Raw genomic sequence first — 56,355 nt, 5'->3', positions numbered from 1 at the left:
GAATCGGTACTCATACGCACCTCACTTCATGGTTTCAGATCGGCCAACGGATCATAGGGCTTGGCCGGTCGCTGGCTGTCGTCGTCCGGTTGCACGTCTCGCGGCGCCTTGGCGGGGCCGACCGGATCAACTTGCGGATCGTCGAGATCCGGTGAATCCGGATCGAAACCCAGATCATGACCGGACGAATGCTCGCTTGAGTGTGGGCCTTTCGGGGATGGGGAATCTGCCATGCTCGCCTCCTGATTCACCCGCACATTCGGGCTCTATCAGTGAGAGGCCTGCCGGGCGTGAGGGTGCCCGGCAGATGACGAACGGAGCCTTAATGTGCGGGCAGAGCCTTTTTGGCTTGCGCCGCTTCACGTTCCTGCCCGGCCTGCGCCAGCTCATCCGCTGCTGCGAGCCAGCGCTGGCGATCAACCTCGGCGGGAATCTGCGACGGTTTCTGGATCAGCACCGCCCAGCCGCCTGATTTTTCGAACGCCGATTCAAAAGAGCTGAAGCTCATCAGTTCGCGGCGATTCATTCCGGCGCGCAACAGCACCTTCTGTTTCAACCGGTCATACCCGGAAAGGATCGCGTAACGCGGTTCGGCCCAGAACGCCGAGCCTTCACTGAAGCGCACCATTACCGGATAACCTGCCGCGACCTGGGTCAACAGGGCAGGCAAATTCTTGTCCAGCGGATAGACCACCATGCCGTAATCGCGAGCCAGGCTCTGCAGATTCTGCTGCAACTGCTCTTGTGCATCCGGCAGATGCAACGGTTTTTCCAGCAGCCCCGGGGTGATCATGATGCCCTGCTGCGACAACAGGCTGGCCAGCACTTGCGGACCACTTTGATTGGCTTCGCCGCGATAGAACGTGCCGCTGAGTTCGACCCGTTCCGGCAGACGCTTGACCTGCGGCGCCACACTGCCCGCACACCCTGCCAACACCGCCGCGCAACCGGCCACCAGCAACGCCCCTCGCAATCGAGAAAATACCTGCACCATCATCACTCTCGTCAGACGCCGGTCATCGTGTTCCGGCAACGCCTGCGATCATAGGGCGATGCAGGCCTGCGGTATAGCCTTAAACCGCAGACCGATCGTTTGCATAGAGCGAACTGATTGGTCATTACCGACCTTTGGTCAATAGTCTGAAACACCCCATTGTCTAGACTGTCACTGAAACAGAGCGAATTGAAAAAGTGAGTGCCCGACGCAGGGCAAAGAGGAGGCACTGATGAGCCTGACCATGACTATAGTAATGCTGATCGCCGGCTGGCTGGCCGTGGCCACTGCCATGTTGTGGGGCGTGCTGCGGATTTCGCGGCGCCACCATCACCCGCAGCCACCTGTGGCAGACGAAAAACCGCAAAAGCACAACGCACGGCACGCGACCGCACATTGATACTGCAAACGTTCCGCCCATAAAAAAGCCCCCTGAACGCTTGGCGCTCAGGGGGCTTTTGGCTGGTCAGCGCTTACGCCTGCTGCGCCAGTTTCTTCTGCTTCGCCCGGCGCGACATCATGTTCAGCACCTCAATCGCTGCCGAGAACGCCATGGCCGCGTACACATAACCTTTCGGTACGTGGGCGCCGAAGCCTTCGGCGATCAGCGTCATGCCGATCATGATCAGGAAGCCCAGCGCCAGCATCACCACCGTCGGGTTGTCATTGATGAACTTGGCCAGCGGTTCAGCCGCAAACAGCATCACCATTACCGAGACCACCACTGCGATCACCATGATCGGCAAGTGCTCAGTCATGCCCACCGCGGTAATGATGCTGTCGATCGAGAACACCATGTCCAGCATCAGGATCTGACCGATCGCGGCAGCGAAGCCCAGGGTCACGGTCGATGTCGCGCTTTTCGGGTCTTCCGGCGCCGGGTCCATGCTGTGATGGATCTCGGTCGTGGCTTTCCACACCAGGAACAGACCACCGGCAATCAGGATCATGTCCTTCCAGGAGAACGCCTGGCCCATGATTTCGATCACAGGGGCAGTCAACTGCACAATGAAGGCGATGGTGCTCAACAGGGCCAGACGCAGAATCAGCGCCATGCCGATACCGATTCGACGCGCCTTCTGCCGATGCTGCACGGGCAGTTTGTTGGTCAGGATCGAAATAAAGATCAGGTTATCGATGCCGAGCACGATTTCCATCACCACCAGTGTGGCCAAAGCAACCCAGGCGGCGGGGCTGGCGGCGAGTTCTAACAGATATTCCATGGGTCAGTCCTGACTCTGTGTAAGACGGTTTAGATGGTCTTGGAGGAAGATTCGGATTTTTCCGCGTCTTTTTCCGGTGTTTCTTTTTTCTCGATCAGGCCGCCGGTGGCGTCGCTGAGCGCTTGTTCAGCAGCCTTGTGCGTGTCGTCGATCGCCTGTTTGGCGCTTTCGGCGGCCTTGCCCATCAACTGCTGGGCGCTTTTCTCGGCCTGATCGCAACCGGCCATAAGCAGTAAAGACGTAAACATCAACGCTGGAATTGTGTATTTCATGGGACTTCCTTCGAATGAACAGACAGGGTCACAGACCGCCCGTCGATGGCTGGGCATTCTAGGGAGACAAACACTTCAGGAAAATTCGTATTTTTAGCGGCTATACTTCGGTTTTTACGAATTCAATACCTTCAAAACAGAGGTCGTGGCTCGATGCTCAACTACCGACAACTGCATTACTTCTGGGTGGTCGCCAAGACCGGCAGCATCGTGCGTGCCTGCGAGCAACTTAACCTCACGCCACAAACCATCAGCGGGCAGATTTCGCTGCTCGAACAAACCTATGGCATCGAACTGTTTCAACGGGTCGGCCGTCAGCTGGAGCTGACCGAAGCTGGACGTCAGGCCCTGCCCTACGCCGAGCAGATGTTTCAGTTAGGCGGCGAACTGGAGCTGATGCTGCGCGCCCAGCCCAACGAGCAGCAGATCCTGTTCCGCGTCGGCGTGGCGGACGTGGTGCCCAAGTCCATCGTCTACCGCCTGATTGCGCCGACCATGGAGTTGCACGAGCCGCTACGCATCACCTGCCGCGAAGACAAACTCGAACGCCTGCTGGCGGATCTGGCGATCCAGCGCCTGGATCTGGTGATCTCCGACAGCCCGATGCCGTCGCACCTTGACATCAAGGGCTACAGCCAGAAGCTCGGCGAATGCGGGATCAGTTTCTTCGCCACCACGAAGTTGGCAGCGCAATACGGGCAGGATTTCCCGCGCAGCCTCAACGGCGCACCGCTGTTGATCCCCGGCGCGGAAACCGTGGTGCGCAGCCGTTTGCAGCGCTGGTTTGCCGAGCAGCAGATCCAGCCGCGAATCGTCGGGGAGTTCGATGACAGCGCCCTGATGCAGGCCTTCGGCCAATCGGGCAGCGGGATCTTCATAGGTCCGAGCGTGATTGCCGATGAAGTCAAACGCCAGTACGGCGTCGAGGAGATTGGCCAGACCGACGCGGTGACCGAGTCGTTCTATGCCATTTCGGTGGAGCGCAAGGTCAAGCACCCCGGCATCGTTGCGATTACCGAAGGTGCCCGACGCGAGCTGTTTACCGCGTTATGACGCCTGGGCGCACGCGTCGCGCGGCTTGAGCGTCATCAACACCATGGCGAGGAACACCGACAACAGAATGAACCCGGCAGCGGCGAACCCCAGAAAACCGAGGCCGGCACTGTCGATCACCCGCCCGCCGATCATCGCTCCGAGGCCGATCCCGAGGTTGGCCCCGGCGATATTCAGCGAGGCGGCAAAGGCTGGCGCTTCTGGTGCAGCTTTCATCAGGCGCACGTGGCTGACCAGAAACAGCGCAGCCTGGGTGATACCCCAGATGCCCATGGCCACCGCCAGCCCCACCGTCGAGTGAATGTTCGGCACCAGCGAGACCATGCCGGCAATCATGAACGCGCAGAACAACACCGAGGCGCCCAGTGGATGACGATCCACCGCGCGACCGCCCAGTGAGTTGCCGATCAGCCCGACCGCACCGAAGCCCATCAGGCACCAGCCAACCACCGTACCGTTGAACCCGGCCAGACGCTCAAGAATGTCGGCCAGATAGGTATAAGCGGTGAACATGCCGCTGAATACCAGAATCGACAACAGCACATGGCCGATCATCAGCGGGTTGCGCAGGATCTTGAACTGCGAGGCGAAGCTGACCTGATGCTGGTGCAGGCTGGTTTTCGGCAGGTACACAAACAGCAACAAGGCCTTAGCGAAAGCGATGACCGCCAGAATCGCAAACGCACTGCGCCAGCCGAACGCATCGGAAATCAAGGTGCCCACCGGAATGCCGAACACCGTCGCGCAAACAATGCCGAAGCCGATCTTGGCAATCGCGCGGCCAGCGTGATCCGGGCCGACGATGTCCACTGCGGTCTCACTGGCCAAGGCCCAGAACACCGGCAGGCCGAGCGCCGGGATCAACCGGGCGATGGCCATGACCCAGATGTTCGGCGCCAGCGCCGCAACGGTGTTGGCCAGGCCGAACATGATCAAAATCGTGATGAACAACTTGCGCCGCTCGAACCGGGCGAAATACGCGGTCAAAAATGGACCGAACATCGCCACCGTGAAAGCGAATAGAGTCACCAGCAAACCGGCCTGCGGAATGGTTACCGCCAGGTCGCGGGCAATGGCCGGCAACAGGCCGACGATGACGAATTCCGTGGTCAGCACCGTGAATCCGGCGGCGGACAACAGAAGAATGGGCAACAGCATGAGCAACTCCAGCAAAACGACGACACCAGCGATGACCAAGAGGCCCGCTGGCAGACTATGAAAATGAGGATGGCGAATCTTAACAGAGTGTTTCCGGGCTGACTTGCACAAACCTGCCGACTTGCCGATCAATCCGGTGGCAGATCGTCACAGGCCTGAAGGATAACGCCTACGCTGTGATAAAGTCCGCGCCCTGAAAAACGTACACCCTATTCAGCGGCCTGTTTAACAGCGTTGATGGCGCGTCAGCCCTTTCGGTTCGTGCCGGTGACCTGCCCCCCGATGTATCACCGGTTTCACGCAACCTTGCACCCTATAAAAAATCAGAGATGCCGTTATGACCGCTTCATCCCCTTCTCTATTGCAACGCCTGAAAAACCTCAGCCTGGTCACGCAGATCCTGATCGGCCTGATTGCCGGTATCGCTCTGGCGCTGTTCGCCCCGGAAGCGGCGAAAGGCTCGGCGTTCATCGGCAAAGTGTTCGTCTCGGCACTGAAAGCCGTGGCCCCGATTCTGGTATTCGTGCTGGTGATGGCGTCGATTGCCAACCACAAGCACGGCCAGGAAACCCACATCCGGCCGATCCTGTTTCTTTATCTGCTCGGCACCTTCGCCGCAGCCGTAGTTGCGGTTGTCGCCAGCATGGCATTCCCCTCACATCTGGTGTTATCCACCGACAACGTGTCAGTCACCGCGCCAGGCGGCATCGCCGAGGTGCTGCAAAGTCTGCTGTTGAGCGTGGTCGATAACCCGGTCAGCGCCCTGATGAATGCCAACTTCATCGGCATTCTGGCCTGGGCGATCGGCATGGGCGTTGCCATTCGCCACGCCGGTGACACCACCCGCGAAGTGCTCGGCGACCTGTCCAACGGCGTGACGCTGATCGTGCGCGTGGTGATTCGTTTCGCACCTCTGGGCATTTTCGGTCTTGTGGCCTCGACCCTCGCGACCTCGGGCTTCGGCGCACTGATCGGTTACGCGCATCTACTGGGCGTGCTGCTGGGCTGCATGCTGTTCGTCGCGCTGGTGATGAACCCGCTGATCGTGTTCTGGAAACTGCGCCGCAACCCGTACCCGCTGACCCTCAAGTGCCTGCGCGAAAGCGGGATCACCGCGTTCTTCACCCGCAGCTCGGCGGCGAACATTCCGGTCAACCTGGAACTGAGCAAGCGCCTGGGCCTGCACGAAGACACCTACTCGGTATCGATCCCGCTGGGCGCAACCATCAACATGGCTGGCGCGGCGATCACCATCACCGTGCTGACCCTGGCCGCCGTGCACACGCTGGGGATTGCCGTGGACATCCCGACCGCGATCCTGCTCAGCGTTGTCGCGGCGATCTGCGCCTGTGGCGCCTCGGGCGTGGCCGGCGGCTCGCTGCTGCTGATTCCGCTGGCGTGCAGCCTGTTCGGTATCCCGAGCGAGATTGCCATGCAGGTGGTGGCGGTCGGTTTCATCATTGGGGTGTTGCAGGACTCGGCGGAGACGGCGTTGAATTCGTCGACTGATGTTTTGTTCACCGCTGCGGCATGCCTGGGTGAAGAAGCGAAAGCCCAACGCACCGCATAAACCTGTAGGAGCGAGCCTGCTCGCGATAGCGGTGTGTCAGTCACATCGTCTCGGTATGACACACCGCTATCGCGAGCAGGCTCACTCCTACAAAAAAAAAAGCCCGCCAAGGCGCAAACCTTGGCGGGCTTTTTTGTAGCTGGGTGTTTTAGTACGCGCCCATGTAATCGCGTTTACCCACTTCAACACCGTTGTGGCGCAGCAGCGCGTAGGTGGTGGTGACGTGGAAGAAGAACTGCGGCAAACCGTAGCTCAGCAGGTAAGCCTGGCCGCTGAAGCGCTTCTCCTTCGGCGTGCCCGGACGGGTCACGATCTCGATGCCTTCCTTGCCGTTGATCTGCTCCGGCTTGATCTCGCCGATGTAGGCCAGAACCTTGGCGATCAGCGCCTGCAGCTCGGCGAAGGTGGTTTCGGTGTCGTCATATTTCGGGATTTCAACTTCGGCCAGACGCGAGGAAACGCCCTTGGCGAAGTCGACGGCGATCTGCACCTGACGCACCAGCGGGAACATGTCCGGGTACAGGCGCGCTTGCAGGAAGGCGTTCGGGTCGATGTTTTTCTCGGTGGCGTGGGCTTCAGCCTTTTTCAGGACATCGCTCAGGGCGTTGAGCATTTGTTGAAAAACCGGGACGGATGCGGCGTACAGGGAAATGGTCATGGCAGTCTCGTGTGGTGGCTGGGTGGAACGTGGAGGCGATTATAGCCATGCTTGATGACCACACGGCTTGCCTTTTGTTAGCCAAGGATTAGGCTAGGCGCCTTCGACTGCTGAGGGAACGCGCGATGACCACCGAACTTGCAACCACCACCGACGAACCACGGCTCACCGCCACGGAAATCCGCATCCTGGGTGCGTTGATCGAAAAACAGGCCACCAGCCCGGAAACCTATCCGCTGACCCTCAATGCGCTGGTGCTGGCCTGCAATCAGAAAACCAGCCGTGAACCGGTGATGAACCTGACTCAAGGCCAGGTTGGCCAGAGCCTGCGGGCGCTGGAAAGCCACGGTTACGCCAAACTGGTCATGGGCAGTCGCGCCGATCGCTGGGAGCACAAGCTCGACAAGGCACTGGAGCTGGTGCCGGCCCAAGTGATTCTCAGCGGATTGATGTTCCTGCGTGGCCCGCAGACGGTGAATGAGCTGCTGACCCGCAGCAGCCGCATGCACGACTTCGAAGATGCCGAGCAAGTGGTGCATCAGCTTGAGCGCCTGATCGCGCGCGGACTGGCGGTGTTGATTCCACGTCAGGCCGGTCAGCGCGAAGACCGCTACACCCATGCGCTGGGCGATCCGGCAGATATCGAGGCGATCCTGGCGGCGCGGCAGAATCCTGGGGAACGCTCGACCAGCGGTGTGTCAGTTGAACGCATTGAAGAGCTGGAAGCACGAATTGCCGCACTGGAAGAACGCCTGGCGCGCCTCGAATAATCACCCCCAATCCTATGGTGGGAGCGGGCTTGCTCGCGAAGGGGCTGTGTCAGTCGAATCACTGTCAATGACACACCGCATTCGCGAGCAAGCCCGCTCCCACAGGGTCTGCACCAAGCCGAAGATCTCTATTTATTCACCATCCCAGTAATCCACACCATCCGCCTGCCGCGCCACGGCAACAAAACCTGACGCATTGCCCTCGGCATCAACCTTGAAATTGTCCATCACCGCGTATTTGTTGGAGTCCGGGTACTCACAGATATCCGGTTGCTGCTGGGTGCTGACCGCCAGATAACGCAGCTCCCCGTCGCTGGTGTTGATGATCTGATGCGCCGTTTCCGGGCCGCCCGGCGGGCAGGCGATCACGTCGCCCGCGCGGATCTGAAAGCGTTCGGCCCCCAGCCGCACCTCGCCCTCCCCGGCCACCACATAGAACATCTCTTCATTGACCCGATGGCTGTGAAACGGACTGCCGCGCATGCCTGGCGGCAAGGCGTACAACCGATAGCCGAGTTTCTGCGCGCCGAGCTGCTGGCCGATGCGCGCCATGCGTTGTTGATAGCGGCCAGCGGTTTCGCCCTCCGGAGCAAGGGCTTCGGGCAAGGGTTCGAGTTCGACCTGATGCAGGTTGAGAATGGGTGGGTGCATGGCGGGCCTCGGTCACGGTTTTTGTGGGTGGCAAGTCTGGGCTGGCTGGGGAGGCAGTATAGGCATGGATGTCTGGCTTGAGACCGTGGTGCATCCTTCGCGAGCAGGCTCGCTCCCACAGAGGATCTACAGCGAACACACAATCTGTGCATGACAAAAATTCAACTGTGGGAGCGAGCCTGCTCGCGAAGAGGCCCGCCCAGCCAGCACAACTCATCAGCTCCGGGCAAACGCCACCGCCGCCGCAAACTGCTCTTCACTCGGCCGCACCCCGGTGTACAGCACAAACTGCTCCAGCGCCTGGATCGCAATCACCTCCAGCCCGGTAATCACCTTCTTGCCCTCAGCCCGCCCGCGCACGATCAGCGGCGTTTCCGACGGAATCGCCACCACATCGAACACGGTGTCGGCAGCCTGGATCACTTCTGGTTCGAACGCCAGTTGGCCGGCTTCCGGCCCGCCGTCCATGCCCACCGGGGTGACGTTGATCAGCATCTGCGGCCGCTCTTCGCCGAGCTCCGCCTGCCAGCGATAGCCCAGCGAGTCCGCCAGAGCCCGTCCGGCGCGCTCGTTACGCGCAACGATCAAGCCATTTTTATAGCCGCCATCGCGCAAGGCACTGGCCACCGCTTTGGCCATGCCGCCGCTGCCGCGCAGGGCAAACGTCGTGTCTTGCGGTACCGCGTGGGTTTCCAGCAATTGCGCGATGGCGATGTAATCGGTGTTGTAAGCCTTGAGATGGCCGTGGGTGTTGACGATGGTGTTGATCGACTGGATCGCCGCTGCCGACGCATCCAGCTCATCGACCAGCGCGATGCAGGCTTCCTTGAACGGCATCGACACCCCGCAACCACGAATCCCCAGCGCACGAATCCCGCCAACGGCCCCCGGCAGGTCCTGACTGCTGAACGCCTTGTAATAGAAATTCAGGCCCAACTGCTCATACAAATGGTTATGAAAGCGCAGACCGAAATTCCCCGGACGCCCCGACAGGGACATGCACAGCTGGGTATCTTTGTTGGGATTCATCTGCATGAAACTTCTCCTTGAAAACGGACTTTCGGATGGACGGAGTTAGCCATTCCATCGGGTTCTGGACGATCATAAGCGCCTGTCTGCAACGGGCTGCGAGCCCCTTTGACCGACCGGTAAAGAAGCCGGTACAGACCTTACACAAAATTTACCCAGCGGCTGTGCTGATTTTCAGAATTTCGCTGTCATAGAAGTATCCCCGCGACAACTTTGGGCCTGGTGCAGGCCCGGACGCCGGGTCGAAGAACCGAGGAATTATCATGATTCGTAAACTCCCCATCGTGGCCTTGTTGATTGGTGCATTCGCTATCACAGGTCAGGCAGAAGCCCACGGCGGTGGCTGGCAGGGTCCGGCAGTGTTTGGTGCGATCGTCGGCTCGGCCATCATCGGCTCCGCGTTGATCAACCAGGACCGGCCGGTCTACGTGCAACAGCCTGTTTACGCTCAACCGGCACCGGTTTATGTGCAACAGCCGCCGCCACCGGTCTACTACCAGCCGGCGCCGGTCTATGTGCAACAACCGGTCTACGTGCCTGGCCCGGTCTACTACGGCCCACCACGCGGCTACTACGGCCGGCCACACGGCTACTACGGTGGCCCGCGCTGGTAATCGCCAACAACGAGCCCTGCTTTATAGCGGGGCTTTTTTATGACCGTCGGTCGGGCAGAGTCTGAAAAAATCTCGCCAAGGTCGCTGTGAGGACAGTTCCAGCAGCTAAAGTCGGCATGATGGACTTGACCGTTGGGGGCAAAACACAGAACGGTCATCTATTTGTCATGACGGAACCGCAATCTGAATCCGTCCGTAAACAACAGGTTGATAAAAACAAGGACGACCCATGCCTACACAAAATCCGCACCGCATCGTCGGTCTGTGCACTTCAAGCAAGGTGTACAGCGCGCTGACTGAACTGAAACACCTGGAAGGCCACCGCTGCGCCAAGTTTCTTTCGCTGCTGGCGGAGAATCTCGTGCACAAGGGCCTGCTCAATGAGCGCGAAGTGGTGCACATGCTCGACCAGGTTGTCGACTGATGCAGTCCTCACTGTGATCAATGACCACTATCGAAAGCGTTGATTGTCCCTGAGCGCAGCGAATCCCTAAGGTAGCTCCACAGATTGATGGAGGTACTTGTCATGGCTCAGGTTCAAATCATGTCAGTAATCGGTAGCGCTGTTCCCGCATCGCTCAGAGCGTCGGGATTGCTCGCCTGCTGGTATCTGGTGCGCGATGGCGAGCCGATCAGCGGCCCGCTCACTTCGCTGCCCGCGGCGCAGGCCCTGTCGCAGAAAATCGTCAGCCGCCCATTCCACGCTTAAGGCAACTGGACTTTCGGTTTGGTCTCGATGAACAACGCCCAACTGGACATGAACAGCGCTGCGATCAGCGGCCCGATCACGAAACCGTTGAGGCCGAACACCGCGAGACCGCCGAGGGTCGAGATCAGGATCATGTAATCCGGCATGCGCGTGTCCTTGCCGACCAGGATCGGGCGCAGCACGTTGTCCACCAGACCGATCACAAACACCCCGAACAGCCCCAGCACCACGCCCTGCCAGATCATCCCGCTGAGCAGAAAGTACACCGCCACCGGCGCCCAGACGATTCCCGCACCCACCGCCGGCAACAGCGACAGAAAGCCCATCAGCACGGCCCACAGCAACGCGCTGGGGATGTCGAGAAACCAGAAAATCGCCCCACCCAATGCGCCCTGAGTGACCGCCACCACCAGGTTGCCCTTGACCGTCGCGCGTACCACCCGATTGAACTTCAACTGCAAACGGCGTTTGTGGCTCTCTTCCAACGGCACCGCGGTGCGTACCTTGCGCACCAGCTCGGCGCCATCGCGCAGAAAGAAAAACAGCAGGTACAGCATGATGCCGAAGCTGACCACGAACTCGAATGTGCCTTGACCGAAACTGAACGCCTGGCTGGCCAGCACCTGGCTGCCCTGCATCGACGCCTTGACGATTTTCTCGCGCAGACCGTTGAGTTCGCCCATGCCGAAGCGATCGAGCAAATGCTGAAAATACGGGGGCAGGCTGTGTTTGAACTGTGCCAGATAGGCACCGATGTCCAGTTGGCCGCTTTCGATGTTGTTGTAAACCGTCGCGCCTTCCTGGACCAACAGGATGCTGAGGATGATCACCGGCAGAATCGCGATCACCAGGCAGATGCCCAGCGTGCAGAGCGCTGTCAGGTTGCGCCTCCAGCCGAATTTGAGCTGTAACTTGCGCTGCATCGGCGCAAACAGAATGCCGAGAATCACCGCCCAGAACACCGCGCCGTAGAACGGCAGCAGAATCCAGATGAAGGCGACCGTCACCAACAGCAACAGCACGGTGAGGGATTTGAATTGCAGGGTTTTTTCGTTCATGTCCAATCCATGTCAGTCAGGCGTCTCGCACGCCCCGAACCTTAGTCAGCCGGGGCGCGCGCGAGTGCCATCTTTGTTCATGGAGCATAGATTGCCTGGACGATGCAGCCCGGCTAATCAGCGCACCGGCAGCTTGACGATCTGCGCAGTGCTCAACACATCGCCGAAGGTGTCTTCGACTTCCGCCAGCGCGGCCTTGTGCAGCGAATCCTTGTCGATAGACACGCCGTTGGCGCGGGTGATGGCGCGGGTCGCCGAGGCATCGGACGCGACAATCACGTTGTAGCCCAAAGGCGCGGCGTCCCGTGCGGCACCCGCCACACAGGCGTGGGTCATCAGGCCGGAAATGATCAGGGTCTGGATGCCGGCCTTTTTCAATTGCTGGTCAAGGTCGGTGCTGGCGAACACGCTGACGGTGCTCTTTTGCAGCACCACGTCTTGCGGGCGCGGCTGCATGTCCGGGTGAAATTTAACGGTCTGGCCATCGATGGCAAACACTGGCGAGCCGGCCGGGGCAACGTGCTGCACGTGATACACCGGGATCTTGTGACTGTCGGCAAAGGTGATCAGCTCTCGGGTTTTCGCCAGGGCAGCGGCACCGTCCGGGATCGGCATCCGGCCGCTGAAATATTCATTCTGGAAGTCGATCACCACCAGCGCAGACTTGCCCGCTGGCAGATGATCGACCGGTGTAGCGCCGGACAATGCCCGAATGGTCGGGTGGTTGTCGGCCATCGCTGCGCTGCTGGCCAATACCCCGGAAAATGCACAAGCGGTTAGAAAGCGGCGAGTAAAGTTCTGCATGGGAAAGTCCTGCTTCGGTTGATTTGACAAGCGAATCTTAAGCAGCCACCGCCGCACCGAACACAGTAAAACCGGCACATGATCTGTGCGCTTTCTACACAGATAAAGTCCACGCACTCAAACGTAGATCCAGATCAATAAACCGCACTTGCCACTGCACTACCCTGCCGCGCTTTTGCGACCGATGCCGCCATGAAGCCAGACCTCCCCCTCGCCGCCCCGGAATTGCTCGCCCCTGCCGGCACCCTGAAGAACATGCGCTACGCCTTCGCCTACGGTGCCGACGCGGTCTATGCCGGGCAGCCGCGCTACAGCCTGCGGGTGCGCAACAACGAATTCGACCACGCCAACCTCGCCCTCGGCATTCGCGAAGCGCAGGCACAGGGCAAGCGCTTCTACGTGGTGGTCAACATCGCCCCGCACAACGCCAAACTGAAGACCTTCCTCGAGGATCTGGCGCCAGTGATCGAGATGGCGCCGGACGCGCTGATCATGTCCGACCCGGGCCTGATCATGCTGGTACGCCGGCATTTTCCGCAGATGCCGATCCACCTTTCGGTGCAGGCCAACACGGTGAACTGGGCGAGCGTCGAATTCTGGCAGCAACAAGGCCTGAGCCGGATCATCCTGTCGCGGGAATTGTCGCTGGAAGAAATCGGTGAAATCCGTGAACAGGTACCAGGCATGGAACTGGAAGTGTTCGTCCATGGCGCACTGTGCATGGCCTACTCCGGGCGCTGCCTGCTGTCGGGCTACATGAACAAGCGCGACGCGAATCAGGGCACCTGCACCAACGCCTGCCGCTGGAAGTATTCGGCGCAGCAAGCCACGGAAAACCAGCTCGGCGAGATCGTGCAGACCTTCCAGCCGGAGCCAACCCTGGGCATCGGCGCGCCGACCGATCAGGTATTCCTGCTGCAGGAAGCCAATCGCCCCGATGAATTAATGCCCGCTTTTGAAGACGAGCACGGCACCTACATCATGAACGCCAAGGATCTGCGCGCGGTGCAGCACGTCGAACGCCTGACGCGCATGGGCGTGCATTCGTTGAAGATCGAGGGCCGGACCAAATCGCACTTCTATTGCGCGCGCACCACCCAGGTCTATCGCCGGGCAATCGACGATGCGATGGCCGGGCGCGAGTTCGACCGCAGTCTGATGACCGATCTGGAATCACTGGCCCAGCGCGGCTACACCGAAGGTTTCCTGCGTCGCCATGTGCATGACGAATACCAGAACTATCAGAACGGCAGCTCGGTGTCAGAGCGTCAGCAGTTCGTTGGCGAACTGACCGGCGAGCGCCGCGACCGGTTGGCCGAGGTCAAAGTGAAGAACCGTTTTGCCTTGGGCGATCATCTGGAATTGATGACTCCGAAGGGCAATTTCCACTTCGATCTGCACCAGTTGCAGAGTGCCAAGGGTGAAGCGATCGAGGTTGCGCCGGGGGATGGCCACACGGTGTACCTGCCTATTCCGGATGCGGTGGATTTGCGCTTTGGCCTGCTGATGCGCGACTTGACTCCCTGAACCCCTCCCATGTAGGAGCTGCCGCAGGCTGCGATCTTTTGATCTTGTTCTTCAATAACAAAGTCAAAAGATCGCAGCCTTCGGCAGCTCCTACACAGGGAATGCGGGTGTAGCGGAGTCAGCGGAATTCTTCACGCAACATCGCCACAAACGCCTCACGCGCCGGGTGTACCCCGGCGTTTTCGTGCCAGTAAAACAGGTTGTCGATCGCCGTCAGTTCGGGAAACTCATAGCCCACGCATCCAGCGCCCTTGGCGTATTGCTCGAACACGCCTTTAGGCACCAAGGCCACCCCGGCGCCAGCACTCACGCAACCGACAATCGCCCCGTAACTCGCCAGGCTGACAATCGGCAGCGCCTGCCCCTGACGCAACAACCAGTGCTCCAGCGCCGCCCGATACGGGCAACCCTGCGGCCACATGAACACGGTTTTGTCCTGCAGATCGTGGATGTCGCGCACCGGGCCGAATGATGTCGAGGCAATCAGTAGCAATTCTTCGCGGTACATCGGCGTGCGTTTCAGTTGCGCGCGCTCGACGTCCACCGCGACGATCGCACCGTCGAGGCGATGGCTGACGGTGTCGTCGAGTAATTGGCCCCAGGTGCCAGTGGTCAACTCCAGCGCCACCTGCGGATAGCGCTGGTGAAACTTGGCCAACAGCCGCGGCAAACGCCCGGTGGCCGAGGACTCGATCGCGCCGATACGCAGCGGGCCGGACGGTTCGGCGGCGGGATCCACCGCGCGCTTGGCTTCGGCGGTCAGCGCCAGAATCCGCTCGGCATACGCCAGGAACGTCTGCCCCGCCGGGGTGATCCGCAGCCCGCGCCCCTCGCGCAGAAACAGCGCCACACCGAGTTCCGCTTCCAACGCCTTGATCCGTGCGGTGATGTTCGACGGTACACAAAACAGCTTTTCAGCGGCCCGGGCAATGCTGCCCTCGTCGGCCACGGTCTTGAACATGCGGATCTGCGCCAGCTCCATACTCATCACTCAAAGTGAACATTCAGCGCAGTATAAGTCAGTTGTGGAGACTTGTTGACCGCCCGGATACTCGGCACATCAACCCTTGCGGTGCGCCGATCATGCCGTCTCCTTCTCCCTTGAAAATCATTCTGGCCATGGCCTTCGTGGTCGGCTGCTGGGCCTATTCACCCACCGGCATTCACATCGGCCTGCAAGCCTACGACCCCGGGCATCTGGCGTTGCTGCGGTTTCTGCTGGCGTCGTTGTTCATGGCCGTGATCGCAGCGTTCAAGGGTATTCGCCTGCCGCAACGGCGCGACGTACCGCTGTTGTTCGCCCTGGGATTTTTTGCGGTCAGCCTGCATCACGTGGCGCTGAACATCGGCCAGCAAAGCGTCAGTGCCGGCGCCTCCAGCGTACTGGCGCAGTCGAGCCCGCTGTTCAGTACGCTGCTGGCGCGTTACGTGTTCAAGGATCAGGTCAGTGTCTGGCGATGGGGCTGCGTCTTGCTGGGACTGGTCGGGGTGGTGATCGTGGTCAGCGCCGATCGGGGCCTGGGGCAGATCGACGCGCATGGCTTGCTGATCCTGCTGGCAGCGCTGTCATGGAGCATTTACTTCGCCCTGCAAAAACATCACGCACGGCGTTATGACGGTTTCAGTCTGGCCTGTTATGCGGTGTGGTCGGGGACGCTGCTGTTGCTGATTTATCTGCCGGGGCTGGGTGCGGCGGTGGTAAATGCGCCGCTGCGAGTGCAGTGGGCAGTGCTGGCACTGGGGGTATTTCCCAGCGCACTGGCCTATCTGGCCTGGGGCTTTGTGCTCAAACATGTGGACTTGAGCCGGGCGACGATGACGTTGTACCTGATACCACCGACGGCGATGGGGATTGCTTCACTGGGATTGGGCGAGCGACCGACGCTGATGGTGCTGGCGGGGTCGGCGGTGGTGTTGATCAGTGTGCTGGCGTTGAATCTGGAGCGGCGGGTGGAGGGTCGACCGGTTGAGGTCTGATCGAGGTTTTTTACTGAGGCTGATGACCCCATCGCGAGCAGGCTCACTCCTACAGGGGGATGCGTTCTACCTGTGGGAGCGAGCTTGCTCGCGAACGGGCCGGCGCAGACTATAAATATCTCGTGCCGGGTTAGCCTCAGCGCCTGTCATCCGACAACGGAGTCGGCTCATCCGCCGGCGGCACATCATCGTCGGCCGCCGGGTCCTTCCAGTCTTCCGGTCGATCGGCATCACTCAACGGATCACGTCCCGGGCTCATGCCCGGCGGAGCATCGTGATCGGCCAGTGTCGGCTCATCCGTGCCGGGTACCGGACGGGTCGGATCGGTCGGCAGCACACCACCTTGAAACAGCAAATCATTAGCCATGACACACCTCACCAAGGAGGTCCGGAGAACCCGGGCCATACAGCTTGGAAGCGTGCCTGCGCAGGCGGTGCTATCGAGCAGACCAACGGCAATCAGCCCTGCGCACTGAAGCGGTCGCGGCTGTTGGTCAGGTGCAGCCACATGGCCGCGCGCGCCGCGTCCGGATCCTGCCGCTTGATCGCATTCAGGATCGCTTCGTGCTCCAGATGGGCCAACTGCCCCAGCTTGCTCAGATCCGCCGCGCCACGCTCGGCGGCATTGAGCCGCTGACGCGGAATCATCGCGCTGCCCAGGTGCTGCATGATTTCGCTGAAGCAGACGTTGCCGGTGGCCTCGGCGATCAGCAGATGAAAACGTCGATCAGCCTCAACGCAACTGTCGTTGCTGTCCAGCAAACGCTGATAGTCATCCAGCGCTTGGCGCATCTGCAGCAGTTGCTGCTCGCTGCGACGTGACGCGGCCAACGCCGCAGCCTGGGTCTCCAGGCCCATGCGCAATTCAAGAATGCTGCGCACCCCGAGAGCGGTATCGACATTCAGCCGCAAGCCCTGCTCGGCAGCACGCTCGATGACGAAACTGCCGATGCCGTGCCGCGTCTCGACCAGGCCCGAGGCCTGCAACTTGGAAATCGCTTCGCGCACCACCGTGCGACTGACGCCGTGCTCCTGAACGATGGCGTTCTCCGACGGCAGCTTGTCGCCGGGCGACAGCCGGCCGAGCAGGATGCTCTGGGTGAGTTTTTCCACCAGATCGTGTGCGAGGTTGTGCGCACGTTTGGGCGCGGGGGCGTCGAGGTCTTCTTGCATGTTCGGTTCCGGTGATCGGGGCTTGCCGATCGTAGCACTGCGTGATGGCTGACGAGTCGATTTTAGCGCCGAAACCGCCCTCAACTTGTATGACAACACTCAATAAAACGAAAAAAACGCAACAACCAAACGCTACGCCCTGTTTGAACATTTGGATCATGAACCCAAGAGGTGCGTCTGACGGCCGCGATTAAAACCAATAAAAACGGGGAAAAACACCAAAAAGAAATAAAGAATTTGTTCACCAGACAAATTTAATCGCTCCACCCCACTTGTAGGACAAAAAATCTCAGTTGTATGATGTCTATCAACAACGCACCATCCAGCCCTACCCCGCATAAAAATAATCAGTGGGAGAAAACCAAGTGAAAACCTCCGTCTCCGGGATGAACGAGGGCGTCGATTCGACACTCGCGTCCGCCATCTCGAAAGTGAAACGCCACGTCCTGCCGCTCTTCGTGATCATGTTCATCGTCAATTACATTGACCGGGTGAACATCGGTTTCGTCCGCACTCACATGGAACATGATCTGGGCATCGGGGCTGCCGCCTACGGCTTCGGCGCCGGTCTGTTCTTCATCGGTTACGCGCTGTTCGAAGTGCCGTCCAACATGCTTTTGCAGAAAGTCGGCGCGCGTATCTGGCTCACCCGCATCATGCTCACCTGGGGCCTGGTCGCCGCCGGCATGGCGTTCATCCAGAACGAAACGCACTTTTACATCCTGCGCTTTCTGCTCGGCGTGGCCGAAGCCGGGTTCTTTCCCGGGGTGATCTACTACTTCACCCGCTGGCTACCCGGCGCCGAACGCGGCAAGGCGATTGCAATTTTCCTCAGCGGATCGGCAGTCGCCTCGCTGATTTCCGGCCCGTTGTCCGGCCTGCTCTTGCAGATCAACGGCCTCGGCATGCACGGCTGGCAATGGATGTACTTCATCGAGGGCATGTTTTCCGTGGGGCTGTGCGTGTTCGTCTGGTTCTGGCTCGACGCCAAACCGCATGACGCGAAATGGCTGACCCGCGCCGAACAGGACGCACTGGTCAGCGCCATCGACGATGAACAGAAGGCCCGCGAAGCCGCGACGCCGATCCGCCCGTCAATGGGCAAACTGCTCAAGGACCGGCAAATCATCCTGTTCTGCCTGATCTACTTTTTCATTCAGCTGACGATCTACGCCGCGACGTTCTGGCTGCCGAGCATCATCAAGAAAATGGGTGAGATGAGTGACTTCCAGGTCGGGCTGTTCAACTCGATCCCGTGGCTGCTGTCGATCGTCGGCATGTACGCCTTCGCCGCTTTCTCGGCCAAGTGGAAGCACCAGCAAGCCTGGGTCGCCACCGCGTTGTTGATCGCCGCAGCAGGGATGTTCATGTCCACCACCGGCGGGCCGATCTTCGCCTTTGTCGCGATCTGTTTTGCCGCGCTGGGCTTCAAGTCCGCCTCATCGTTGTTTTGGCCGATTCCGCAGGCCTATCTGGATGCACGGATCGCCGCGGCAGTGATCGCACTGATCAACTCGGTAGGCAACCTCGGCGGCTTCGTCGCGCCGACCACCTTCGGCCTGCTCGAAGAACACACCGGCTCGATTCAGGGCGGCCTCTACGGCCTGGCCGCGACCTCGATCATCGCCGCGATCATCGTCTTCGCTGCACGCACCACCCCGAAACCCGCTGCTGACCTCGCCGTGGCCGAGGCCGCGCCAAAGCACGCATGACTTCCTTTTTAAAGATGCTGACAAGGATAAAAACATGACCGCACACGACACTGCCAAAGCGCCAATCATCACTGAAATGCAGGTGATTCCCGTGGCCGGCCACGACGGCATGCTGCTCAACCTGAGCGGCGCCCACGGGCCGTTTTTCACCCGCAATATCGTCATTCTCAAGGACAACGCCGGCCACACTGGCGTCGGTGAAGTGCCCGGTGGCGAGCGCATCCGCCAGACACTGGAGGACGCCCGCAGCCTGGTGCTCGGCAGCACAATCGGCAACTATCAGAAGATCCTCAATCAGGTGCGCCAGACCTTCGCCGAACGTGATGCCGGCGGCCGTGGTCTGCAGACGTTCGACCTGCGCATCACCATCCACGCGGTCACCGGACTCGAAGCCGCCCTGCTCGACCTGCTCGGGCAACACCTCGACGTACCGGTCGCGGCGCTGCTCGGCGAAGGCCAGCAACGCGATCAAGTGAAGATGCTCGGTTATCTGTTTTATGTCGGCGATCAACGCGAGACCAACCTCGCCTACCGCAGCGAACCGGACGCCGATAACGACTGGTTCCGCGTGCGTCACGAGAAGGCCATGAGCGCCGAGGCGGTGGTGCGTCTGGCCGAAGCGGCGCAGGCGAAATACGGTTTCCAGGACTTCAAACTCAAGGGCGGTGTGCTCAGTGGCGACGCGGAAATCGAAGCCGTGACGGCTCTGGCCGAACGCTTTCCCGAGGCACGCATCACCCTCGATCCGAACGGCGCCTGGTCACTGAAAGAAGCGATCCGCCTGTGCCGCGATCAACATAAGGTGCTGGCTTACGCCGAAGACCCGTGCGGTGCAGAAAACGGTTACTCGGGGCGCGAAGTCATGGCCGAGTTCCGCCGCGCAACCGGACTGAAGACGGCGACCAACATGATCGCCACCGACTGGCGCGAGATGGGCCACGCCATTCAGTTGCAGTCGGTGGACATTCCGTTGGCCGACCCGCACTTCTGGACCATGCAAGGCTCGGTACGTGTCGCGCAGTTGTGCCATGAGTGGGGCCTGACCTGGGGCTCACACTCCAACAATCACTTCGATATCTCGCTGGCGATGTTCACCCATGTCGCGGCGGCGGCACCGGGCGACATCACCGCCATCGACACGCACTGGATCTGGCAGGACGGCCAGCGTCTGACCAAGGCTCCGCTGCAAATTGTCGACGGTTGCGTGCAAGTGCCGCAGAAACCGGGGCTGGGGGTGGAGCTGGACATGGATCAGCTGGCCAAGGCCCACGAACTGTACAAAGGCATGGGTCTCGGCGCGCGGGATGACAGCGTGGCGATGCAGTTTTTGATACCGGGGTGGACGTTCGATAACAAGCGGCCGTGTCTGGTGCGCTGAATTCTGATCTGCAGTCCACCACTGTCCCCTGTGGGAGCGGGCTTGCTCGCGAAGGCGGCGTGTCAATCGATATTTGAGTTGACTGACACGCCGCCTTCGCGAGCAAGCCCGCTCCCACAGGGGGGATTTGTGTCAGGCAGAGATTTGTACCAGCCACTGCTTGAACGCCGTCATCGCCGCCGTCTCCGGCCGTGACTGCAAGCGCGTCAGCCAATAACTGCCGGTGGTGATTTCAATCGCAAACGGCTGACGAATCACGTCCGCCGCCAGTTGCCGGGCGAACATCAGCGGCGGTGCCAACGCTACCCCGCTGCCCTGCAGCGCGGCCTCCATCATCGCCAGCGACGAATCGAAGACAATGCTCTGCGGCGGCGCCGCGTGGGTCGCCAGGCCGGCGGCGTGAAACCACTCCGGCCATTCATCGGTGCGATAGGAACGCAGCAAGCGCTGTTGCAGCAGATCGCCCGGGGTATGCAACTGCCGGGCAATTTCCGGCACGCACAGCACCGACAATGGCGCATCGAGCAGGCGCGTGGCCTCGATGCCGTGCCACGCTCCGGCGCCAAAACGAATCGCGTAATCCAGCCCCTCGGCGGCGACGTCGACCCGGTTGTTGTGAGTCGACAGTCGCAAATCTATGAGCGGATGTTTCGCCTGGAAGTCTGCCAGCCGTGGCAGCAGCCAACCAACCGCGAAGGTTCCGACGGCACCCACGGTCAACATTTCCCGATACTGACCGCCGGCCAGTCGCTCGAGCATCTGCGCGATATGATCGAACGACGTGGTCAAAACCGGCAACAGGGTCTCCCCTTCACTGGTCAGCATCAGCCCGCGGGGCAGGCGTTTGAACAGGGTGACGTTGAGTTGCGCTTCGAGGCTTTTCACCTGATGGCTCACCGCCGCTTGAGTCACGCATAACTCCACGGCGGCACGGGTAAAGCTCAGATGCCGCGCCGAAGCTTCGAACGCGCGCAGTGCATTGAGCGGCAATTGAGGTCGAATCATGCCCAGTCCCAAATTTTTCTAATGGCTCATCCGAAATATCATCGTTTGTCGACGAGTGCCAGACTGCCTAAATTGTCGGCGCTGATCAGCTGCCCAACAACAAAATCGCCCGCAGTGTAGCGGGATATCACCCTCAACACTCATGGAGAGTGGTTCACTCATGTCCTTCATCACCCCGAGAAAATTCATTTCCTGCAGCGCTTTCGGCCTGTTTTTCGGCGCCACCGCGTGCATGGCCGCCACACCCGGCGACGAGCAACTGCAAGCGCTGGTGAACAAAGCCGTCACCCCGGTGATGCAGCAGCAGAACATCCCCGGCCTCGCCGTCGCCATCACCATCAACGGCCAACCGCATTACTTTAATTACGGCTTCGCTGCCAAGGACACGGGGCAGAAAGTCAGCGAAAACACCCTGTTCGAAATCGGCTCGGTGAGCAAAACCTTCGCCGCGACCCTGGCCGGCTATGCGCAGGCGACGGGCAAACTGGACCTGTCGACCAAGGCCAGCCAACTCTGGCCGGAACTGAAAGGTAGCGCTTTCGACAACATCAGCGTGCTGCAACTGGGCACCTACAGCGCCGGCGGCCTGCCGCTGCAATTCCCTGGCCAGTGGGATTCGGCGGAGAAGATGCTCGGCTACTACCAACAGTGGAAACCGGGCTTCCCGGCCGGTAGCCAGCGCCTGTATTCCAACCCGAGCCTGGGCCTGTTCGGTTATCTGGCCGCCAAGACCCTCGGTCAGTCATATGATCAGGCGATAAGCGAAACCCTGCTGCCGAAACTCGGCCTGCAACACACTTACCTGCAGGTGCCGAAAGCACAAATGAGCCTGTACGCGCAGGGCTACGACAAAAACAACCAACCGGTGCGCGTCACCCCGGGCGCCATGGATTCAGAAGCCTACGGCGTGAAAACCAGCGCCGCCGACATGCTGCGTTACGTGCAGGCCAACCTGAAACCGGCAAGCCTTGAAACTCCGCTGCAACAAGCCATCGCCAACACCCACACCGGTTATTACAGCGTCGGCGAAATGACCCAGGGCCTGGGTTGGGAAATGTACCGTTACCCGATCAGCCTCGACCGCTTGCTGGCCGGCAACAGCACGGAAATGGCCATGCGGCCGCACAAGGTGCAGTGGCTGACCCCGCCACAACCGCAGGCGGAAAATGTGCTGATCAACAAGACCGGCTCTACCGGTGGCTTTGGGACCTACGTGGCGTTTGTGCCGTCGAAGGATGTCGGCGTGGTGATTCTGGCGAACAAGAACTTCCCGATTCCGGAGCGGGTGAAGATTGCTCACACGATCCTCAGCGCTTTAGCCGACTGAAAATCAAATGATCGCAGCCTTCGGCAGCTCCTACACCGATCCCATGTAGGAGCTGCCGCAGGCTGCGATCTTTTTGGGCGGGCAATAAAAATGGGCGACCTGCAGAGGTCGCCCATTTTTTTGATTCAGGCCATGCCATCAGTCATCCGGCATTTCCGGTGGCTTGCTCGGTTTCGCCGGTTTGCTCGCCTTGGCGCCCTTCTCGCCTTTCTTGGCTGCCGGTTCGGCGGCGGTGGCCTTGGTTTCAGCGACCGTCGGTGCGCTGATTTCTTTCTCGCTGGCCGGCAGTGCATCAACCGTGTCGAAGATTTTCTTCAGGTCCACCGATTTTGCTTCATCGCCCGAGGCCGAGAGTTTGGTCTCGCCGTCCTTGCCCAGCAGGAAAACCTTCGGGTACGCGCCGGCACCGAGTTTCAGCGACCGCAGCAAAGCCATGGTGTCTTGCTGGCCGAGATCCTTGCCGTCGAGTTGTCCGGCCATATTGAGGATGGTGTAGACCTTGATGTTGCGGTCGGCGACGCCCTTCTTGTTCGCCGGATCTTCCAGCGACTTTTTCAACCCCACCCACACCGGGTCGACGGTGCTTTGGGCGATCACGATCAACGGTCGGGCCCGTCCCATATCCCCGGCTATGGGCGAGTCATTGTCAGCGGCGAACAAGGGGCCGGCAATCGCCAGCAAGAGTGTCAGGGTCAGTGACCTGATGAGCATGCGCATCTCCTTTTGATATCCACGCTCTAATGATTGCGCATCGCGGCGATTGTTCCGGGGTCGTGCCCGGCAAATATGTTTCGCCTTGTCAGAAGCTTAGGTCAGCCACGTCATTGCGCAACTGCATCGGCATAATCGTGACGCGGATTTGATTACCTTTTATCAGCGCATTAGGGTGGTCGTTCTGCCCACGAAATGGAGTTCAACCCATGCACATCGACTACCTGTGCGATCACCCGCATTTGATTGAGGAACTGGCCGAACTCAATTTCAAGGAATGGGGCGAATTCCGTGACGGCGACACCCTTGCAGCCCGCACCGAGCGGATGCGCGCGGCCTGCGGCAAGGGTGCGGTTCCCAGCGTGGTGGTGGCCATTGAAGACGGCAGATTGCTCGGTGGCGCGCTGCTGATCGACAGCGACATGAAGATCCGCCCGCAACTGACGCCGTGGCTGGCGGGCGTCTACGTGAAAGCCGAAGAACGCGGACGCGGAATTGCTTCGCAACTGGTCAACAGGATCGTCGCCGAGGCGGCGACGCTGGGAGTGACTGAGTTGTATCTGTACACCGACGCTGCGCAATCGCTGTATGCGGGGTTGGGTTGGGAGGTGGTCGAGGATCTGGTCTACGAGGATTTGCCGGTGACCGTCATGAAATTCAACATCCTTCATACCCCAGTGTAGGAGCTGCCGCAGGCTGCGATCTTTTGATCTTGATCGTAAAAACGAAGATCAAAAGATCGCAGCCTGCTGCAGCTCCTACATCAGAACGCCAGTTTATAGCCGATCAACAGCAACATGGTCGCCAGGCACGGGCGCAGCAATTCATCGGAAATGCGCCCGGTCAGGTGGCTGCCGAGCCAGATGCCTGGCAACGAACCCATGAGCAGAAAGCCCAACACGCCCCAGTCCATGTTGCCCATGCTCGCGTGGCCCAGACCGGCAACCAGGGTCAACGGCACGGCGTGGGCGATTTCGGTGCCGACCAGGCGCCGGGTTGGCAGCAGCGGATAGAGGATGAACAACGCGACCGTGCCGAGGGCGCCGGCGCCGATCGAGGTCAGGGCGACCATGGTGCCGAGGATCAGCCCGGTGATCACCGTCATCACATTCAGGCGCGCGCCGCTCGGGTTGTAATTGCCGCCCGCGCGTTTGTGGGCGAATTCGAGCAGGCGCTTCTTGAACAGAATCGCCAGCGCCGTGGCGAACAGCACGAAGCCCAAGGCCTGTTTGATGATCGCGTTCATCGCCTCGGGCGCGGTGTGCAGCGTACTGAGAAACCACAGGGTCATGGCGACTGCCGGCACGCTTCCGAGGGTCAGCCAGCCGGTGATGGCCCAGTCGATGTTGTTGTTCTTCTTGTGCACCAGCACGCCACTGGATTTGGTAATGGCCGCGTACAACAGGTCGGTGCCCACCGCTGTTGCCGGGTTGATGCCGAACCACAGCAGGATCGGCGTCATCAACGAACCGCCGCCGACACCGGTCATGCCGACAATAAAACCCACCACCAGCCCGGCAATCACCAGGCCGAAATTTGCCAATTCCATTAAGACGTCCAGAAAAACGACAGGAAAAATCTGGCCCGCAGCATAGCGATTTTTCATATAACCACATATATCGATGCGGTCTATCGTTATGCCTTCCAGCCACACCGCCTTTATCTGAGTGGGAGCGGGCTTGCTCGCGAAGGCGGCGTGTCATTCACGTAGATATCGACTGACACGCCCTTTTCGCGAGCAAGCCCGCTCCCACAGGGTTCTATGGTGCCAGGTAGATCAATGCACGCGCCGGCCCGGTTTGAAACTGTGATGCCGGTTGATCCACACCGTCGCCAGCGCGATCAGCGACAGGATCAACAATGCCCACGGAAACGACATCGCGCCCGCCCGATCCAGCAGCAACCCGCCAAACAGGCCGCCGCCGGCAATCGCCACATTCCAGGAGGTGGTGAGCATCGCTTGCACCACGTCCACATGCTCGCCGGCCGAATCCGCCGCCGCCGTCAGCAGCAACGTCGCCGAGCCACCAAACGACAGGCCCCACACGGCCATGCAGGTGTAGATCAGCCACGGTGACGGGGATATCAGCGCCAGCACCAGTGCGGTCACAGCAAACAGCACGAGGCTGATCAGCGTCAGCCAGCGCAACCAGCGGTCCACCAGCAGGCCGATGATCCAGATCCCGATCAGCGAACACAGGCCGAACACCAGCAGCACCAGATCGACGCGCTCGGCCAGCCCGGCCTGCATCAGGAATGGCGCGATGTAGGTGTAGAGAATGTTGTGCCCAAGCATCTAGGTCAGCACCACGAACAGCACCGGCCGTACGCCCGGCAGACGCAGCGATTGCAGCAACGGCAGGCGTTTGGCGCTGGCCTGACCCGGACGATCCGGCACCGCCAGCACAATCCACGCCGCCAGCACCAACGCCAGCGCCGACATGATCCCGAACGAAGCGCGCCAACCGATCAGGTTGCCCAGCCAGGTTCCCGCCGGGGTGCCCAGCGACAGCGCCACCGGGGTGCCGAGCATGGCGATTGCCAACGCCCGTCCCTGCTGGTGCACCGGCACGATGCCACGGGCGTAGCCGGCCATGATTCCCCACGACAGCCCTGCCGCCATCCCGGCCAGGAACCGCGACGCCAAGGTCAAGCCGTAATGGCTGGAGAACGTGGTCACCGTGTTGAACACCAGGAAGCCACCGACCGTCATCAACAGCACCCGCCGCCGTGGCCAGCCCCGGGTGGCGACGGTCAGCGGAATCGCCGCGACAATCGAGCCCAGCGCATACAGCGTCACCAGTTGCCCGGCGAGCACTTCACTGACCCCAAGCCCGGCGCCGATCTGCGGCAGCAGCCCGGCCGGCAGGGTCTCGGTGAGGATGGCGATGAAGCCGGTCATGGCGAACGCCAGTAACGCGGCATAGGGCAGTTTTTCTGCACGGGTGGCGCGGTCGATACGGGTGAAGTCGGTGCTTGCGGAGTCGGTCATGACAGGTGCAGCTCCCTTTGGATCAATAGTAGCGATGGATTGTATACAAAAATCCCACGCACAATTTGATCAATGTGGGAGCGAGCCTGCTCGCGAATGCGGTGGATCTATCAGAGATTCAGCGCCTGGCAGATCGCTTTCGCGAGCAGGCTCGCTCCCACATTGGATCTCCGCACTTACTGCACCGGAAGGAAATTCAGGAACAGCAGACTCTGCGCGTAATTCAACCCTATGCGCCGGTAGCGCTCATCAAGCATCTGCGCCAGCAGGTCGAGCCGCGCGACGATCTTGCCGAACTCGGTGGCGAAACTCAGGTTGCTGCCCTCCTCCGAGATTTCATTGGAGAACAGCAGCGGCTGGCCTTCCTTGTTCTGGCGCTGGGCCAGAATCCACGTGGCTTTCTCGATGTTGCGCGCGGCGTTGTGGACGAAGGTCGGGTTGATTGCATCGGTCATGTAGAACTCGATGCGATTGCCGTGGGCGGTGACCAGCATGCTGCCGATGGCATAGATGAAGGCGCCGACCCGATCCCCGAGAAACTCCGGACTCATCGCATAGCTGAGCGCCGCCAGATCCTTGCGGCCGCCCAGCACGGGCAACGGTTGCTGCTGCTCGACCGCCAGGCGCACCTGTTTCACCGCCGTGTTGATGTCGAGGAAACCCGACTTGCGCAGTTCTTCCGGGTTGCGCAGGTACAGCTTGCCCATTAGCCGATAAAGACTGTTGAGGTTGTCGCGCATCGCCAACGTGGCCATACGGTCGACACTGGTCTGCAGAAATTCCTGCGGTTGACCGTCACGCATCTGAGCGATGAAACCGTTGCCGGTCTGGTGCGTGCAACCGCTGACAAACAGCGATGACAGACAGGCCAGCAACAGGCACGGGCGGCGAAAAAATCGGGCGATCGGGTGAAAAACTCTCGGCATGAATTCTCGAACGGGCACATTCCTGTGCGGCGGGCGTCGCCGCATCCTGGCCATGGATAGAGCCGCCGAATCCGGAAAAGTGCAGCGCTGGCACGATTTCCCGACCTTCGGCAACTATTTAGTATGACTTTATATTTGCACTAAACCTTTAACCGACTATAAATTCTGACTCAACCCACAATTAGCATGACTATTACCCTGTTTTGAAAACAACAACAAAAAGGAAGGTCAACCATGCTTCAATCACGTCACCTGCTCTCCGGCCTCGGACTGTCCCTGATGATCGCCACCCTCTCCGCCAACGCGGCCGGCCTCAGCGCCGAACACAAAGCCTTTGGCAAAACCAATGACGGCACACCCGTCGAGCAATACATCCTGCGCAACAGCCACGGCATGCAGGCGACCGTCATCACCTACGGCGCCACCCTGCAATCGCTGCTGGTGCCGGACAAACACGGCAAAGCCGCTGACGTGGTGCTCGGTTTCGACGATGTTCAGGGTTACCAGAAAGGCACAGCGTATTTCGGCGCGACCATCGGCCGTTTCGGCAATCGCCTCGCGGACGGCGCGTTCGAACTCGACGGCAAGCGCTATCAGGTGCCGCAGAACGACAAGTCCAACGCTTTGCATGGCGGTACTCAGGGTTTCGACAAGAAGGTCTGGAAAGCGCAGGAAACCAAAGACAAGGATTCAGTCGGCGTGACCCTCACCTATCTGTCGGCGGACGGCGAAATGGGCTTCCCCGGCAATCTCACCACCGAAGTGACCTACCGCCTGACCGACAGCAACGAGTTGCGCATCGACTATAAGGCCAGCACCGATAAACCGACCGTGCTCAACCTGACCAACCACAGCTACTTCAACCTCGCCGGCGCCGGCAATGGCGACATTCTCAAGCAGGTTGCCACCTTGCACGCCAGCCATTACACCCCGGTCACCGGCAAACTGATCCCGACCGGCGAACTGGCGCCAGTGGCCGGCACACCAATGGACTTCACCAAACCCACCGCCATTGGTACGCACATCAAGGCCGATCACCCGCAGCTGAAATTCGCCGAACCGAAACAGGGTGGCTTCGATTTCAACTGGGTGCTGGATATAAAAGGTGATGTGAGCAAAGTCGCCGCCGAGGTCAGCGATCCGCAGTCAGGGCGGCATTTGCAGTTGTTCACCAGCGAGCCTGGTGTGCAGTTCTATACCAGTAACTTCCTCGACGGCACGGTCAAGGGTAAGGGTGGCAAGGTTTATCCGCACTGGGGTGCGTTTACCCTGGAGACCCAGCACTATCCGGATGCGCCGAATCAGCCGGACTTCCCGAGCACGCGGCTGGATCCGGGGCAGACTTACAACCATAAAGTGGTGTTGAAGTTCTCCGCGAAATAACACTTGCCTTGTGGTGAGGGGATTTATCCCCGATGGGTTGCGCAGCAACCCTGCTTCTTGGGGGCGCTGCGCGCCCATCGGGGATAAATCCCCTCGCCACAGGTTCATCGACCTCCATTGGAACCCCTGCGCTATCCTGCTGCCCACTAAGGTATGACCATCAGCACAGGAGGTTTGAATGCGTACCCTTGAACTGGCAGGCGTGCAGGTTCCAGTGATCGGCCAGGGCACCTGGCGCATGGGCGAAGATCGCTCGGCGCACCCGCGTGAAGTGTCCGCGCTGCGCCAAGGCATCGAACTCGGCATGACTCTGATCGACACGGCGGAAATGTACGCCGAGGGCGGTGCCGAAAGCGTGGTCGGCGAAGCCATTGCCGGTCTGCGTGATCAGGTATTTCTGGTGAGCAAGGTCTACCCGCACAACGCCAGCCGCACAGGCATCCCGCAAGCCTGCGAGCGCAGCCTGCGCCGGCTCGATACCGATTACATCGACCTCTATCTGCTGCATTGGCGCGGCCAGTATCCGCTGGAAGAAACCGTCGAAGCCTTCGAACGCCTGCGCGAGGACGGCAAGATCGGCCGTTGGGGCGTGTCGAATTTCGACGTCGATGACCTCGAAGAACTGTCCAATCCGGCCTGCGCCACCAATCAGGTGCTGTACAACCTGGAAGAACGCGGCGTCGAATTCGACTTGCTGCCATGGTGCCAACAAGAGCGTATGCCGTTGATGGCGTACTGCCCGATCGGCCAGGGCGGCGCGATGCTGGCTGAACCGGTACTGAACAAGATTGCCGCTCGTCACAACGTGACCCCGGCACAGGTTTCACTGGCGTGGATTCTGCGTCAGGATGGTGTGATTGCGATTCCCAAGGCTGTGCGACCAGAACACGTGCAACTCAATGCACAAGCGGCGCAGTTGCAACTGGATGCCGGGGATCTGGCGGCGCTGGACCAGGTATTCAAAGCGCCACAACGCAAGCAGCGGCTGGCGATGGTCTGAGTCGCTGGCCGTTGGCGAGGGCTTCGTCATGAGAAGCACTGATCAGTACGACCCGTTCAATCTGCAGCGTTTCGTCCAGGCGCAGGACCCGGTGTTCGAACGGGTTCAGCGTGAACTCGACGAGGGGCGCAAGCGTAGCCACTGGATGTGGTTTGTGTTTCCGCAGTTCGCCGGGCTGGGTGGCAGCGAGATGTCCCGGCGTTACGCCATTCAATCCGCCGACGAGGCGCGGGCCTATCTGGCCCACGACCTGCTCGGTGCGCGGCTGCGCACCTGCACGCAGCTGGTGCTGAACATCCGTCAGCGCTCGATTGCCGAGATTTTCGGCCACCCCGACGACCTGAAATTCCACTCCTCGATGACCCTGTTTGCGCAGTTCAGCGCCGAAGATTGCCCGTTCGCTCAGGCACTGGAGCGCTACTTCCACGGCATCCTCGATGAATGGACCCTGCAACTGCTGGACTCAAAACAGGCCCAGTTGTCCCCCGATCAGGGTTGAGAAATCGTCATCGACGAACGGCAGAATCGCGTCCGCCACCGGTTGCAGCTGGCGGGTGATGTAATGGTCGTAGTCGATCGCCGCGCGGCGCACTTCCAGCGGTTCCGGCCCGGCCAGGGTGATCACGTAACTGATCCAGCCGCCGTTCTGGTATTGCCGCGGGCGCCCGTGCTGCGCGTTGTAATCGTCGGCCAGCCGCGCCGCACGCACATGCGGCGGCACGTTGCGTTCGTAGTCGTCGAGGGTGCGGCGCAGGCGTTTGCGGTAGACCAGTCGTTCATCGAACTCGCCGGCCAGAGTCTTGCGCACGTAATCGCGCACGTAATCCTGATACGGCTTGCGCTGGAAGATCCGCTCGTAGAGTTCCTGCTGAAACTGCCGGGCCAGCAGCGACCAGTCGGTGCGCACGGTTTCCAGGCCCTTGTAGACCATTTCGTCACTGCCGTCGGCGCGGGTAACGAGGCCGGCGTAGCGCTTTTTGCTGCCCTCCTCGGCACCGCGAATGGTCGGCATCAGAAAACGTTTGTAGTGGGTTTCGTACTGCAATTCAAGAGCACTTTGCAGGCCGTATTCCTCACGCACATGCTCGCGCCACCAGTCGTTGACGTGCTTGACCAGCGCCTGACCGATCTGCGCCGCTTCCTCCTGCCCGTGCGCACGACGCAGCCAGACGAAAGTCGAGTCGGTGTCACCATAGATCACCGCGTGGCCCTGCGCTTCGATCAGCTGACGGGTGCGCAACATGATCTCGTGGCCGCGCAGAGTGATCGACGACGCCAGACGCGTATCGAAAAACCGGCAGCCGCTGGAACCGAGCACGCCGTAGAAGGCGTTCATGATGATCTTCAGCGCTTGCGACAACGGCGCGTTGTGCTCGCGCTTGGCGGTCTCGCGGCCCTCGGCGACCCGCGCGACAATCGACGGCAGGCAATGCCGGGTGCGCGAGAATCGGGCGCCGCGAAACCCCGGCACCGAATCGGCATCGTCCGGGTGTTGCAGGCCCTCGATCAGGCCCACCGGGTCGATCAGAAAAGTGCGGATGATCGACGGGTACAGACTCTTGTAATCCAGCACAAGCACCGACTCGTACAGCCCCGGCTGTGAATCCATGACGAAGCCACCGGGACTGGCCTGTGGCGGGTTGGTGCCCAGGTTCGGCGCGACGAAACCCTGACGGTGCATCAGCGGCATGTACAAATGGGTGAACGCGGCCACCGAGCCGCCGCTGCGATCTGCCGGCAGGCCGGTAACGCTGGCGCGTTCGAGGAGAAACGTCAGCAGTTCGGTCTTGGCAAAGATCCGCGTGACCAGCTCACAGTCCTTGAGGTTGTACTTGGCCAGCGCCGGTTTGTCCTCGGCGAACATGCGGTTGATTTCATCCATGCGCTGGTACGGGTTGTCGATCGCCTTGCCCTCGCCGAGCAGGGTCTGGGCGACGTTCTCCAGGCTGAACGAGGGGAAACTCCAGGTCGCTGAACGCAGCGATTCGATGCCGTCGATGATCAAGCGCCCCGCTGCCGAGGCAAAGTAGTGCGTGCGGCTGCCGTGTTCGCGCCACTGCATCTCTTCACCGCCACGGCCGATTTTCAACGGCACACCGAGGCGTCGCGCGTGTTCGTGAAGGATGCGCAGGTCGAACTGCACGACGTTCCAGCCGATGATCGCGTCGGGGTCGTGGAGGGCGAACCAGTCGTTGAGCTTCTTAAGGATCACGGTGCGCGAGTCGCAATATTCCAGATCGAAGTCGACAATGCTGGCGTCACCGTTGGGCGCGCCGAGCATGTACACCTGACGCTGGCCGCAACCTTCGAGGGCGATGGAATACAGCTCGCCGGTTTCGGTGGTTTCGATATCCAGCGAGACCAGCCGTAGTTGCGGTCGGTATTTCGGATCAGGTTTGAGTTGAGCGTTGAGCAAGACGCCGTCAGCGTCGGCGTTACCGCCGAACAGCACTGGTGCGGTGATGAAACGCTCCATCAGATAGCGCTCGGGCGGACGCACGTCGGCTTCGAAGACATCGACACCGGCGCGGGACAGCGCGGTTTCCAGGCGCATCAACTGGCCGTGTTGCTGGCAATACAGGCCCAGCACCGGGCGATGTTCGAAGTCCTGCAGGGCCAGCGGGCGCAGTTCGACGTTCTTTTCGTCGTGCAGCAGGCGTTCGGCCGCTTCGCGTTGAGCAGCGGGGATAAACGCTACCGACGTTTGCGGCGCCAGGCGCACACGGCGCGGCCCGGCGTCGGTCGCCAGCCAGAACTCGACTTCGGTGCCGGCCGGGGTGTCGCGCCAATGCCGGGTCAGGACGAAACCCTGCTGTAAATCCACCACTGCAACCTCAGGAATTGAATCAGAGGGGCATTCTACGCTGCCGTTCAAGGGATAACCCCATTCCCTGTGGTGAGGGAGCTTGCTCCCTCACCACAGGGTTAGAGCAAAGCCGGAAAAACCGGCAAATGACGTTTTTTGCGTGCTATCTGCCGCTTTGCCACCTTGCCCTGCGCGCAAGGGTCTACGATGCTTGAATAACAACGACAACACCTGAGTAACCGCCATGAAGACCGTCGCCCAACTGCTCAAGCTCAAAGATCAGAAAAATCAGGAAGTGCACCATATCGATCCCGGTCACATGGTGCTCGAAGCGCTGATGAAAATGGCCGAGAAAAACGTCGGGGCCTTGGTGGTGATGGAAGATGACAAAGTGGTCGGCATCATCAGTGAGCGTGATTACGCACGCAAACTGGTACTGCACGGGCGCTCGTCAGTGGGCACACCGGTGCGCGACATCATGGTCAAGGACGTCATCACCGTGGACACCCACCAGACCGTCGACACCTGCCTGGGCATCATGTCCGACAAACGCCTGCGCCACTTGCCAGTGGTGGAGAACGGCAAACTGATCGGTCTGCTGTCGATCGGCGACCTGGTGAAAGAGGCGATTGCCGAACAAGCGGAGCTGATCAAGCAGTTGGAGCAGTACATTCGCGGGGAATAATCTCCTTTCGCCCATGCACCGCCTCCCACATTGGTTAACAGGGTGTTCAGGACGGCCAATGCCGGGCGAAGACCGGTGCCAGCACCGGGTGCCGGTCGATGCGCTGCAACCACGCATAAAACCCCGGACGGCTCTGGCGCAAGTACTCGCGGCTGCCCGCCCAACGCGTCACCACTGCCGCCAGCACGTCCAGCGCGCCGGGCGTTTCGTCGTCCAGGTACAACTCGGCGGAAAACTGGTCGGCAAACACTTCCCAGCTCCAGTGCAGGCGCTCACGTGCGCCGGCCATCAGGTTCTGCCGTGAGGCTTCGTCCGGCATCACCAGCCAGCGCTCGGGGTAATCGATGACGCCGATGGCTGCATAGCAATTGCTGGCGATGTAGACCATGCCGCGAATCGCCTGATCGCGATCAGCCGCCTTGGCCGGCAACAGACCGGACTCGGGAAAACTCAGGCCCAGATGAATCAGAATCGCCACACTCTCGGTGATCGCACTGCCATCGGGCAATTGCAGGGTCGGCACCTGCTTCAGTGGATTGAGGCGCGCCAGTGCCTCGGCGGCTTCGCTTGAGGCTTCGATATCGATAAAGCGATAGGCGATCTGGCATAACTCCAGCGCCGCCTCGATGGCTGCGGCACCTGAATTGCGATGTCCGTACAGTTGATACATGCCCCCTCCTCGATCTCGACAGATCTGTGTAGCCCTATTTATAGCGGGTGTATCCGCTTTGGCACGTTTTTCCCATGCATTGGCGACTTGCGAATTCAAACCTCGCAAAACAGCGCTGGCGGTGCCCATCCCGCACCAAGAGCAATCATCGAACGCTATCCGCGTTCTTGTAAGGTGCGATACCGAACCAAAAGTTCGCGTATCCGAGCTGGCAACAAGGAGTTACCGCGTGAATCTTCAAACGCTCTGCCGCATCAGCCTCTGCTTGCTTGTTTATCAACAACGCCGAGTTTATTCGAACAGTCCCGGCGGCCAGTGCCTCTACTTTATTACCTGACTCCATGACCACACACCGTGATTGGCGATGACTCTTCGCCGACAACGGCGTGTTATTTATTTTTTAAATACAACTGCAAAAATTCCTGCACCAGCGCCGTATTAAATGAACGCAGGCTGGATTGTCGGACAATAACTTTCAGCGACTTTGCAAGTGCACCAAAACGGCTCCAGTGAGTTGAATTATTCAGCACTGGAAACAGTGATTTCATTTAAACAAGAACAAGGAACATACGCCGTGACCCGCTAAAACACAGACCCGCACCAAATCAGTCCGCCGCGCACCAGCAAGTGCCAGGGCCGTTAGCCAAGCCGCCGCTCTATCCCGCCGATCAGCGTGATACCGCGTAGAGCCTGACTCGCCTCTGAAAAAACTCCACTCAATGGAGTTTCGGGAAACTGTTGGCCGGAGAAATACACTACAAAGGCAAAACTTATATAAATGCGACATGGGTAACACTGATGAAATAAGACCTATACATTTCGGCAACATCTGGCACAGCGGTTGCTACATGCAAAAAGCACAAGCATGAGACACCAACACTGATCTCAAGCGATAGAAGAACAACCAGGGAATGGCCAATGAACACTCGAAGTCGATGGCTCTAAGCCAGTAACTGTAAGCAAGCCCTGTTCTATAGATAGTTCAACTATCGGCCTGCATACACCTTGAAGAAAGTTACACCCACCCACTCGAACATCACCCCAATGTTCGGACGGCACCTTATTGCCCTTCATCAACCCGAGGGAGCTTTAATGAACGATGCGGTAAAGCACAGAACCCTGCCGGGGTCGTTACGGGAAGCGCCAATCCCGCTGTCACCGGACAGGCCAGCCTTCACGGCCAATACCTCGCAATCCGGCGGGTTGAACAAACAGCAGATGCTGTTGCTGGTGGCGGTATCGGCGCTGATACACGGCGGCGCCTGGTGGTTTTTCCAGCAGACCCGGCCCGAGCCACTGCCGACTCCGCCGCAGATTCCGGAAATGACCGTCGAGTTGACCAGCCCGACGCCGCCGGCACCGCCCACACCGGAACCGCCACCGCCACCGCCGCCCCCTCCACCTCCGGAACCGGAACAACCGGTGGAAGACGAAGACGCGGTCAAGCCACCGCCAAAACCGGTAGAGAAACCCAAGCCGATCGAAAAACCGAAACCGCTCGAGAAGCCCAAACCGGTGAAGAAAGTCGAGCCGCCGAAAGCTCCGCCCGCCCCGGCACAACCGGCCGCTCCCGCTGCGCCGGCGACAACGAGCGCGCCACCGGCCCCGGCCGCAGCGCCTGCCCCGGTCAAGGAATCGGCAGCGATTTCCGGTCTCGCCAGCCTTGGCAACCCGCCGCCGGAATACCCGTCGCTGGCGCTGCGGCGCAATTGGGAAGGCAGCGTGGTGCTGCGCATTCAGGTGCTGGCCAACGGTCGCGCCGGCTCGGTGACAGTGACCAAGTCCAGCGGTAAGCCGCAACTGGATGACGCCGCCGTCGCGGCGGTAAAGAACTGGAAGTTCATTCCGGCCAAACGCGGTGACACGCCGATTGACGGCTTCGCCACCCAGACCATCGATTTCAAATTGCCGCAATAACGGCACAACCCAACGAACTCACAACCGACTTAATGCAAGCGAGGTGTAGCGATGAACAATTCACTGTCTTCGATGATTGTCCCCGGTGTGCTCTGGGGCCTGGTGCTGTTTTCCGTGGTCAGCTGGGCGATCCTGCTGGTCAAGTCGGCGCAATACCTGCGCCAGAAAGCCCAGAACAAACAGTTCAGCAAAGCCTTCTGGGGCGCGCCGGATCTGCTCACCGCCGCCGAACACGCCAGCCAGTATCCGGGCTCGCTGGCGCGCATCGCCAGCAGCGGCTTCGAAGCCTTGCTGGTGGAAGAATCGCCGCGTACCACGCAACAACTGGCGCACACCATCAACCGTTCCGATCGCCTGGAGCGCAACCTGCGCCAGCAGATTCAGAAGGAACGCCGCTCGCTGGAAAACGGTCAGGCGATTCTCGCCAGTATCGGCAGCACCGCGCCGTTCATTGGCCTGTTCGGTACCGTGTGGGGAATCATGGAAGCCCTGCAAAGCATCGGCGAAACCGGCTCGGCCAGCCTTGAAGCGGTCGCCGGCCCCATCGGTCATGCACTGATCGCCACTGGCGTGGGGATCGCCGTCGCGGTCCCGGCAGTGCTGATTTACAACTTCTTCCTGCGCCGCCTGAAGCTCGCCTCGGCAGACATGGATGACTTCGCCCACGACTTCGACGCCCTCGCCTCACGCAGCGCGTTCTCCATCAGCCGCCAGGCCATCGCCAGCAAAACCACAGCCGCCGTGCGGGAGGCCAGCTGATGTCCTTTTCTACCCAAGACAGCGATGAAGTGCTCAGCGAAATGAACGTCACGCCGCTGGTGGATGTGATGCTCGTGCTGCTGGTGGTGTTCATCGTCACCGCGCCGCTGATGACCAACGCGATCAAGGTCAACCTGCCGAAAACCGACGCCGTCGCCCCCGCCGAAAAGAAAGACCCAGTGGTGGTCAGCGTCGATCAGGACGGCAAGTTCTACCTGGCGAAAACCGAACTGGCGCCGGAATCGCTGGAAGCCAGCCTCAAGGAGGTCAAGGCCAAGGACGCCGAAGTACGCGTGCAGTTGCAGGCCGACGCCAACGTCAACTACGGCCAGGTGGCCAAGGCCATGGCATCCATCGAACGCTCGGGCATCAGCAAGATTTCGGTGATGACCACCCACTGAGTGCGGTGCCGGGCGCGCGTTGAGAAGCGCGCCCGGCACCGCTGAAGCATCCCGTCGCAATCAGCCGACCGAAAAAACGCCAGGCGTCTTCGGAGGGGATCGGCTTGCTTGAAGAAAGTGGTTTTCCGCACGCGGTATCACCGAAAGCGGAGCAATGAGGGGCTCACAAGGCCAATTCGATAACGTCTGACAAGTCGGAAACAACCATGCTGATGAACACTCCACGCTTCACGCTCAAACCTTTGGTGGCAACGATCTCTCGTCACCGTTTTGTCCCGTTGTATCTGGTGGCCATGGGGATGGGCGCCGGGACTGTGCAAGCCGCCGAGGATGACAACGCCACCGTGCCCGCTGCGGCAGCGGTGGTGGCGCCGACCACGCAACTGCAACGGGTGGAAGTGACCGGTTCGGCGATTCGCCGGGTCGATGCGGAAACGGCGGTGCCGATCACCATTCTCAAGGCCGATGAGTTGCGCAAACAGGGCGTGACCACCACCGCCGAACTGGTGCAGCGGATCACCGGCAGCCAGTCGATCAACAACAGCGCCGGCTCGGTCGGCGCTGCCACCGGTGGCGCTTCGTTTGCCGACATGCGTGGCATCGGCGCGAACAAGACACTGGTGCTGCTCAACGGTCGACGCCTGGCGAACAACGCCTTGTCGGGCACCAACTCGGCCGGCGGCGCGGTGGATCTGAACATGATCCCGTTTGCCGCGATCGAGCGCGTGGAGGTTCTGCGCGACGGCGCATCAGCCTTGTACGGCACCGACGCCATCGGCGGCGTGATCAACTTCATCACCAAAAAATCCCTGACCGACGGCCAGCTCACCCTCGGTGGCGAAACCCCGACCCACAGCGGCGGCGGTGCCACCAAAGACATGAGCGCCAGTTGGGGCTACGGCGACCTGGAGCAAGACCGCTTCAACGTCCTCGGCGTGTTCAACTACAACAAGCAGCAGAACCTCGACGCCAACGACCGCTCCTTCGCCCGCGACTATGTGCCCGGCCGTGGCCTGGACCAGACCTCCGGCACCGCATTCCCCGGCAACTACAGCCAGAACGGCAACGCCACCAACCCGTTGGCCAACAGCAATTGCAACGGGCCGAACCTGGTGGCGCGTGACGGCTTGTGCCGCTTCAGCACCCGCGAATACATCGACCTGATTCCGCAAACCGAAAAGACGTCGTTCTTCGGCAAGACCACCGGCAAGCTGGCGGATGACCACAACGTCAACCTCGAATACTTCTGGTCGCGCAACAACAACGCCACGGCGGTCGGCCCGGCCCCGCTCACCGGTTTGAGCCTGGACTCGTCGTCGCCCTACTACCCCGGCAACGGCATCACCCCCGGCCCGACCGGCTTCGCCCTCGACCCGACGCAACCGGTCGACGTCAACTGGCGCGAAACCGCCGCCGGCCCGCGTGAATCGAAAGACCAGAACACCAGCCAGCGCTTTCTCCTGAGCTTCGACGGTCTGGTCGGCGGCTGGGATTACAACGTCGGTGCCTCGTACAACCAGAACAAAATCGTCTCCAGTGTCACCAGCGGATATGTCAGCGATCAGGCGATGATCAACGGTCTGGCCAGCGGTCTGCTCAACCCGTTTGGCCCGCAATCCGCCGCCGGTCAGCAGTACATCGACCAGGCCATGTATCACGGCGCCTACTCCACGGCTGTTGGTCGCGTGGCCGGTTTTGACGGGCGGATCAGCCGCGAAATCGGCGACTGGTTCGGTGCCGGTCCCTCCGGTCTGGCGCTGGGTGGCGAGTACCGCAAAGAAAAATTCCATCAGGATTTCGAGCAGTTTGCCGGCGACATTCAGAGCCTCGGCATCGACCCGGCCGGTAGCGTCGAGGGTGACCGCAGCGTGAAAGCCGCGTACGCCGAAATCAACGTGCCGGTGCTCGACAGCCTGGAACTGTCCGCCGCTGTGCGTCACGACAAATACAGCGACTTCGGCAGCACCACCAACCCGAAATACTCGTTCCGTTATCAGCCGCTCAAAGAGCTGGTAGTGCGTGGCGCGTACAGCGAAGGCTTCCGTGCGCCATCGCTCTACGAGCTGTATTCGCCGCGCAGCATCACCTACACCCAGGGCTACTACAACGACCCGGTGCTGTGTACCGGCGGCGTGGTGCAACCGGGTGGCAACGGCGGGCGCGATTGCGGCCAGCAGTTCCTCAACCAGATTGGCGGTAACGAAGACCTGGCCCCGGAGAAGGCGCGCAACGTGACCCTGGGCTTCGTCTATCAGCCGGTCAGCAACCTGTCGGTGGGTCTGGATTTCTGGTGGATTCACATTTCCAACCAGATCCAGCCGTTCCCTGAATCCACTGTGTTCGATCAGGCCGGCAGCTACCCGGATCGCTTCGTGCGCAACGCCGACGGCACGCTCAACTACATCGTCACCGGCAACGCCAACCTCGGCATCGTCGAAACCAACGGTGTCGATGTGTCGCTGGACTACCGCTTCCCGAACACCCCGTACGGCCAGTTCGGCCTGGGGCTGCAAGGCACCTACGTCGACAGTTACGACTTCCAGAGCACCATCAAAGGCCCGTTCACCGACAAGGTCGGCGACTTCGAAGGGGACGGCGTGATCGCGCGCTGGAAGCACAACCTCACCGGCAGCTGGACCTTCGGCGCGGCTCGCGCGTCGCTGACCAACCGCTTCACCACCGGTTACAACGACTACGACCGCGATACCCATGCGCGCGTGGCGTCGTATTCGGTGTGGGACCTGTCGGCCGGCTACACCTTCAACAAGGTGCTGGACGTGGATGCGGGGATGAAGAACATGTTCGACCGCAACCCGCCGTTCTCCAACCAGGCCTACAACTTCCAGAGCGGCTATGACCCGCGCTACACCGACCCGCTGGGCCGCACGCTGTTTGCGCGCATGACGTATCACTTCTGACCCCAGGGCTGGACACATCCTTTGTGTGACTGAGCTTTTGTGGTGAGGGGATTCATCCCCGATGGGGTGCGAAGCGCCCCCAAAACCTGAACTGCGGATGACCAGAATCACCGCATGCAATGGGTTTGCGGCTGCTTCGCAGCCGGTCGGGGATAAATCCCCTCACCACAGGGCACTCCCACAGTTTTCAGCGTTGCCAGTGTGTTTTCGGGCTTAGAGGAAAAACTTCATGAGATTCATGCGCAACATGGCAGGCCTGCTGCTCGGCGGCGCTTTGCTCTGCGCCGCCGTGCCGGCACTGGCCGCCGGCAGCTACGCACTGACGGTATACGGCGAAGCGCCGAAGTATCCGGCGGGTTTCGAGCATTTCGATTTCGTCGATCCCGAAGCGCCCAAGGGCGGTTCACTCAGTCGTGCGTCGATGGAAATCGGCCAGTACAACTACATCACCCCGTATGCCGATCAAGGCATTTCCGTGGTGCAGGTCAACGACTGGGTGTATGCGCCGCTGGCGTTCCGTTCGCTCGACGAGCCGTACACCGTTTACGGGCTGGTCGCGCAACAGATGGAACGTGATCCAGAAGGCCTCTGGGTGCGCTTCACCCTGAATCCCAAGGCTCGCTTCGCCGATGGCACGCCGATCACCGCCGAAGACGTGCGCTACACCTTCAACCTGCTGATGACCAAGGGCAGCCTCAGTTATCGCCAGCAATACGCCGACGTGCAGGACGTGCTGATCGAGAATCCGCAGCAGATTCGTTTCACCTTCAAGAACAACCTCAACCGCACCCTGGCGCTGGACCTGGCAACACTGCGCGTGGTGCCCGAACACTGGTGGAAGACTCGCGATTTCACCAACGGCGGTGGCTTCGAACCCCCGCTGGGGAGCGGCCCGTACCGCGTGAGCAAAGTCGATGCCGGACGCAGCATCAGTTTCCAGCGCGACCCGGACTGGTGGGGCAAGGACCTGCCGGTCAGTCGCGGGATGTACAACTTCGACACGCTCACGGTGAATTTCTACGGTGACACCGACGTCGCCCGGCAACTGTTGCAGGCCGGGGCTTTCGACTACAACCGCGAGTTTTCCTCGTCCGGCTACGTGGTCGGCTACGACAGCCCGGCACTGCGTGACGGTCGCTTGCAGCAGGCGATCCTCGCTCCGGAAAAACCCACCGCCGCCCAAGGCTTCGTGTTCAACCTGCAAAACCCGATCTTTCAGGATCGCCGCGTGCGTCAGGCGATCAGCCTGCTGTGGGATTTCGAATGGACCAACAAGCAGATGATGCGCGGCTTCTACGTGCGCCAAAACAGCTTCTGGCCGAAGAGTGAAATGGCCGCCACCGCCCTGCCCGACGCCGAGGAATTGAAGATCCTCGAACCGTTGCGCGGACAGATTCCCGACGAGGTGTTCACCACGGTGTATCAGGCGCCGAAAACCGACGGCAGCGGCTACATCCGCGACAAGCAGCTGCAAGCTCTGAAGCTGCTCGCCGAGGCCGGCTGGACGCCGCAACACAGCCGACTGGTCAACGCCGCCGGTGAGCCGCTGGAGTTCACCTTCCTCGACGGTCAGGGCGGTTTTGATCGCATGCTGCTGCCGTTCAAACGCACCCTCGCGCAGATCGGCATCACCCTCAATCTACGGCGGATCGACTCGGCGCAATACGTCAATCGGCTCAACGCGCGGGACTACGACATGATCGTCACCAGTTTCCCGCGCAGCGGCGATCCGATCGTCTCCCCCGGCCGCGAGCTGTACAGCCTGTATGCCTCGCAAAGTGCCACGCAAGTCGGCAGTTCGAACTCGATGGTGCTGGCCAACCCGGCGGTCGATCAACTGATCGACGGGCTGGTCAAGGCCGACACCCGCGACGCCATGGTGCATTACGCCCGCGCCCTCGACCGGGTGCTGCAATGGGGTTACTACATGATTCCCAACTACTACTCCAAGGGCACGCCGACGGTGTATCAGAACCGCTTCGGCATGCCGCCGGTGCAACCGGCGTACGACGAAGGCCTCAACACCTGGTGGGAGGTCTCGACCAAGCCGTTGACCACGCAACAGATGCACACCCAGCTCGCGGGGGGCCAGTGACATGCTGCGTTATCTGAGTCGACGTTTGCTGCTGATCATCCCCACGCTGCTGTGCATTCTGGTGGTCAACTTCGTGATTGTGCAGGCCGCACCGGGCGGCCCGGTGGAGCAAGCCATTGCGCGCCTGCAAGGTTTCGGCGGGCACGGCATGGGCGGTGGTGGCGAAGTCGCCGCGACGGGTGGTGCCGGGCGCAGCAGTCGCGGGCTGGACCCGGCGCTGATCGAGGAAATCAAACACCACTACGGCTTCGACAAGCCGATGCACGAACGCTTGTGGCTGATGCTGAAAAACTACGCCCAGCTGGATCTGGGCAGCAGTTTCTTTCGCGGCGCCAAGGTCACCGATCTGATCCTGCAGAAACTGCCGGTGTCGCTGTCGCTCGGCCTGTGGGCAACGCTGATCACCTACCTGATTTCAATCCCGCTGGGCATCCGCAAAGCGATCAGCAACGGCAGTGCGTTCGATGTCTGGAGCAGCACCGCGATCATCATTGGCTACGCGATGCCGGCGTTTCTGTTTGCGATGCTGCTGATCGTGGTGTTCGCCGGCGGCAGCTACGTCAACTGGTTTCCGGTGCAGGGGCTGGTGTCGGATAACTTCGACAGCCTCAGCACCTTGGGCAAGGTCGGCGACTACCTCTGGCACCTGGTGTTGCCGGTTACAGCACTGGTGATCGGCGGTTTCGCCACCCTGACCATCCTCACCAAAAACAGCTTCCTCAACGAGATCAGCCGCCAGTACGTGATCACCGCGCGGGCCAAGGGTCTGACCGAGCGCCGCGTGCTCTACGGCCACGTGTTTCGCAACGCGATGCTGCTGGTGGTGGCCGGGGTGCCCTCGGCGCTGATCGAGGTGTTTTTCGCCGGTTCCTTGCTGATCGAAACCATCTTCAACCTCGACGGCCTCGGGCGCATGAGTTACGAGGCGGCGGTGTCGCGTGACTACCCGGTGGTGTTCGGCGCGTTGTTCCTGTTCACCCTGTTCGGCCTGTTGATCAAGCTGATCGGTGACCTCTGCTACACCCTGCTCGACCCGCGCATCGACTTCTCGGCGAGGACTGCCTGATGTTCACACTCTCTCCTTTGGGTCAGCGCCGGGTCGCGCAGTTCAAGGCCAACCGCCGTGGACGCTGGTCACTGTGGCTGTTCATTGGCCTGTGCCTGATCTGCCTCGGCGGCGAACTGATTGCCAACGACAAACCGTTGGTGATCCGCTACCACGGCGCCTACTACTTCCCGATCCTCAGCGAATACCTGGAAACCGATTTCGGCGGTGAACTGCCGTTCCAGCCGGATTACGCCAGCGCTTACGTGCACGGGCTGATCGAGGATCAGGGCGGCTGGATGCTGTTTCCGCCGATCCCGTTCAGCTACGACACGGTCAATTACGACCTGACTGAACCGGCACCCAGCCCACCCTCTTCCAGCAATTGGCTGGGCACCGACGATCAGGCGCGGGACGTGTTGGCGCGGGTGATTTTCGGCACACGAATTTCGATTCTGTTTGCGCTGATCCTCACCGGCATCAGTGCGTTGGTCGGCATCGTTGCCGGGGCGTTGCAGGGTTATTACGGCGGTTGGGTGGATTTGCTCGGGCAACGGGTGCTGGAGATCTGGTCGGGGCTGCCGGTGCTGTATCTGCTGATCATCTTGTCCGGGTTTGTCTCGCCAAGTTTCTGGTGGCTGCTGGGGATCATGGCGCTGTTTTCCTGGCTGGCATTGGTGGATGTGGTGCGCGCCGAGTTTCTGCGTGGACGCAATCTGGAATACGTCAAAGCCGCGCGGGCGCTGGGCCTGACCGACAGCGAACTGATGCTGCGGCACATCCTGCCCAACGCGATGACCTCCACCCTGACCTACTTGCCGTTCATTCTGACCGGCGCCATCGCCACCCTCACCGCGCTGGATTTCCTCGGTTTCGGCATGCCCGCCGGGACCGCTTCGCTGGGCGAACTGATCGGCCAGGCCAAGCGCAATCTGCAGGCGCCGTGGCTGGGGCTGACGGCATTTTTTGCCTTGGCGCTGATTCTGTCGTTGTTGGTATTCATCGGTGAGGCTTGCCGTGATGCGTTTGATCCACGATCTTGATCCGAGGAGCTGACATGAGCGACAACCTGATTGAAATCCGCGACCTGCGTGTCGCCTTCGCCGGGCAGGAAGTGGTGCACGGTCTGAACCTCGATATCCGCCGAGGCGAATGCCTGGCGCTGGTCGGCGAGTCCGGCTCGGGCAAGTCGGTCACGGCGCATTCGATTTTGCGTCTGCTGCCGGGCAAAACCGTCAGCAGCAGCGGTTCGATTGCTTACAACGGGGTGAACTTGCTGGACGCCAGCGAGCAGCAGATGCGCGGTTTGCGCGGTAACCGGATTGCGATGATTTTCCAGGAGCCGATGACCTCGCTCAATCCTCTGCACACCGTGGAGCGACAGGTCAGTGAAGTGCTGGAGATTCACAAGGGCCTCAAGGGTCGCGCCGCCCGTGAGCGCACGTTGGAGCTGCTGGAACTGGTGGGCATTCGCCAACCGCTGCAGCGTTTGAAAGCCTATCCGCATCAGCTCTCCGGCGGTCAGCGGCAACGGGTGATGATTGCAATGGCGCTGGCCAACGAACCGGAACTGCTGATCGCCGATGAGCCGACCACGGCGCTGGACGTGACCGTGCAGCAGAAGATTCTCGAGCTGCTGATCGAACTGCAACAGCGGCTCGGCATGTCGATGCTGCTGATCAGTCACGATCTGAATCTGGTGCGGCGCATCGCGCAACGGGTGTGCGTGATGCGCCACGGCGACATCGTCGAACAGGCTGACTGCGAGACCCTGTTTCGCGCGCCGCAGCACCCTTACAGCCGCTTGTTGATCGAAGCTGAACCGAGCGGTGCGCCGGTGCCGAGTCCGTACCAGCACAACCTGCTGGAAGTCGATGATCTGAAGGTCTGGTTTGCCCTGCCCAAGGGCTTGTTCAGTCGTTCGCAGGCGTACATCAAAGCGGTGGACGGGGTCAGTTTCCGCCTGCAACGCGGCAAAACGTTGGGAATTGTCGGCGAATCCGGTTCGGGCAAATCGACGCTGGGTCAGGCGATCCTGCGGCTGGTGGAATCCGAGGGCGATATCCGCTTCGGCAACAAGCAACTGAGCCTGCTCAATCAACGCTTGATGCGGCCATTGCGGCGGCAGATTCAGGTGGTGTTCCAGGACCCGTTCGGCAGCCTGAGTCCACGGATGTCGGTGCAGCAGATCATTGCCGAAGGGTTGCTGACCCACGGCATCGGCACCGAGGCCGAGCGCGAAGCTGCGGTGATTCGCGTGCTGGAGGAAGTCGGCCTCGACCCCAAGAGTCGTCATCGCTACCCCCACGAATTTTCCGGCGGCCAGCGCCAGCGCATCTCCATCGCCCGTGCACTGGTGCTGGAGCCGGCGCTGATCCTGCTCGACGAACCGACCTCGGCGCTGGATCGCACGGTGCAGAAACAAGTGGTGGACCTGTTGCGGCAACTGCAGATCAAGCATGGGCTGACCTATCTGTTCATCAGCCATGACCTGGCGGTGGTGCATGCGCTGGCCCATGACTTGCTGGTGATCAAGGATGGCAAGGTCGTGGAACAGGGTTCGTCGCGGGAGATTTTTGCCGCACCAACCCACCCCTACACCCAGGAACTGCTGAAAGCCTCCGGCCTCAAGCCCGCTGAAGCCCCCTGTGGGAGCTGGCTTGCCAGCGATGGCGTCGTGTCAGTCGACACTCATTTCACTGATACACCGCTATCGCTGGCAAGCCAGCTCCCACAGGTCCACAGGTAATTGAACAATATTTTTCAGGCACTGCATCCAAACGCCTCCGCCACGGGTAGTCCCTGTAACAGCCCTCTTCGGCTGTCAGCGGTCTACCCCTTTCGGAGATAACACTGATGAACTTCACTCAACTGATTGGCCTCACCGGTTTGCTCGCCCTGTCCTCGACAACCTTCGCCCAAAGCAGCTATCCCGATGCGATCAAAGTCCCGGAAGGCCACAAGATCGCGATGGAAACCACTGGCGTCGGCGAGATCACTTACGAATGCCGCGACAAGCCCAATGCCGCCGGGCAAACCGAATGGACCTTCGTCGGCCCGAAAGCGGTGCTCAATGATCGCAGCGGCAAGCAGGTCGGCACCTACTTCGGCCCGCCCGCCACCTGGCAGGCCAAAGATGGTTCGAAAGTCACCGGCACGCAATTGGCCGTCGCCCCGTCGAGCCCGGGCAACCTGCCCTATCAACTGGTCAAGGCCAACCCGACTGAAGGCAAAGGCGCGATGAGTGGCGTGAGCTACATCCAGCGTGTCGCGCTCAAGGGCGGCGTGGCACCGGGCAGTGAATGCACAGCAGCGAACAAGGGCAAGCAGGAAGTGGTGAAGTATCAGGCCGACTACATTTTCTGGGCGGCGAACTAGTTCCTTGATGTCCCTATGGGAGCGAACTTGTGGCGAGGGGATTCATCCCCGATGGGGCGCGAAGCGCCCCAAAATCCGGCAACTGCGGAGTCAGGCATTCACCGCAACCAACGGTTACGGCTGCTGTGCAGCCGGTCGGGGATGAATCCCCTCACCACAAAGGCTCGCTCCCACAGTAGAAGACTGTGTTGTCTGGATGTTTGAAGAATGTGAGCTAGATTGCACTTCATGTCTTTCCCTGAACCGCTGTTTGATTACGAAGCCCGTCTCGCTGCCTGTGCCCGCGGCGAGCAGTCGGCCCTGCGCGATTTGTACGTGCAGGAAGGCCCGCGCCTGCTCGGCGTGGCCAAGCGACTGGTACGTGACACGGCGCTGGCCGAAGACATCGTGCATGAGGCGTTTATCAAGATCTGGAACGCTGCGGCGCAATTTGATCCGGCGCGCGGTTCAGCGCGCGGCTGGATGTTCAGCGTGACCCGGCATCTGGCGTTGAACCAGCTGCGTGATCAAAGCCGGGAGACGCCGTTCAACGAAGAACACGATGCCGAGCCTGACGAGGACGCCTTCGATGTGCAGGGCCATTCGGCGCGGATCCATCGTTGTCTGGAACAACTCGACCCGCAGCGGCGAAGCTGCATCCTCCACGCTTATGTCGACGGCTACAGCCACGCGCAGATTTCCCAACGGTTGGGCACGCCGCTAGGCACGGTCAAAGCCTGGATCAAACGCAGCCTCAACGCTTTGCGGGAGTGCATGGGATGACCACTGAATCGGCGCAGGAACGTGATGAACTGGCCAGCGAGTACGTGCTCGGCACCCTGTCGGCGCCGGAGCGCGAAGCACTGCAACAGCGCTTGCCACACGACCCCGAACTGCAAGCAGCGGTGGATGCCTGGGAGCGACGCTTGCTCGACCTGACCGAATTTGCCGGGACGCAGCAGCCTTCGCCGCACTTATGGCCGCGCATCGAGCGCAGTGTCGAGCGGTTCGCGCAAAAAGCGCCGGCTGCGCCGTCAACCTCGTGGTGGAATCTGCTGCCGCTGTGGCGCGGCTTGAGTGCGGCCGGCTTGGTCGCCACATTGGTTTTGGGCTCGATCCTGCTGACCCAGACCACGCCGAAGCCGAATTATCTGGTGGTGCTGGTCGCGCCGCAGGACAAGGCGCCAGGCTGGGTGATTCAGGCCAGTAATCCACGGGAAATTCAGTTAATCCCGCTGGGCGTGGTCGAAGTGCCGGCGGACAAGGCGCTGGAGTTCTGGACCAAGGCTGACGGCTGGCAAGGGCCGGTGTCGCTGGGGCTGGTCAAACCGGGGCAGACGCTCTCGGTGCCGCTGGATAAATTGCCGCCGCTGCAACCGAATCAGCTGTTCGAGCTGACGCTGGAAGGCGCCAATGGCTCGCCGATCGGTAAACCAACCGGGCCGATTCAGGCCATTGGCCGAGCCGTCAAAGTGCTTTGAACCCGCGTCAACCGGCCTTGGCCATGCAGCGCTTGTAGCGCTCATCCACGCGTTTGGCGAACCACGCCGTGGTCAGCTTGCGGGTGATTTTCGGGCTCTGCAGCACAATCCCCGGCAACACCGCACGCGGCAGTTTTTTTCCCTCCGCTTGCTCCGCCAGTTCGAACACCCGCTGATAGAGTCTGGTCTCTTCGAACTCCAGGGTTTTGCCCTTCTCCAGTTGATCGCGAATGGTCGGGTTACGCATGCCCAGCGACTTGCCGAGGGTGCGCACCGCCAGTTCGGTGGTGCCAGGCATGATCGAATCGTAGCGAATCAAGTCGCCATCCAGCGCCAGCGGGATGCCCGAAGCTCGGCTGACCGCGTTCTGGAACGCGGCATTGCGGCTGGCGTACCAACCGGCATTGAAGTCGGCGAAGCGGTACAGCGGCTCGCGGTAACTCACCGGGTAGCCAAGTAAATGGGCGATGCCGAAGTACATGCCGCCACGGCGGGTGAACACTTCGTGGCGGATCGTGCCGTCTACCGGGTACGGATACTCCTTGGCGTGCTGCTCGGCGAATTCGATGCTGACCTGCATCGGTCCGGCGGTGTGTACCGGGTTGAAGCCGCCGAACAAGGTGCGGCCCATCGGCACTCTGCCGATGAAGTCGTCAAAAATGGCGCTGAGTTCTTTTTCACTGCGTGCCGCGTTCAGGCGTTCGCTGTAGGTCTTGCCGTTGGTGGAGCGCACTTGCAGAGCGCCACTGACCAACAGACTGGGAATATGCACTTTGGCGGCACGACGGTCGATTTCGTCGCGGGCGATCTTGCCCAGGCCCGGCACCGTGGGGTCTACCTGGAAGGTGGATTCCTGCTCGGCAACGGCCAGCACCGAACACAGATTCTGCGTGGTCGGGCTGATGTTCTGTGCGGCGAACGCGGCATAGATGTCGGTGGCCCAGCCTTGACGGTCGGGCACTTTGGCCGGCATCAGCCGCACTATTTCGGCTTTCACTTCAGCCGGCGCACGCGGTGCCGGCTCCTGGCTGCGCTGGCCGGCGCAACCGGCGAGCGCCAGCAGCGTGGCGAGGGTAATGACTAATCGAGGGGTGTGCATGGCGCTCCTTGGCGTGCGTTGAGGCGGGTTCACCATACGATCAAAGGGGTGACGCAGGCTAGGACTGTGACCTTTGTGGTGAGGGGATTTATCCCCGATGGACTTCGCAGCAGCCTTCCAATATCAAAGCGACCCGCTCCGCGCGTCATCGGGGATAAATCCCCTCACCACAGGTTTCCATTCGGAACCGAAAATTCAGCGAGATAAACAGTTTGCAAAACGTTACTGCGAACTCCTATCATTTGCACCTGGAGTCGTATTTGCGCAAGGAGTTCCCCGCGCCGTTCTAATTTTCTCACCGGCCGTACGCCTCCAGGTATCGACATGCCCGCTCCAGCTCGACTCGCCGTCCCGTTTCGCCCGACGCTTCTCGCCCTGCTATGCTCCCTGAGTGTCACCGCTCACGCTGCCGATGAAAACGGCAAGGCGCTGGTGCTCGACAACGTCAACATCAACGCCCAGGCACTGACGCCCAACGCCCTGCCCCCGGTCTACGCCGGTGGTCAGGTCGCCCTTGGTGGTCAACTCGGCGTGCTCGGCAATCAGGACATGATGGACGTGCCGTTCAGCGCCGCGTCGTACACCGAACAGCTGATTCAGGACCAGCAAGCGGAAAACGTTGCCGACGTGTTGCTCAATGATTCGTCGGTGCGTCAGGCCTCGGGTTTCTCCAACCAGGCGCAGGTGTTCATGATCCGCGGTCTGCCGCTGAACGGTGACGACATTTCCTATAACGGCCTGTACGGCGTGCTGCCCCGGCAGATCATTTCCACCGACGCCCTGGAGCGCGTGGAAGTGTTCAAAGGCCCCAACGCCTTCATCAACGGCGTGACGCCGACCGGCTCCGGCATCGGTGGTGGCGTCAACCTGCAGCCCAAGCGTGCCGGCGACGAGCCGCTGCGCCGCTACACCACCGATATCAACAGCGAAGGTCGCATCGGCCAGCACTTCGATATCGGCCAGCGCTTCGGCGAAGACAACCGCTTCGGCGCGCGGATCAACCTGTCGCAGCGCGAAGGCGACACCGGCATCGATCACGAAAACCAGCGCTCGAAACTGTTCAGCATCGGCCTCGATTATCGCGGTGACGCGCTGCGTATTTCCGGCGACTTCGCCTACCAGAAAGAACGCGTCAACGGCGGCCGCAACTCGGTCAACCTCGGCACCGCCACGCACATTCCGGACGCGCCGTCGGCCGACACCAACTACGCGCCGAAGTGGGGCTACACAGACATCGAAGACACCTTCGGCATGCTCCGCGCCGAATACGACCTGAACGACAACTGGACCGCGTACGTCGCCGGCGGCGCCAAGCACACCCGCGAAGTCGGGCGCTACAATTCGACCACGCTGGTGGGCAACAACGGCGCCTCCTACACCACCGGCTCGTTCATCCCCCACGACGAGGACAACACCAGCCTGATGGCCGGCCTGAACGGCAAGTTCAACACCGGCGCGGTCAGCCACAAGCTCAACTTCGGCCTCAGCGGTCTGTGGGCGGAACAGCGCAGCGCCTATGATTTCGACCTGACCAAGTACGCCAACAACATCTACCACCCGGTGGAAACGCCGTCGCCGGTCGGCAACTTTTCCGGCGGCGATCTCAATGACCCGGGCATCGTCGGCAAGACCTTCAACCGCAGCCTCGCGCTCTCCGACACCCTCGGTTTCTTCGATGATCGCCTGCTGATCACCGCTGGCCTGCGTCGCCAGCAACTGGTGGTGCAAGGCTACAACTACGCCAGTTACGGCAGCGGCAGCCGCAAGTCGAGCTACGACGAATCGATCACCACGCCGGTCTACGGCATCGTGTTCAAGCCGTGGGAGCATGTGTCGTTCTACGCCAACCACATCGAAGGCCTGGCCCAGGGGCCGACCTCGCCGACCAGCGCCGGCGGCTTGCGTGTGACCAACGGCAACGAAGTCTACGCACCGGCGCGCTCCAAGCAGACCGAGGCCGGGGTCAAGGTCGACATGGGCACTTACGGCGCGAGCCTGGGCGTCTATCGCATCGAGCAGCCGAGCGATGGCTACTGTGAAATCAACAGCGCCACCACCTGCACTTACGTGCGTGAAGGCGAGCAGATCAACAAAGGCGTAGAGATGAACGTGTTCGGCGAGCCGATCAATGGCCTGCGCCTGATCAGCGGCCTGACGCTGATGGACACCGAACTGCGCAACACCCAGAACGGCGCCAACGACGGCAACCGTGCCATTGGCGTGCCGAGCTTCCAGTTCAACGCTGGCGCCGACTGGGATGTACCGGGCCTGCAAGGCGTGGCGCTGAATGCGCGGATGCTGCGCACCGGTGGCCAGTATGCCGACGCGGCCAACAACCTCAGCCTGCCGAGCTGGAACCGCTTTGACGCCGGCGCGCGTTACGCCTTCAAGGTCTCGCAGAAAGACGTGACCCTGCGCCTGGGCGTGGAAAACCTGGCGAACAAGAAGTATTGGGAATCGGCGCAGGGCGGCTATCTGACCCAGGGTGAGCCACGGGTGGCGAAGTTGTCGGGCACGATCGATTTCTAAACCTCGCCGTGAAATGAAAAGGCCCCGCAGCTTTACCGTTGCGGGGCCTTTTTTATTTCTGCGGCGAGTTATAAGCCCCCTTCGCGAGCAGGCTCGCTCCCACATTGGGATGCGTTCGACTGTGGGAGCGAGCCTGCTCGCGAAGGGGCCGGCACTGGCTAGCCTTTCCATCTGATCCATACTTGCTGCACAGCCAACGGAGGACAGGCCCATGAACCGCAGCGACGTACTGATCATCGGCGCCGGCCCGACCGGTCTGGTGCTGGCCCTGTCGCTGAGCAAACTGGGCGTGCGCGTGCGCATCATCGACAAGACCTCCGCGCCCGGCACCACCTCACGAGCACTGGCGGTGCAGGCGCGCACCCTGGAGTTGTATCGCCAGCTGGACCTGGCCGACACCGTGGTGCGCAACGGCCACAAGGTCGCGGCGGCGAATTTCTGGGTCAAGGGCAAACCGGTCGCGCAGTTGCCGTTGCAGCGCATCGGCGAAGGCCTGACGCCCTACTCGTTCATCGAAATCTTCCCCCAGGACCAACACGAACAGCTCCTGCTCGAACGCCTCGAAGACTATGACGTGACGGTTGAGCGCAACACCGAGCTTGAGAGTTTCGAAGAAACCGGCGACGGCCTCACCGCGCACTTGCGCCTGCCCGATGGCGAACAGGAAATCTGCCAGGCCTGCTATCTGGCGGGATGTGATGGCGCCCGCTCAGTGGTGCGCAAAACCCTCGACACCGGTTTTCCCGGCGGCACCTATCAGCAGATTTTCTACGTCGCCGACGTCAAGGCCAGCGGCCCGGCGATGAACGGTGAGCTGCACCTGGATCTGGATGAAGCGGACTTCCTTGCGGTGTTTCCACTGGCCGGCGAAGGCCGCGCCCGACTGATCGGCACCGTGCGTGACGAACGTGCCGACCGCGCCGAAACCCTGCAATTTGCCGACGTCAGCAGCCGCGCCATCGAGCACCTGAAAGTGCACATCGACGAGGTCAACTGGTTCTCCACCTACCGCGTGCATCACCGCGTGGCCGAGCATTTTCGCAGCGGTCGGGCGTTTCTCCTCGGCGACGCCGCGCACGTGCACAGCCCCGCCGGCGGCCAGGGCATGAACACCGGCATCGGCGATGCGATCAACCTGGCCTGGAAACTCGCCGCCGTGCTCAACGGCAGCGCCACGGCGAAGCTGCTCGACACTTACGAAACCGAGCGCATCGCCTTCGCCCGGCGGCTGGTGTCGACCACCGACAAGGTGTTCAGTTTCGTCACCGCCGAGGGGCGCATCGCCGATTTGCTGCGCACGCGTCTGGCACCGTTTCTGATCCCGAAAATGGCCACGTTCGAGGCCAGCCGCGAGTTCCTCTTTCGCACGGTTTCGCAAGTCACCCTCAACTATCGCGGCATGCCGCTGAGCCAAGGCACGGCCGGCCACGTCCACGGCGGCGACCGCTTGCCGTGGGCGCATGATGGTGAGGGGGATAACTACGAACCGCTAAGGCAGCCTTGCTGGCAGGTGCACGTGTACGGCGACACCAGCGACGAGATGATCGCCTGGTGCAACGAACACCATCTGTCGCTGCACGTGTTCGACTGGCGGCCGGCGTTTGAAACGGCGGGATTGGGGCGTAACGGTTTTTACCTGTTGCGCCCGGATACGTATGTGGCGATTGCCGATAACAGTGCGGATCCGAAGGTGATCGAGCGGTACTTCCGGGATCACGGTATCCGGCCCTACTTCAACTTTCCGTGACCCTACACAGTCCCAATGTGGGAGCGGGCTTGCTCGCGAAGGCGTCGTGTCAGTCAACCTATTCGTTGCTGATACACCGCATTCGCGAGCAAGCCCGCTCCCACAGGGAGTTCTGCGGTGTCTGTCAGATCCCGGCCAGCGCCAGATCCATCGCAAAGTAGGTGAAGATCAGATCCGCCCCCGCACGCTTGATCGCGCCCAGGCTTTCGCGCACCACGCGATCCTCGTCGATTGCACCGGCCTGCGCGCCGAACTTGATCATCGCGTATTCGCCGCTGACCTGATACGCCGACAACGGCAGGTTCGAGGCTTCACGAATGTCGCGGATGATGTCGAGGTACGCACCGGCCGGTTTGACCATCAGCGCATCGGCGCCTTCCTGCTCGTCGAGCAGCGATTCGCGCAGGGCTTCGCGGCGGTTCATCGGGTTCATCTGGTAGCTTTTGCGATCACCTTTCAGCGCACTACCACCGGCTTCGCGGAACGGGCCATACAGCGCCGAGGCGAATTTGGTCGAGTAGGCCATGATCGGAATCTGGGTGAAACCGGCGGCGTCCAACGCCTGGCGGATCGCCCGCACCTGGCCGTCCATCGCCGCCGACGGGGCGATCACGTCAGCACCGGCACGCGCCGCGGCCACCGCCTGTTTACCAAGGTTGATCAGGGTCTGGTCGTTGTCGACTTCGTGGTTGTGCATCACGCCGCAGTGGCCGTGATCGGTGTATTCGCAGAAGCAGGTGTCGGACATCACGATCATTTCCGGCACGGCGTCCTTGGCAATCCGCGACATGCGCGAGACCAGTCCATCTTCGCGCCAGGTGTCGCTGCCGTTGGCGTCCAGGTGATGGGACACGCCAAAGGTCATTACCGACTTGATCCCGGCACGGGCATAACGCTCGATTTCACTGGCCAGCTTGCGCTCGGGAATGCGCATCACCCCCGGCATGCTCTTGATCGGCACGAAGTCGTCGATCTCTTCTTCGACGAAAATCGGCAGCACCAGATCATTCAGGCTGAACTCGGTTTCCTGGAACAGGCTGCGCAGGCTCGCATTGCGGCGCAGACGGCGGGGACGTGCTTCGGGGAACTGGCTGGACATGGGGCTTTCCTGAAATCGGAAGATGAGACGAAAGTCGTAGGGGGCGAAGCTTATGCCTTCGGTGGGCGCAGGTACAAACCTGGATCAATCAACAGTGCGTTACCAAGGACGCAATAATCTGCGGGCGTCATCACTATTCCTGTGGGAGCGGGCTTGCTCGCGAAGGAGGTGTATCAGAAAAAGACGTGTTGACTGACACGACGCCTTCGCGAGCAAGCCCGCTCCCACAGGGTTATGTGTGGCCTCAGGAAGGAATGGTCAACCCGCGCACCACAGCCGGGCGAGACAGAAAGCGCTCCAGCACCCGGGTCACGTTCGGGAAGTTGCTGATGCCCACTAGATCCCCCGCCTCGTAGAACCCGATCAGGTTGCGCACCCACGGAAACGTGGCGATGTCGGCGATGGTGTAGCGCTCGCCCATGATCCAGTCGCGACCTTCCAGGCGTTTGTCGAGCACGTTGAGCAGGCGCCTGCTCTCCTCGACATAGCGGTCACGCGGACGCTTGTCCTCGTAGTCCTTGCCGGCGAATTTGTTGAAGAAACCGAGCTGACCGAACATCGGGCCGATACCGCCCATCTGGAACATCAGCCACTGAATCGTCTCGTAGCGCAGCGCGCCCTCCTGGGCGAGCAACTGGTCGCTCTTGTCGGCGAGGTAGATCAGGATTGCGCCGGATTCGAACAGCGGCAGCGGCTGGTCTTGCGGGCCGTGGGGGTCGAGGATCGCCGGGATCTTGTTGTTGGGGTTCAGCGACAAAAATTCCGGGGACATCTGGTCTTGCGTGTCGAAACCCACGCGGTGCGGCTCGTAGGGCAGGCCGATCTCTTCGAGCATGATCGAGACCTTGACGCCGTTGGGGGTCGGCAGGGAATAGAGTTGAATCCAGTCGGGGTACTGCGCCGGCCATTTCTGGGTAATTTGGAACGCGGACAGATCGGTCATTGGAAACATCCAGTCACATGGGAAGCGCTGATCATAATGTAGGAGCTGCCGCAGGCTGCGATCTTTTGATTTGGTTTTCAGAAGCCAGACCAAAAGATCGCAGCCTGCGGCAGCTCCTACACGAACCGTAACATCTTGCGGGTACTGTGCATGAACCAAACCGGCTTCAGAGGACTCTGAGCTAAGCCCTTCGCAAAGGAAGCGCGACACACGACATGGACAACATCCGGTGCTGGGAGCCCGCGGTGTAAGGGTTGGTCAGCCCCAACCGAATTTGCTGAAGAACCTATATTCAATGACGAACCTCATGAGTTTCGCCAAACGTTTCAAACATCGCGCCTACGTGGCCCTGCCTTCGCTGCTGGCGGTCAGTGCATTGTTCCTGTCGCTGGAGTCGAGCCAGATTCGCGCGCAACCGGTGGACGGTACGCAGACGCTGGTCTTCCTGCGCCATGCGGAAAAGCCCGAGGGCGGCCTCGGCCAGCTCAATTGTCAGGGCCTGAATCGCGCCATCGACCTGTCGACCCTGTTGCCGGAAAAATTCGGCAAGGCCGATTATGTGTTCGCCGCCAACCCGACGCGCAATGTCGAGGAAGGCGAACTGGACAACTCCTACAGCTACATCCGTCCGTTAATGACCATCAGCCCCGCCGCGATCAAGCTAGGCCTGCCGGTGAACATCGAGTTTTCCGCCAACGACACCAGTGACCTGGCGCGCGAACTGACCGAAGACAAGTACCACAACTCAACGATCTACACCGCTTGGTCGCACGGCTACTTGCCGGAGCTGATCAACAAGGTCGCGGGCAAGGCCGTCGGCGAGAAGCAGACCATCACCGACGACTGGGCCTCAGGTGATTTCGATTCGCTGTACGTACTGACCCTTACCTGGCACAACGGCAAGGCCAGCCTGCAGAGCCACAGCTACAAGCAGGGGCTGGATAACGGCAAGGCGACCTGTCCGACTTGAGTGATTGGCTGCCTGTGCCGACCCTTTCGCGAGCAAGCCCGCTCCCACATTCGATCTGCGCAAATACCCTGTGGGAGCGGGCTTGAACTGGCCTAATGATTTTGGACACCTCAATCGGGCGCTATGATGGCGCCCAAATCTGAGGTGTTTGGATATGCGT

At 60.8% G+C, this 56,355-nt stretch carries 54 protein-coding genes and 1 pseudogene (1 of these 55 only partly in view); 31 read left to right on the top strand and 24 right to left on the bottom strand.

All coding sequences use genetic code 11. The annotated features are described in order from the left end of the window. From AC3WMV_RS09875 to AC3WMV_RS09865, 3 genes are all read right to left on the bottom strand, one after another. Nucleotides 1–14: the 5' end (the start) of a hypothetical protein gene (locus AC3WMV_RS09875; RefSeq protein ID WP_027613905.1), read on the bottom strand. It extends 193 nt beyond the left edge of the window; 14 of the gene's 207 nt are visible here — the first part of the coding sequence; the start codon lies at nt 12–14; its stop codon lies beyond the left edge, outside the window. A 12-nt stretch (nt 15–26) separates the two neighbouring features. Next, complete coding sequence (locus AC3WMV_RS09870) at nt 27–233, bottom strand: DUF6021 family protein (RefSeq protein ID WP_047597456.1); 207 nt, start codon at nt 231–233, stop codon at nt 27–29. A gap of 89 nt (nt 234–322) precedes the next feature. Next, a complete protein-coding gene (locus AC3WMV_RS09865; protein WP_097087798.1) occupies nt 323–994 on the bottom strand; it encodes a peptidase C39 family protein in 672 nt (223 codons plus the stop codon). 244 nt (nt 995–1,238) lie between these two features. Between AC3WMV_RS09865 and AC3WMV_RS09860 the strand changes: the two genes are divergently transcribed. Then, nucleotides 1,239–1,394: a hypothetical protein gene (locus AC3WMV_RS09860; protein WP_177408990.1), complete on the top strand. Its 156-nt coding sequence runs from the start codon at nt 1,239–1,241 to the stop codon at nt 1,392–1,394. A 73-nt stretch (nt 1,395–1,467) separates the two neighbouring features. Here the strand turns inward: AC3WMV_RS09860 and AC3WMV_RS09855 are convergent, their stop codons facing one another. Both AC3WMV_RS09855 and AC3WMV_RS09850 read right to left on the bottom strand, forming a co-directional pair. Then, a complete protein-coding gene (locus tag AC3WMV_RS09855; protein WP_027613902.1) occupies nt 1,468–2,217 on the bottom strand; it encodes a TerC family protein in 750 nt (249 codons plus the stop codon). 29 nt (nt 2,218–2,246) lie between these two features. Beyond that, nucleotides 2,247–2,489 (bottom strand): hypothetical protein, encoded by a 243-nt coding sequence (locus AC3WMV_RS09850; RefSeq protein ID WP_007965379.1) that lies wholly within the window; start codon nt 2,487–2,489, stop codon nt 2,247–2,249. Between the two features lie 153 nt (nt 2,490–2,642). On the opposite strand from AC3WMV_RS09850, the gene nhaR reads away from it, so the two are divergent. Continuing rightward, on the top strand, nt 2,643–3,542 hold the full coding sequence (gene nhaR / locus AC3WMV_RS09845; protein ID WP_097087795.1) for a transcriptional activator NhaR: 900 nt from the start codon (nt 2,643–2,645) through the stop codon (nt 3,540–3,542). On the opposite strand, the gene AC3WMV_RS09840 is transcribed toward nhaR, so the two are convergent. Further along, the gene (locus AC3WMV_RS09840; RefSeq protein WP_096795702.1) at nt 3,537–4,700 is read right to left on the bottom strand and encodes an MFS transporter; all 1,164 of its coding nucleotides are present in this window, start codon (nt 4,698–4,700) and stop codon (nt 3,537–3,539) included. The two genes, nhaR and AC3WMV_RS09840, sit on opposite strands and share 6 nt — an antisense overlap. Before the next feature lie 337 nt (nt 4,701–5,037). On the opposite strand from AC3WMV_RS09840, the gene sstT reads away from it, so the two are divergent. Further along, nucleotides 5,038–6,270 (top strand): serine/threonine transporter SstT, encoded by a 1,233-nt coding sequence (sstT, locus tag AC3WMV_RS09835; RefSeq protein WP_098968087.1) that lies wholly within the window; start codon nt 5,038–5,040, stop codon nt 6,268–6,270. Between the two features lie 148 nt (nt 6,271–6,418). Here sstT and AC3WMV_RS09830 read toward each other — a convergent pair whose 3' ends face one another. After that, the gene (locus AC3WMV_RS09830) at nt 6,419–6,928 is read right to left on the bottom strand and encodes a DUF1993 domain-containing protein (protein ID WP_007965386.1); all 510 of its coding nucleotides are present in this window, start codon (nt 6,926–6,928) and stop codon (nt 6,419–6,421) included. 125 nt (nt 6,929–7,053) lie between these two features. Between AC3WMV_RS09830 and AC3WMV_RS09825 the strand changes: the two genes are divergently transcribed. Continuing rightward, nucleotides 7,054–7,698 (top strand): YceH family protein, encoded by a 645-nt coding sequence (locus AC3WMV_RS09825; RefSeq protein WP_103369495.1) that lies wholly within the window; start codon nt 7,054–7,056, stop codon nt 7,696–7,698. A 132-nt stretch (nt 7,699–7,830) separates the two neighbouring features. On the opposite strand, the gene AC3WMV_RS09820 is transcribed toward AC3WMV_RS09825, so the two are convergent. Then, complete coding sequence (locus tag AC3WMV_RS09820; RefSeq protein ID WP_103369497.1) at nt 7,831–8,349, bottom strand: cupin domain-containing protein; 519 nt, start codon at nt 8,347–8,349, stop codon at nt 7,831–7,833. A gap of 216 nt (nt 8,350–8,565) precedes the next feature. Then, on the bottom strand, nt 8,566–9,384 hold the full coding sequence (locus tag AC3WMV_RS09815) for a shikimate 5-dehydrogenase (RefSeq protein ID WP_103369500.1): 819 nt from the start codon (nt 9,382–9,384) through the stop codon (nt 8,566–8,568). 257 nt (nt 9,385–9,641) lie between these two features. Here AC3WMV_RS09815 and AC3WMV_RS09810 point away from each other — a divergent pair, with 257 nt between their 5' ends. From AC3WMV_RS09810 to AC3WMV_RS09800, 3 genes are all read left to right on the top strand, one after another. Continuing rightward, nucleotides 9,642–9,992 (top strand): hypothetical protein, encoded by a 351-nt coding sequence (locus AC3WMV_RS09810; protein WP_007965394.1) that lies wholly within the window; start codon nt 9,642–9,644, stop codon nt 9,990–9,992. Nucleotides 9,993–10,221: 229 nt separating this feature from the next. Further along, entirely contained in the window at nt 10,222–10,416 is a 195-nt protein-coding gene (locus AC3WMV_RS09805) for a hypothetical protein (RefSeq protein ID WP_025108897.1), read from the top strand. Between the two features lie 102 nt (nt 10,417–10,518). Next, nucleotides 10,519–10,701, top strand: coding sequence for a hypothetical protein (locus tag AC3WMV_RS09800; RefSeq protein ID WP_027613895.1), 183 nt, complete (start codon nt 10,519–10,521; stop codon nt 10,699–10,701). Here AC3WMV_RS09800 and AC3WMV_RS09795 read toward each other — a convergent pair. Both AC3WMV_RS09795 and AC3WMV_RS09790 read right to left on the bottom strand, forming a co-directional pair. Beyond that, the gene (locus AC3WMV_RS09795; RefSeq protein ID WP_027613894.1) at nt 10,698–11,759 is read right to left on the bottom strand and encodes an AI-2E family transporter; all 1,062 of its coding nucleotides are present in this window, start codon (nt 11,757–11,759) and stop codon (nt 10,698–10,700) included. The two genes, AC3WMV_RS09800 and AC3WMV_RS09795, sit on opposite strands and share 4 nt — an antisense overlap. Before the next feature lie 117 nt (nt 11,760–11,876). After that, complete coding sequence (locus AC3WMV_RS09790) at nt 11,877–12,563, bottom strand: cysteine hydrolase family protein (protein WP_103369502.1); 687 nt, start codon at nt 12,561–12,563, stop codon at nt 11,877–11,879. Between the two features lie 192 nt (nt 12,564–12,755). On the opposite strand from AC3WMV_RS09790, the gene trhP reads away from it, so the two are divergent. Next, on the top strand, nt 12,756–14,090 hold the full coding sequence (gene trhP / locus AC3WMV_RS09785) for a prephenate-dependent tRNA uridine(34) hydroxylase TrhP (RefSeq protein WP_103369503.1): 1,335 nt from the start codon (nt 12,756–12,758) through the stop codon (nt 14,088–14,090). A gap of 118 nt (nt 14,091–14,208) precedes the next feature. Here the strand turns inward: trhP and AC3WMV_RS09780 are convergent, their stop codons facing one another. Next, nucleotides 14,209–15,072 (bottom strand): LysR family transcriptional regulator, encoded by an 864-nt coding sequence (locus tag AC3WMV_RS09780; protein ID WP_103369505.1) that lies wholly within the window; start codon nt 15,070–15,072, stop codon nt 14,209–14,211. A gap of 101 nt (nt 15,073–15,173) precedes the next feature. Here AC3WMV_RS09780 and AC3WMV_RS09775 point away from each other — a divergent pair, with 101 nt between their 5' ends. Beyond that, the gene (locus AC3WMV_RS09775; protein ID WP_103369506.1) at nt 15,174–16,067 is read left to right on the top strand and encodes a DMT family transporter; all 894 of its coding nucleotides are present in this window, start codon (nt 15,174–15,176) and stop codon (nt 16,065–16,067) included. Nucleotides 16,068–16,203: 136 nt separating this feature from the next. Here the strand turns inward: AC3WMV_RS09775 and AC3WMV_RS09770 are convergent, their stop codons facing one another. Beyond that, nucleotides 16,204–16,434, bottom strand: a complete 231-nt coding sequence (locus AC3WMV_RS09770; RefSeq protein WP_007965409.1) for a hypothetical protein — start codon at nt 16,432–16,434, stop codon at nt 16,204–16,206. Between the two features lie 92 nt (nt 16,435–16,526). Beyond that, nucleotides 16,527–17,240, bottom strand: a complete 714-nt coding sequence (locus AC3WMV_RS09765) for a FadR/GntR family transcriptional regulator (protein WP_103369508.1) — start codon at nt 17,238–17,240, stop codon at nt 16,527–16,529. Between the two features lie 365 nt (nt 17,241–17,605). Between AC3WMV_RS09765 and AC3WMV_RS09760 the strand changes: the two genes are divergently transcribed. After that, the gene (locus AC3WMV_RS09760) at nt 17,606–18,952 is read left to right on the top strand and encodes an MFS transporter (protein ID WP_103369510.1); all 1,347 of its coding nucleotides are present in this window, start codon (nt 17,606–17,608) and stop codon (nt 18,950–18,952) included. 34 nt (nt 18,953–18,986) lie between these two features. Next, nucleotides 18,987–20,330, top strand: a complete 1,344-nt coding sequence (gene gudD / locus AC3WMV_RS09755) for a glucarate dehydratase (RefSeq protein WP_103369512.1) — start codon at nt 18,987–18,989, stop codon at nt 20,328–20,330. A gap of 132 nt (nt 20,331–20,462) precedes the next feature. On the opposite strand, the gene AC3WMV_RS09750 is transcribed toward gudD, so the two are convergent. Continuing rightward, on the bottom strand, nt 20,463–21,335 hold the full coding sequence (locus tag AC3WMV_RS09750; RefSeq protein ID WP_103369780.1) for a LysR family transcriptional regulator: 873 nt from the start codon (nt 21,333–21,335) through the stop codon (nt 20,463–20,465). A 160-nt stretch (nt 21,336–21,495) separates the two neighbouring features. Here AC3WMV_RS09750 and ampC point away from each other — a divergent pair, with 160 nt between their 5' ends. After that, nucleotides 21,496–22,662, top strand: a complete 1,167-nt coding sequence (gene ampC, locus AC3WMV_RS09745; protein ID WP_103369781.1) for a class C beta-lactamase — start codon at nt 21,496–21,498, stop codon at nt 22,660–22,662. Nucleotides 22,663–22,800: 138 nt separating this feature from the next. Here ampC and AC3WMV_RS09740 read toward each other — a convergent pair whose 3' ends face one another. Continuing rightward, nucleotides 22,801–23,373, bottom strand: coding sequence for a DUF4174 domain-containing protein (locus AC3WMV_RS09740; RefSeq protein ID WP_027613884.1), 573 nt, complete (start codon nt 23,371–23,373; stop codon nt 22,801–22,803). Nucleotides 23,374–23,582: 209 nt separating this feature from the next. Here AC3WMV_RS09740 and AC3WMV_RS09735 point away from each other — a divergent pair, with 209 nt between their 5' ends. Further along, a complete protein-coding gene (locus AC3WMV_RS09735; RefSeq protein WP_103369782.1) occupies nt 23,583–24,056 on the top strand; it encodes a GNAT family N-acetyltransferase in 474 nt (157 codons plus the stop codon). Between the two features lie 80 nt (nt 24,057–24,136). On the opposite strand, the gene AC3WMV_RS09730 is transcribed toward AC3WMV_RS09735, so the two are convergent. The 3 genes and pseudogenes from AC3WMV_RS09730 to AC3WMV_RS09720 all read right to left on the bottom strand — a co-directional run bounded on the left by AC3WMV_RS09730 (nt 24,137) and on the right by AC3WMV_RS09720 (nt 27,291). After that, entirely contained in the window at nt 24,137–24,922 is a 786-nt protein-coding gene (locus tag AC3WMV_RS09730) for a sulfite exporter TauE/SafE family protein (RefSeq protein ID WP_064586898.1), read from the bottom strand. A 228-nt stretch (nt 24,923–25,150) separates the two neighbouring features. Next, nucleotides 25,151–26,365 (bottom strand): annotated as a pseudogene (locus AC3WMV_RS09725) (MFS transporter). 176 nt (nt 26,366–26,541) lie between these two features. Beyond that, nucleotides 26,542–27,291 carry a hypothetical protein gene (locus AC3WMV_RS09720; protein ID WP_027613880.1) on the bottom strand — a complete coding sequence of 250 codons (750 nt, stop codon included), beginning with the start codon at nt 27,289–27,291 and terminating at the stop codon, nt 26,542–26,544. A 234-nt stretch (nt 27,292–27,525) separates the two neighbouring features. On the opposite strand from AC3WMV_RS09720, the gene AC3WMV_RS09715 reads away from it, so the two are divergent. The 3 genes from AC3WMV_RS09715 (at nt 27,526) to AC3WMV_RS09705 (ending at nt 30,173) form a co-directional block, all read left to right on the top strand. After that, nucleotides 27,526–28,674, top strand: coding sequence for an aldose epimerase family protein (locus tag AC3WMV_RS09715; protein WP_103369783.1), 1,149 nt, complete (start codon nt 27,526–27,528; stop codon nt 28,672–28,674). A 178-nt stretch (nt 28,675–28,852) separates the two neighbouring features. Continuing rightward, nucleotides 28,853–29,674 (top strand): aldo/keto reductase, encoded by an 822-nt coding sequence (locus tag AC3WMV_RS09710; RefSeq protein ID WP_103369784.1) that lies wholly within the window; start codon nt 28,853–28,855, stop codon nt 29,672–29,674. 28 nt (nt 29,675–29,702) lie between these two features. Next, complete coding sequence (locus AC3WMV_RS09705; protein WP_103369785.1) at nt 29,703–30,173, top strand: DUF1810 domain-containing protein; 471 nt, start codon at nt 29,703–29,705, stop codon at nt 30,171–30,173. On the opposite strand, the gene AC3WMV_RS09700 is transcribed toward AC3WMV_RS09705, so the two are convergent. After that, on the bottom strand, nt 30,138–32,498 hold the full coding sequence (locus AC3WMV_RS09700; protein ID WP_178083218.1) for a DNA polymerase II: 2,361 nt from the start codon (nt 32,496–32,498) through the stop codon (nt 30,138–30,140). The genes AC3WMV_RS09705 and AC3WMV_RS09700 overlap by 36 nt on opposite strands. Nucleotides 32,499–32,724: 226 nt before the next feature. Here AC3WMV_RS09700 and AC3WMV_RS09695 point away from each other — a divergent pair, with 226 nt between their 5' ends. Continuing rightward, complete coding sequence (locus tag AC3WMV_RS09695) at nt 32,725–33,165, top strand: CBS domain-containing protein (protein WP_027613875.1); 441 nt, start codon at nt 32,725–32,727, stop codon at nt 33,163–33,165. Between the two features lie 46 nt (nt 33,166–33,211). On the opposite strand, the gene AC3WMV_RS09690 is transcribed toward AC3WMV_RS09695, so the two are convergent. Next, entirely contained in the window at nt 33,212–33,835 is a 624-nt protein-coding gene (locus AC3WMV_RS09690; protein ID WP_103369787.1) for a glutathione S-transferase N-terminal domain-containing protein, read from the bottom strand. Between the two features lie 1,092 nt (nt 33,836–34,927). Here AC3WMV_RS09690 and AC3WMV_RS09685 point away from each other — a divergent pair. From AC3WMV_RS09685 to AC3WMV_RS09635, 11 genes are all read left to right on the top strand, one after another. Next, nucleotides 34,928–35,752 carry an energy transducer TonB gene (locus tag AC3WMV_RS09685; RefSeq protein WP_492561388.1) on the top strand — a complete coding sequence of 275 codons (825 nt, stop codon included), beginning with the start codon at nt 34,928–34,930 and terminating at the stop codon, nt 35,750–35,752. A gap of 51 nt (nt 35,753–35,803) precedes the next feature. After that, nucleotides 35,804–36,511: a MotA/TolQ/ExbB proton channel family protein gene (locus tag AC3WMV_RS09680; RefSeq protein ID WP_007966644.1), complete on the top strand. Its 708-nt coding sequence runs from the start codon at nt 35,804–35,806 to the stop codon at nt 36,509–36,511. Beyond that, complete coding sequence (locus AC3WMV_RS09675) at nt 36,511–36,912, top strand: ExbD/TolR family protein (RefSeq protein ID WP_003223575.1); 402 nt, start codon at nt 36,511–36,513, stop codon at nt 36,910–36,912. Before AC3WMV_RS09680 ends, AC3WMV_RS09675 begins: the two co-directional genes overlap by 1 nt. Before the next feature lie 206 nt (nt 36,913–37,118). Continuing rightward, entirely contained in the window at nt 37,119–39,830 is a 2,712-nt protein-coding gene (locus AC3WMV_RS09670) for a TonB-dependent receptor (protein WP_178085276.1), read from the top strand. Between the two features lie 229 nt (nt 39,831–40,059). Further along, a complete protein-coding gene (locus AC3WMV_RS09665; RefSeq protein ID WP_103369741.1) occupies nt 40,060–41,925 on the top strand; it encodes an extracellular solute-binding protein in 1,866 nt (621 codons plus the stop codon). A gap of 1 nt (nt 41,926) precedes the next feature. After that, a complete protein-coding gene (locus tag AC3WMV_RS09660; protein WP_027613869.1) occupies nt 41,927–42,991 on the top strand; it encodes a microcin C ABC transporter permease YejB in 1,065 nt (354 codons plus the stop codon). Then, a complete protein-coding gene (locus AC3WMV_RS09655; RefSeq protein ID WP_096797383.1) occupies nt 42,991–44,013 on the top strand; it encodes an ABC transporter permease in 1,023 nt (340 codons plus the stop codon). The genes AC3WMV_RS09660 and AC3WMV_RS09655 overlap by 1 nt, the downstream gene beginning before the upstream one ends. A 14-nt stretch (nt 44,014–44,027) precedes the next feature. Further along, nucleotides 44,028–45,719 (top strand): ABC transporter ATP-binding protein, encoded by a 1,692-nt coding sequence (locus tag AC3WMV_RS09650; protein ID WP_207264505.1) that lies wholly within the window; start codon nt 44,028–44,030, stop codon nt 45,717–45,719. A gap of 107 nt (nt 45,720–45,826) precedes the next feature. Then, complete coding sequence (locus tag AC3WMV_RS09645) at nt 45,827–46,348, top strand: DUF3455 domain-containing protein (RefSeq protein ID WP_097087755.1); 522 nt, start codon at nt 45,827–45,829, stop codon at nt 46,346–46,348. Nucleotides 46,349–46,576: 228 nt separating this feature from the next. Continuing rightward, entirely contained in the window at nt 46,577–47,110 is a 534-nt protein-coding gene (locus tag AC3WMV_RS09640; RefSeq protein WP_103369739.1) for a sigma-70 family RNA polymerase sigma factor, read from the top strand. Continuing rightward, on the top strand, nt 47,107–47,808 hold the full coding sequence (locus AC3WMV_RS09635) for an anti-sigma factor (protein WP_096797386.1): 702 nt from the start codon (nt 47,107–47,109) through the stop codon (nt 47,806–47,808). Before AC3WMV_RS09640 ends, AC3WMV_RS09635 begins: the two co-directional genes overlap by 4 nt. Before the next feature lie 7 nt (nt 47,809–47,815). Here AC3WMV_RS09635 and AC3WMV_RS09630 read toward each other — a convergent pair whose 3' ends face one another. Further along, nucleotides 47,816–48,907: a DUF1615 domain-containing protein gene (locus AC3WMV_RS09630; RefSeq protein ID WP_103369738.1), complete on the bottom strand. Its 1,092-nt coding sequence runs from the start codon at nt 48,905–48,907 to the stop codon at nt 47,816–47,818. Nucleotides 48,908–49,231: 324 nt separating this feature from the next. Here AC3WMV_RS09630 and AC3WMV_RS09625 point away from each other — a divergent pair, with 324 nt between their 5' ends. Together AC3WMV_RS09625 and AC3WMV_RS09620 are read left to right on the top strand one after the other, a co-directional pair. Further along, on the top strand, nt 49,232–51,436 hold the full coding sequence (locus tag AC3WMV_RS09625) for a TonB-dependent receptor (RefSeq protein ID WP_103369737.1): 2,205 nt from the start codon (nt 49,232–49,234) through the stop codon (nt 51,434–51,436). A 211-nt stretch (nt 51,437–51,647) separates the two neighbouring features. Further along, nucleotides 51,648–53,183, top strand: a complete 1,536-nt coding sequence (locus AC3WMV_RS09620; RefSeq protein ID WP_103369736.1) for an FAD-dependent oxidoreductase — start codon at nt 51,648–51,650, stop codon at nt 53,181–53,183. Between the two features lie 124 nt (nt 53,184–53,307). Here AC3WMV_RS09620 and hemB read toward each other — a convergent pair whose 3' ends face one another. Further along, complete coding sequence (gene hemB / locus AC3WMV_RS09615) at nt 53,308–54,282, bottom strand: porphobilinogen synthase (RefSeq protein ID WP_041074196.1); 975 nt, start codon at nt 54,280–54,282, stop codon at nt 53,308–53,310. Between the two features lie 244 nt (nt 54,283–54,526). Then, entirely contained in the window at nt 54,527–55,225 is a 699-nt protein-coding gene (locus AC3WMV_RS09610; protein WP_103369742.1) for a glutathione S-transferase family protein, read from the bottom strand. Between the two features lie 295 nt (nt 55,226–55,520). Between AC3WMV_RS09610 and AC3WMV_RS09605 the strand changes: the two genes are divergently transcribed. Then, nucleotides 55,521–56,195, top strand: coding sequence for a histidine phosphatase family protein (locus AC3WMV_RS09605; RefSeq protein ID WP_103369844.1), 675 nt, complete (start codon nt 55,521–55,523; stop codon nt 56,193–56,195). The last annotated feature ends 160 nt before the right edge of the window (nt 56,196–56,355 follow it).

The sequence above is a fragment of the Pseudomonas sp. FW305-3-2-15-E-TSA4 genome, from assembly GCF_058787295.1.
This window is presented reverse-complemented; position numbering and strand designations above follow the sequence as displayed.

Coding starts and splice junctions, on each gene's coding strand:
- nhaR (WP_097087795.1), top strand. CDS start 2,643: ATGCTCAACTACCGACAACTGCATTACTTCTGGGTGGTCGCCAAGACC.
- AC3WMV_RS09775 (WP_103369506.1), top strand. CDS start 15,174: ATGCCGTCTCCTTCTCCCTTGAAAATCATTCTGGCCATGGCCTTCGTG.
- hemB (WP_041074196.1), bottom strand. CDS start 54,282: ATGTCCAGCCAGTTCCCCGAAGCACGTCCCCGCCGTCTGCGCCGCAAT.
- AC3WMV_RS09850 (WP_007965379.1), bottom strand. CDS start 2,489: ATGAAATACACAATTCCAGCGTTGATGTTTACGTCTTTACTGCTTATG.
- AC3WMV_RS09795 (WP_027613894.1), bottom strand. CDS start 11,759: ATGAACGAAAAAACCCTGCAATTCAAATCCCTCACCGTGCTGTTGCTG.
- AC3WMV_RS09670 (WP_178085276.1), top strand. CDS start 37,119: ATGCTGATGAACACTCCACGCTTCACGCTCAAACCTTTGGTGGCAACG.
- AC3WMV_RS09720 (WP_027613880.1), bottom strand. CDS start 27,291: ATGCCGAGAGTTTTTCACCCGATCGCCCGATTTTTTCGCCGCCCGTGC.
- AC3WMV_RS09800 (WP_027613895.1), top strand. CDS start 10,519: ATGGCTCAGGTTCAAATCATGTCAGTAATCGGTAGCGCTGTTCCCGCA.
- AC3WMV_RS09870 (WP_047597456.1), bottom strand. CDS start 233: ATGGCAGATTCCCCATCCCCGAAAGGCCCACACTCAAGCGAGCATTCG.
- AC3WMV_RS09635 (WP_096797386.1), top strand. CDS start 47,107: ATGACCACTGAATCGGCGCAGGAACGTGATGAACTGGCCAGCGAGTAC.
- AC3WMV_RS09805 (WP_025108897.1), top strand. CDS start 10,222: ATGCCTACACAAAATCCGCACCGCATCGTCGGTCTGTGCACTTCAAGC.
- AC3WMV_RS09820 (WP_103369497.1), bottom strand. CDS start 8,349: ATGCACCCACCCATTCTCAACCTGCATCAGGTCGAACTCGAACCCTTG.
- AC3WMV_RS09715 (WP_103369783.1), top strand. CDS start 27,526: ATGCTTCAATCACGTCACCTGCTCTCCGGCCTCGGACTGTCCCTGATG.
- AC3WMV_RS09825 (WP_103369495.1), top strand. CDS start 7,054: ATGACCACCGAACTTGCAACCACCACCGACGAACCACGGCTCACCGCC.
- AC3WMV_RS09650 (WP_207264505.1), top strand. CDS start 44,028: ATGAGCGACAACCTGATTGAAATCCGCGACCTGCGTGTCGCCTTCGCC.
- AC3WMV_RS09815 (WP_103369500.1), bottom strand. CDS start 9,384: ATGCAGATGAATCCCAACAAAGATACCCAGCTGTGCATGTCCCTGTCG.
- AC3WMV_RS09830 (WP_007965386.1), bottom strand. CDS start 6,928: ATGACCATTTCCCTGTACGCCGCATCCGTCCCGGTTTTTCAACAAATG.
- AC3WMV_RS09855 (WP_027613902.1), bottom strand. CDS start 2,217: ATGGAATATCTGTTAGAACTCGCCGCCAGCCCCGCCGCCTGGGTTGCT.
- AC3WMV_RS09865 (WP_097087798.1), bottom strand. CDS start 994: ATGGTGCAGGTATTTTCTCGATTGCGAGGGGCGTTGCTGGTGGCCGGT.
- ampC (WP_103369781.1), top strand. CDS start 21,496: ATGTCCTTCATCACCCCGAGAAAATTCATTTCCTGCAGCGCTTTCGGC.
- AC3WMV_RS09740 (WP_027613884.1), bottom strand. CDS start 23,373: ATGCTCATCAGGTCACTGACCCTGACACTCTTGCTGGCGATTGCCGGC.
- AC3WMV_RS09660 (WP_027613869.1), top strand. CDS start 41,927: ATGCTGCGTTATCTGAGTCGACGTTTGCTGCTGATCATCCCCACGCTG.
- sstT (WP_098968087.1), top strand. CDS start 5,038: ATGACCGCTTCATCCCCTTCTCTATTGCAACGCCTGAAAAACCTCAGC.
- AC3WMV_RS09690 (WP_103369787.1), bottom strand. CDS start 33,835: ATGTATCAACTGTACGGACATCGCAATTCAGGTGCCGCAGCCATCGAG.
- AC3WMV_RS09605 (WP_103369844.1), top strand. CDS start 55,521: ATGACGAACCTCATGAGTTTCGCCAAACGTTTCAAACATCGCGCCTAC.
- AC3WMV_RS09620 (WP_103369736.1), top strand. CDS start 51,648: ATGAACCGCAGCGACGTACTGATCATCGGCGCCGGCCCGACCGGTCTG.
- AC3WMV_RS09710 (WP_103369784.1), top strand. CDS start 28,853: ATGCGTACCCTTGAACTGGCAGGCGTGCAGGTTCCAGTGATCGGCCAG.
- AC3WMV_RS09750 (WP_103369780.1), bottom strand. CDS start 21,335: ATGATTCGACCTCAATTGCCGCTCAATGCACTGCGCGCGTTCGAAGCT.
- AC3WMV_RS09630 (WP_103369738.1), bottom strand. CDS start 48,907: ATGCACACCCCTCGATTAGTCATTACCCTCGCCACGCTGCTGGCGCTC.
- AC3WMV_RS09705 (WP_103369785.1), top strand. CDS start 29,703: ATGAGAAGCACTGATCAGTACGACCCGTTCAATCTGCAGCGTTTCGTC.
- AC3WMV_RS09695 (WP_027613875.1), top strand. CDS start 32,725: ATGAAGACCGTCGCCCAACTGCTCAAGCTCAAAGATCAGAAAAATCAG.
- AC3WMV_RS09640 (WP_103369739.1), top strand. CDS start 46,577: ATGTCTTTCCCTGAACCGCTGTTTGATTACGAAGCCCGTCTCGCTGCC.
- trhP (WP_103369503.1), top strand. CDS start 12,756: ATGAAGCCAGACCTCCCCCTCGCCGCCCCGGAATTGCTCGCCCCTGCC.
- gudD (WP_103369512.1), top strand. CDS start 18,987: ATGACCGCACACGACACTGCCAAAGCGCCAATCATCACTGAAATGCAG.
- AC3WMV_RS09780 (WP_103369505.1), bottom strand. CDS start 15,072: ATGGAGCTGGCGCAGATCCGCATGTTCAAGACCGTGGCCGACGAGGGC.
- AC3WMV_RS09860 (WP_177408990.1), top strand. CDS start 1,239: ATGACTATAGTAATGCTGATCGCCGGCTGGCTGGCCGTGGCCACTGCC.
- AC3WMV_RS09770 (WP_007965409.1), bottom strand. CDS start 16,434: ATGGCTAATGATTTGCTGTTTCAAGGTGGTGTGCTGCCGACCGATCCG.
- AC3WMV_RS09665 (WP_103369741.1), top strand. CDS start 40,060: ATGAGATTCATGCGCAACATGGCAGGCCTGCTGCTCGGCGGCGCTTTG.
- AC3WMV_RS09730 (WP_064586898.1), bottom strand. CDS start 24,922: ATGGAATTGGCAAATTTCGGCCTGGTGATTGCCGGGCTGGTGGTGGGT.
- AC3WMV_RS09765 (WP_103369508.1), bottom strand. CDS start 17,240: ATGCAAGAAGACCTCGACGCCCCCGCGCCCAAACGTGCGCACAACCTC.
- AC3WMV_RS09610 (WP_103369742.1), bottom strand. CDS start 55,225: ATGACCGATCTGTCCGCGTTCCAAATTACCCAGAAATGGCCGGCGCAG.
- AC3WMV_RS09680 (WP_007966644.1), top strand. CDS start 35,804: ATGAACAATTCACTGTCTTCGATGATTGTCCCCGGTGTGCTCTGGGGC.
- AC3WMV_RS09645 (WP_097087755.1), top strand. CDS start 45,827: ATGAACTTCACTCAACTGATTGGCCTCACCGGTTTGCTCGCCCTGTCC.
- AC3WMV_RS09735 (WP_103369782.1), top strand. CDS start 23,583: ATGCACATCGACTACCTGTGCGATCACCCGCATTTGATTGAGGAACTG.
- AC3WMV_RS09810 (WP_007965394.1), top strand. CDS start 9,642: ATGATTCGTAAACTCCCCATCGTGGCCTTGTTGATTGGTGCATTCGCT.
- AC3WMV_RS09790 (WP_103369502.1), bottom strand. CDS start 12,563: ATGCAGAACTTTACTCGCCGCTTTCTAACCGCTTGTGCATTTTCCGGG.
- AC3WMV_RS09625 (WP_103369737.1), top strand. CDS start 49,232: ATGCCCGCTCCAGCTCGACTCGCCGTCCCGTTTCGCCCGACGCTTCTC.
- AC3WMV_RS09675 (WP_003223575.1), top strand. CDS start 36,511: ATGTCCTTTTCTACCCAAGACAGCGATGAAGTGCTCAGCGAAATGAAC.
- AC3WMV_RS09685 (WP_492561388.1), top strand. CDS start 34,928: ATGAACGATGCGGTAAAGCACAGAACCCTGCCGGGGTCGTTACGGGAA.
- AC3WMV_RS09655 (WP_096797383.1), top strand. CDS start 42,991: ATGTTCACACTCTCTCCTTTGGGTCAGCGCCGGGTCGCGCAGTTCAAG.
- AC3WMV_RS09840 (WP_096795702.1), bottom strand. CDS start 4,700: ATGCTGTTGCCCATTCTTCTGTTGTCCGCCGCCGGATTCACGGTGCTG.